Below are 51,879 nucleotides of genomic sequence, written 5' to 3' on the forward strand. Positions count from 1 at the left end.
CACGAAGCTTGTGCGGGCTGTAAGTCCGGTCTGCGCCCTCACCCTCTGTGATATCCATGAAGCCGCCCTGATTGCGCATTATCCACTCATTGCATCGCTCAATCGACCAGTCGTGATGCGCCTGATAGAGCGCTGTGCGGAACGCTGATGTGGTGATCACCTTGCGGCCTGATGCGTCTAGCGTGATGGCGCGGATGAAGGCCGGTTTGATTTCGTAGTCGCGGGGCATAGCGCGCCCTCCCGATAAAATACTGTATACACACACAGTATTATTGATCGGTGAAACTGATCAAGTGGAAGGTGCAGATAGATTGGGAAGGGACTGGCGGGAAAGGGAATTTAGTTGGTGAGTGCTGTGCAACAGTCTGTTGACCTTCTGGAGTATATGCCCGATCATGGTGAAAAGAATGAAGTGGGATTGAAAATGAAAGAACAAAAACCAGCCTCTTATTATGGCTTAATAGCTCTTAAGTGGCTGTTCAGGGTGTTAGGTATTATGTCTATTTTGTGTATTTTTGACCTAATACCAAAACCAGATAGCGATAACTTATTCTATTTAGGATTCGTAATTCTTTGGGCATTTTCTGAGTGGGATTGGTTTAGAAAAGGAAAAAGAATAAAAGAGGGTAATAAATGAAGTTGTTGACCAGAATTTTTGGGCTCTATCTACTATTTAATATTTTAGTCATGAAGTCATACCTATGGGAAAACAAATTTTATTTCTATATAGAAGTGATTGGCATAGTTATCTGGATGGCTAGTGAATTCTCTTGGTTCAAAGAAAGCAAAAATAAAAGCAACAAGGCCGGATAATACCGGCCATTGCATCAGCATTCGATCTTTTTCCCGCTAGAAACTTTGAACCACGCCTCAACTCTATCTTTGTTCGACAATATTGGCTTTTCAATTAGCACCCAAGACATAGATGCAAGCGCAATACTTGTCACCACCCACACGGAAACATTAAGAAGGCTGTGCGTTGAAACAGGTGTAAATCTTGTTCCTACAAATATTTCAGGGGTGAGATTATGAATCAAATAGAATGCATAACTTATCTTACCCATTAAAGCTAGAGGCTTAAGCTCAAGAAATCTTGCAATCCTTGTGTTTTCATAAGCGTATAAATAAAAAACTATGCATACCGAGAAGATTAGGAGTGACGTATACATTAGTTGCGTATTCGCCCCATAATTCTTATGAGACTGGAAAATTTGTGTAGACAGATATGTGACTATAAAAATGCCCAATGATATTTTCATGATAGCTAACGAAAGACTCTTGGGTATGATGTGCGTTTTGTTATTGCTAACTGACCAAGCTAATAATGCACCAGAAGAAATAGTATCCAAATGGGTAAAAGGTAATGCGTAAAACTTCTTATCAGCTAAACCAAAAAATGATGTAAGCGGGGTAAAAAGAACGCCTAACAAAAATGTTGCCAGTATTACATATACGACTTTGTTTTTAGGTGTTAGCAGTATTAAGGCAGGCCATACCAGATAAAACTGCTCTTCCACATCAAGAGACCAAAAATGACCCGTATAACCAACCCATCCTTGAGTGAGATAAATATAAATATTTGTTGCATACAGATAATGCCATAAAGGGCTTATCTCGGAAAACCAGTAAAGCTTGAAGAAAACCCCAATAGTGATGACTATATAAAAGACAGGGACGATCCTCATAAATCTTCTTACGTAAAATGAAGAAAACTTATTCCAAACATGATCATCCCTGTCCTTTTGCTTTAACAGAATTGATGTTATTAGAAACCCACTTATGACGAAAAAGATAGAAACACCAATCCCGCCCAGTTCATTACTTTTCTCTAGGTAATAATTAAATACATAATGTTGAATTAAAACCATTGAAACGGCTATTGCTCTTAACCCGTCAAGACCCTTAACATGCTTCATCTAAGATTTATCTCAATTTCGAATCTGATGCGATTTTAGATATCAAGTTAAGGCTTTGCAAGTACTTGCTTTGGGAATGGTTAAGATAATATAAAGATTATGATCGGCTAGTCATTTCATGAAGTGGCGTAAGTCCCGTCATCGTTGTAGGTTGGTGATTTTTTGAAATCCTTGTCGTAATAAAAAATCTTATCAATTGCATTGAAAAACATGCCTGCTTGACAAAACAAATCTCCAACAGAAACAAGAGAACTCCCATCAATTACAAGATCATCGTTTTCCACGGAAATTATGTTCTCTACTTCGTTTGTTACATTATTTACCATTGCCATCGTAATAGTCATTATGCGAACTCCCTGATTCTGCAACCGCCTGATAGACCCGTGTTACCGTTATAGGCGCTTTGGCTAGCCCCCCTGTAAACGCCATCGACTGATGCCCCCCATGAAGTTCCCGGGAATGGCCCTTGAGCTGGTGCTGTATAGTTTGTCGCTACACCAAAGGATGCCTGAATGGCGTTAGGTACTCCCCGTCCGTATAACGAGTTCACGATTCCAGAGCCTGTTGGCGCAGCCGATGATGCTCCGGTCGCGGAAGTAATCGTTCCGTTCGTTGGTGTTACTGCATAACTTCCCTGCCCGCCCGGGCAAGATAACAATGAGCCGAAAGTGCTGGTTCCCCCTGTGCTTCCTTGACCAGAAGTTCCACCTGGTGATCCGCCTGCACCAATTGTTATGGCTGTTGTGGTGGGGTTGCTGTAACGTGCAAGCGCATATGTACCTTGGCAACCAGGTGAGGTGCATGCTGTCGTAGTCGACGATGTAGCTGCACACCCACCTGTTCCCCCACTACCACCAACCAGTTCAACCTCAATCATCGTTGTGCCTGGTGTAGGTGTGTATGTCCCGCTTGCCGTAAATGTCTGGATGTTCAGGAGGCGGCCTGTAGCCTGTCCAAACTGCATGGCGTGGTTTGACTGTGTCGCTGCGCCTACCGGAAGTGCCCCGCCGCTGTTACCGCACAATACCCACGCCATTAAAGTGCTGTTCCATTCAACTTCAATCAGGCCGTTTGCGATGATCTCACCGCCTTGTAATGCCTGATGCGCATGTGAATAAAGCGGATACGCTGAGCCACCATTTGCTGCGAATGTGCTTGCGCCGGTGTTTGCAATCTTTGCCTTGAAGGTGAAGCGCATTCCATCCGCAAGTGTTGGAATGGCAGGCACAAACTGAGCCACATAGGCGTTCGCCGCACCAGTGTCAGCCGCGTAGGTCATGGAGTTTTGCTGGACAGCTGCAACAAGACCAGCAACCGGCAGGAACGGTGCGTTCGCTGCGGTTGAAATGTTGGCTGCAGTTACAGTTGTCGCTCCCTGAGCCACAGTGATAACCCATGCCGCCGTGTATCCTGTGTCTACGGATGGTGTGGTCTGCGTGCCGGTAGTCGCTGCAACGCCAGCCTTGATAGCCACAGTACAGACGCCAGAGCGAACTGTGTTCTGCGCGGTGCCGGAGTTGTTGGGACCGCTGTACGCTACTGAGGGGTTTACCGCATTGTAGTAAGGCAAAACGGTAGCGCCTGAATCGGTGTCTGAGTAAGTCACCTGAATCAGGTAGTTGATACTCTGTCCGGCTGTCGTCGGCGCGGTAAGCGTGAACGCAGTGGATGACATCACAATGCCCTGCTTCAGGATCGTGTTTGTGGTGTCGGCCGCCAGAGATGAATACGCGCTGTTGTCGACGTTCTGCACGCTATAGATTTCGCCGCGGGCGACGTTGACCACCATTGAGGCTGGGCTTGATGGTGTGCAGGTCAGGCCGCGCAGATAGGTAGTCGTGCCCATCATGGCAGCGGCGAGTTTAGCCAGGCCAATCATGGCGTATTTGTTGGTATTAAGCAGGTCAGTTTCGAGCGGAATTGAGCCCGGATAAACGATTTGACGATCCATTTATGTTTCCCAATAAAAAAGGCCACCCGATATAGGTGGCCTTGATGAGGACGGAGAATTGATGTGTGTTTACTGCAATCGAACCCAGACGATAGTGCCTTCCATTTTCACTGCCGCGATGGCTTCGTAGACCTGTGCATCAGTAATACTTCCGGTGATCATGCTTTGCGATGCGTATTCACCACGCGATGGGGTGCTGTAGCCGGATGGCGTTGTTGAATAACCAGCGATGTAGGGAATGCCTGGACCAGACGGTCGGTAGGCGGTGACGAATGCCTGATATGCCAGCATGAGTGAGCCATAACCGCCAACCAGGTCATAACCACCCGAAAAGGTTGAGCCGGTTGTCATGTTGCTTACCAGAGCATCGGCGCCGCGAGTTACAGCAACTGCATATGTGGGAATGAAACTTGTCAGGCTGTCTCCAGCCTCAATCTGGCCGCCGTAAACGTACAGCCCTGAACTACCATCACCGGCAAAGGTTGCAGAACCACCAGAGTAAACCCATACGCCAAACGTTAAGTAGGTAGCTGCGGCGCTGGTTGTCATGTTGAATGATAAGCGCCACCATCCGCTCGATAGTTGCGTTGCCGTGGCTATGCTAGCGCCGGTTGTGAACGCTCCTGTAGATGTATCGAATACGCAGTCACGAATAAATGCCACAGAGTCAGCCGCCCTCAACCTGAGTTGAGTGTAACCGCCGCCTTTAACGTAAACAGAATATTCATAGTTGGCATTGCCAGAACAACTGATAGTTGCCGAAGCAATCTGGTGATTATTGTTGTCGGTAGTGGGTACAACAAAGCTTGCTGATAAATTACCATCCGGCCCTGTTGTGGCGTAATCGGTTACCGCAACCCTTACTTTCGTCCATCCGGCTGCAGCGAAATTTATTGCCAGAGGAACAAGATTTGTTGCTGCCGCCTCAATCATCAGACCATTCATGGCTGTCGCATATGGGTTTGCGTCATACCTCACCTGGTTTGGCTGTGCTGTTCGCAGTATTCCGCTCAAATCAACGTAGGTTGCCGTTGTCGCTCGCGTTACCGCAACCGCCGCGCCATATGCGCCTGTGTCCATCGGCCTTTGTGGCTCGAATATGTAAGGCGTCTTCCCCGTCATATCCTCCAGAATGTCGATAATTGCCTGCCGGGTACCACGCTCCCTGAACAGGTTAATCTTCATCTGGTTTCTGAATAAATCATCCGACTGACCTGCCGCTCGCTGCATGTTGTTACCGAAGTAATCGTATGCCGCAAGGTCGAGCCATCCATCCGTTGCAGTGCTGATTCTGGTCTGAAGTTTCGCGTAAACATAAAGCGAGTAACACCACGCAAGCGCCTGAGAGCAGGCTGTTAGCACGCCATCCAGAAAAGGACTCGTTGAGTCGAACCATGTTGGCGGTAGCAAGGCTTTAAGCCGGTTGAAAATGTCGTTCTGATCGCCTGTCGCCATTTAGCTCACCGAAATTGTTCCAGCGCGAATGACCTGCTTTCCGGTTGCGGCAATATCCGCTGTCGCGCCGTTTAGGGTTACAGAAGAGACGTTAGTCACAAGTGAACTGGCGCCGTATGCGATGTTGGAGAGCTTCGAGTACGGAAGTAGCTGACCGAGTGACAGACTTGCGATGTATTCCTGAATCGCTGCCTGCACCATGGCAACAATCGTTGCGTGGTCGCCAGATGAATCAGTGGTGATGACCATCACGACATTCGCCGTCACCACTGTAGGAGGGAAGACGCCGAAGGTGATTGTGAAGCCCCTAACCGCATCGATTGCTGAGTAAGCCTGGTCGATAAACGTGCTCGAAGGTGTACCGCTGCCGTCATCAACCACAGCATAGAAATAGCCCGGTTGAGCGGTGCCGTTATAGGCGTAGTTTTCGGTCATGGTATATGTGACGCCGTTTTGCATGCTGCTCAGTGCGTAACCAATCGCAGCTTTGGTCGCCTTGGACAGCGAGGCAATCCACAAAACGAACCGGGCACGGAAATCATCATCTGACTCGGCATCCTCACCGTTAATAAACGTCGTGCTGTTCGTCACCGTGTCGACATACTGGATTGAGCCGGAGATGACCGTGATAGTTCCAGCCTGCGCATTACCCGCAGCACCTGCTGTATCAGCCTGCACCGGTACCGATAGCGAACTAACACCCGCCGCTATCACATAACCGGCCTGAGTCCCGTCATACGCTGCGTTGGTGGTGTCCGCGATGACTGAATATGCCTCAGTACCATCTGTAGTGGTCACGCCGGAACCGACCGGAATCAGCGCCTGATTGGTTGCTGTAAACCGGCTGTAAGTCACCTGCCCGGTTGCCTGCACCGCTGAAAGCCGGGTGAAGCTGAAGTCTGCCATCCATGAATCCAGATCTTCACCTGAACACGTTGCCGCACGGGTCGTTACCAGCAGATTCACTATAAGCTGCTGCAGCCAGGTTGCTACGCCAGCATTGGATTCGGCAATAGCGCGAAGAATACTGCCGATCGCCAAATCAACCAGCCCCGCAGCCTTTGCCTGCATAGCCGTGACCTGGTCACTTACCAGTGTGGCGAATGATTTGATATTGAGTGATGCCACGGTTACCTCGTTACGTCGAAGCTGAGAGTTTCTGGTGTGTTGGAAGTGGAATCGGTGTAGCTGATCGTCACGCTCACCCCGCCATCAACCAGTGAAATTGATACTGATGGAGCCGGGTCACTCGCCACGGCGTCTTCAAGTTGCATCTGACCGGAGATAAGCGCTTTCCACTCGTTAAGATTGACGTTCTGCCCGACTTTCTTGCCGAGGCCAGCGCCATAATCAGGATGGAAAACGTAGTCGCCGGGGTTTGTCATCAGGCGGCGCAGGATTCGCTGCTTTCCCCTCTCCGTGCCGGTGACCGGGCGCAGGTCGCCCGCTGGCGAGGTGCTGAGTTCACCGCCAACATAGTGATAGATGTCGTACATGAGTCACCCGTTAAGATGTGGACAGTTGCTGATTTGGCTTGCTGGTTGTGCTGCCGTTTTCAGGATGGGTGTGGAGGTTGTAGGTCACGCGGATCTGCTGGATGTTTCCATAGAGTCCGTTGTTATCGCTGATTTGCTGCACCACGGTAAGATTGCCATCCATCGTCACGTCACCACCGGTAAAGTGGTGCGCCGGGGCGTCATAGGTGATTTTGGTGTCCGAACTCAGCAGCACTTCACCGCTGTTGAGAAACTTCAGCAGCGATCCGCTTTTGTGGATGAGCCAGAACTCACCAGACGGCGGGCCGGGGCTACGGTCAACATCGTTAAAGAATTGCCCTGCAGCCATGCCAGCACCCATTAGGCCGGAATCGAATTCCACCTCAACAACGGCGCCAATCATCGGGCCCGCCGCCAGTCCCCACCCACTGCCCACCCACGGAGAGCTCAGTGGTATCCACCCTGTTTCCTCGCCTGTCGGCTGTAGCTGAACCTTTACCGCGTAATTGGTCGGGTCGTAGGCGCTGATAACCCCCTGCCGCGTACCACTGTCACCAGCTGTCGTTTGCTGAGCATTGGCAGCCATCGCATTCAGTAATGCTCTCACTGCGTCACCTCCAGCGCCGGGCTGTGATTTTTCCCGGTCATGCTCATCGTGTACCCATTTTCCCAACTCAGTGACCGGCGCACGCTGTCGCACCAGTAACGCTGGTCGAAAGGGCTTTGCGTCCCTTCAACACGCACCAGCGTCTGCGGCGTAAGAAGATTGTCACCAGCCGTAGAACCACTGAATTTCATCTCATGTTGCACAACCTGCTGATAGATGGTCTGGGCAAGGTCATTAGCGGCTTCAGGGGAAAGACCGTTCCTGATGACCCGGTAAACCTGCGTTTTAGAAGTTGAGTTCCCCGGTGTGGTGCCTTTTGCATACTTCGGATATGAAGCCACGAACTGCTTGTTCTTACGCTTCGCATTCCAGCTAAGAACCTCAACTGTCACGCCCTTTGATATTGTCAGTGCTCGTGAAAAGGACAGGTCATCCGACATATTGCATTGCGGGTAAGCCAGGGTTCCGGGGGGCTGCCAGCGAATGACGTAGTTGTCAGCCTTCGCCGGGTCTTTGATAGGCTCAAAGTGCAGGTTTTCACCATCGACATACACCGAGTAGTTCTCGATGGCTGCCAGCGTGGTAATCAAATCCCACTCGGTCTGCTCACCCGTCAGATGCGCGGAGTCAATCTGGTAAAACTCGCCAAACCGCTGAGTGGTTGCTGTAACAACCGGCGTCAGTCCGTGCCGCTGCGCCAGCATCGTCGCTATCTGCGAACTGGTGTAGTTTTTGAAGCTTTCCCCGGCAGATTTGGCATCAATCATCAGCGCGGTGAAGTCGCGTCCATCAGCTGTAACTTCGAACCGCGCGGGGTCGTAATGCCAGTTGTCGATATTGCCGATGATTAGCTTCTTTTCGTCGGTGCCGGACTGCGTGATGATCGAGACAGACAATTCCACTTTGATGGTCGTCTGCGTCGCCCACCAGTTCAGCATCTGCATGTCGGCCGGCATCGCAGAAGGCGCGAGAACAAGGTCAAACGTCGATGCGCCACGAAAACCAACATCCTCAACGCTGAACGAGACGAAAGGAACCTCTGTGCCATTTAAACGACAACGCCCGCTGATTTGGCGGGCGCTTGATTGCACAATTGCGTTGTTTACATCCATGGCTAACTCGTTGGGTTGGATGGAATGGTCAGCGTGTTAATGCCACTTAGTTGCGGGTCTGTCAGGTCGTTAGCAGATGCAATGCTGCTCCAGAGAGAGGCGTCGCCGTACTGATCCGAAGCCACCTGATAGAGGTTGCCTCCGGACAGGGTAACGGTCCGCACGCCGTCCGCTGTCTGGCCAGAATTCACGTTTTTATTAAGGCGCCCTAAAACGTTCTGAAGGCTGTACAGCGCCGGGATGCGTGTTGTCTGGTCAGCCTGACTGAGCAGGTTGCTCACAGTCTTTGATATCGGGTTGCCGGGAACCAGTCCACCAAGCGTGGTAATGTCACTGGCGGCAGATTCAAGCTGCGATAACTGCTGCTGAACGATGGTCTGTGCGGCAATAATTGGCCTGACAACAGCCTGAACCTGCTCAACGGTTGCATGTGCAAAGTCCGTCACCTTCTTCACAGCGCTCTGAACGGTCGTCACTGCATCCGTCACAGATTGCACGTCGATGATGTCGGATAACCCCAGCGCCTGGCCGATATCGCTGTCCAGCAAGCCCTGCAGTGCACCGGTCAGCGCGTCCACTTTCAGTGGTGAGTCGTTTCTCGCGACAATCCCTACCTCGATGGTGTACGGCCTGCGGTAAATGAACTCGTATACGGGCGTGAAATTGGTTATGACTACGGTGTAGCTGTAATCGTCCAGCGTCAGGGTAATTTGCTCGCCAGCATCACGCATCCGCTCAAGTTTATTAACGCGATCGCCAGATTCAGAACCGGTAATCACGCCCGACCACGTCAGCGGGTCATATTCAACGCCCAGCACGTCAATGACACGCTTGCCGCCGACCATCTGATGCAGAACCGTCTTTTGCCGACCGGGCAGCGCTAGGCGCTCAGGGACTTCGAAATCGAGAAACTCGAAATCCCCAAGAACCAGACGTGTAACGGTCGGATCTAACCCCTGCGCGAAGTTATTCAGGGCGCTTGTGAACGACATGGATACTCCGTTATTGAGTTGAGGCTTTGCTTACCTGCCCCGGATAGACCATCAGCATGGATGAGTCGAAGGCGCTGGTAGAGGCTGGGGCTTTGGTTGCTTGCTTGCTCATGCCGCTTACCACTGTGGCCACCAGAACCTGACGACCTTCATGCGTCATCATCAGATTCACTGGCTGATTGGCAGCACTACCAGAGACAGGCGGTATAGCCGGATATTTACCGGTTTTGCGGTAGGCCTGCTCCCGCGCACGCTGGTTATCAAAGTCAGCCTGAGTTGGTGACCACGGCTTGTAAGTGCCACCGTTATCCCCGGCGTTCTGGCGCCCTAACCTCATAATCTCAGCGTTTTCCTGAGTTTGTGAGGCAGTGCTTGTTGGATAAAGCGCTGCGGCGATCACAGCAGTAATCAACGCAGGCAAGCCACCAAGAGCAGTTGCCAGCCCGGTTAACCCGGTAGTTGCTGTGCGACCAATTAACAGGTCGATACCCCATCCAGCGAGTTTAAGCGGTGATATCAGTGCGCCAGCGGCGTGCTTGATGATCCAGAAACCACCACTCACCGCAGCCAGGCCTGTAACAGCGAGCGCCGCCTGCCCGACAAACTTCGCCAACTCAGGATTGCGATGTGCAATTTCCGTCATTTGCTGCATGGTTGTGGTCAGGCTATCCAGCCCTTTGGTGAAGGTATCGAGCAGACCGCCGTCCTTACCCATCACCAACTGCAGGTTTTCCCATTTCTTCTGGAAATCGACCACCTTGCCGTTATAGGTGCCACCAACGGCACCATAAGCATCATTCAAACCTCGTGCCATGCCATACGACTCAATAGAGTGATGAATGGTCGCCAGTTGCTTGTCGATAAGGTTGAACATCTTGCCGCCGGTGCGGCCAAATATCAGGGAGTTTTCACGCTGTACTTGGTCTTCGGTGTAGTTGTTCTTACGGTAGATGGGTAGGATCATCTTCTCGTAGTAATCAACCGGCGACTGACTGAACAGCTGCGAGTTAATCAACGGATTGCCGAGGAAGCGCTTCACGCCACCCATGCTGTTCAGCTCAATCTTGCTGGCATCCCATACACCCATTTTCATCAGGTCATGCGTTACCTGATTTGGCAACTTAACGATACCGTTCAGTCGGTTGTATGATGTCATCAACGCATCACCTGCAGAGCTACCTTTCAACTCCCCGATGATGGGTTCAAGTTCAGCAAACAGCGCCTTGTTGCTCAGGTTGAAGGCCGATGTACCAGCCTTCGCCATAAACTGACGATATTGCGTGAAATCGACGTTTCCGCCTGATGACTGGATGGCTTTAAAGCCTGCATCCATCAACTCGTTGAAGCGCTGCGGGCTTTTCAGTCCGCCTGCTGTCTCAACAAAGCGGAGCATGTCCATCTGTTTAGCGGTCGTCATCTCCTTGGCGTGCTCATCAAGCCCCTGAGATGCGAAATTGATGCGAGCCAGTACCGGTGCAGCCATTTTCGCAGCACGCAATTGCTCATCGAGCGTTGCAGCACCAGACTCACGAAACACACCCTGCGCTTCAGTGAAATACTTCAGCATGTCAGTGGTTGATGTGCCGAGAATCTTTGTTGTTTGAGCGAAATTTTCCGCATCCTTACGGGCAGCCTCGCCCATGCCGTACTGATTAAACTTTTCGGTCATGGTCTGGTACTTGGCGGCTTCATCAACGAAACCATCCAGCATCTTGAAGCCGAAATAACCGGTCGCTAAGTTGGTCATACCGTCAGAGTGGGAACTTCTGCCGAAGTTGCGACCATTGCCAGAACCACCTCCGCCACCTGAACCACCGCCACCCCAACCGCCAGGAGGAACACCATTGTTCCAGCCATTCCAGCCACCGCCTGAACCGGAAGGCGATGGCAGCGCCATCATTCCGCCTGCATTACCGTAACCACCACCGCCGCCACCCCTTGAAGCAGCCGCACCGGCCGCCAAAGCAGGAAGCGCGATTGCAGCACCGTAGCCACCGGCTAGGACGGGCAGGTTTCTTGTTGCATTACTGGCTCGAACAGCATGGTCAGCAGCCGAGCGCATTGCGTTGGCGTACTCATTTGCTCCACGGGATGCGCCTGAGAATTGGTTGCTCAGAGCGTTATTGAGCGATCGTATTGCTGATGTCGCTTCTTTCGCTGCGCTGGTGACGGCCCTGATATTCTTAGCCATCTCAACGAACTTTTTGTTCAACTCGATGGCATCACGGCTCACCTGCATCATGTTGCGCGTAATCTGGTCATCAAGCGCGAGGCGCACGGCTACGCGGTAAGCCTGAACATCCATAGAAACCTCGTTTTACGGGCATAAAAAAAACCAGCCTGGGCTGGGTTCAATGATTGTTGGTTCGCTACTTGTCCGGGACGCACTCACCAAAGACATATCCCTCTTTTTCGTTTCGAAGGACGTAGGAGTTCTTCAGTTTCACAAAGAGAAGGTTGTTTTGCTTGGCAGCAAGCACGGTTTCACCATCCTCAGATTTCACCGGATGAAGCACAGGGCTGGTGATTTTGTTTTTTCCATCTGTCGAGAAGGTGAATGTAGTGCCAGTATCCAGCACAGCAGCATCACGGCTGAGAATCTCAACCGATGGATCGGAATCACCATTATCGAGGTTATGTGTCAGGCTGCATTTAAACATTTGTGCAGCTGTTGCAGGCAGGGAGCAGGCTAAGAGAAGCGATAATACAAGGCTTTTCATCGCACACCTTTAGTTAGGAATGAAAGGGAAAGCCTAGCACGGCCTGGGCGCAAGGTGATGCAAAACAAAATCTGAGTGAGCTAAGTGACTTGATTCTTTCTATGGAAGTTGGGACTCAAGCGCTTGCTTGATAACTCTAATCATCCTTGGTTCCATGGTCGGTGAGTTTTCAATCGCCTCAATTACATTGCGGATGCAATAATCCTGAAGTCTGCCTCTGAAGTGATGTGCATAATTTGCTACGATTTGGTCTTTTACTTCCGTAAGGTCAAAAGCTAGGTGTGTCTGCACGCAATCGACTATGGAGTCATGATTTAAAAATCCATGATCAATTTGAGGAACATCGACCTGACAAGCCAATAGCTCAGGATTGTTTGATATGAAGTTGTTAATTTCAGAGTTAATAACTAAAACGAGAAAGTCTGGCTCGCAAGTTGCTACTACTAAAAATTTATCTTTTTCTGGTGTTGTAAAAGGGCAGTTAAAGTAGATTACCGCCCCAGGCCTCAACTGCTGATCAACCAAATTTTGTACAAACGCCGCGCTAAATAATCCACCGAATTGACTCATACTTCATCCGTCCCTGGAGTTAGTTACCCATGAAGATACTCAAGTAAGTCCTGACCATTTTTAGAATGGGCAGCAATAACTTCCAAGGGGATTTCGTCGTTTCGGCTGGCAGATCGCCATACATCGTCATGGCTAATATCGTTCAGCTCACCAAATGTCAGAGTGCCGTATTCTGCAATTGCTTCATCAAGACATATAATGTCTGATTTGCTTAAAAAGTCCGCGTTAAAATCACGCTTTACATTGACAGCGTGATCGCCGCCAGATGAAACAACCAGGGATTCTCTGACTATCTCAGGAGTACAGCCAGCCGGACATCTCTGGCCGACATCACCACGAGCCAACTTTAATAAATCATAAGCTCCAGATGCAACAGGCCCATTCTTCATCGCCTTATAGTTGTCACCTGTGATTAGTCGGCCATATCTTTCCAAGTGCTTTCTGTCGGCAAAGTACATTAATTTACCAACATGATACAAATCTGGAATGGGAGCTTTAGAGGCTACATACAGAATGGCCTCTAAAGCCTTTTCTGAATCGAAGCGAGTCTTCAGCATCGCGAGTTCCTTAATGAGGCTTACAGAATAAATCTCCCCGAAGTCTAATACCAATGGTGATATACGATCAATCATTAACTCCGATAGATCGGAGCACGTTCGGCGACGTTAGGAATATCGCTTCTGCCTGTTCGCAACTTTTAGCACCAATTTATCTTGATGATGAATGACGATGACCACACGATCCGGTTGTATTGCACTACAACTCCTTGTCGATGCACCCCATAAAAACAGCACTTTTTGTTACGGACTTCAGCAGAAAGGCAATGAATTCATCAATTTTTGCGCGTAGAATCTCGCGCCCTTTAGTGTGGTACATATAATCCAGCATTAATGCTATCAATACGCCTTAAACCCTCTCGAAATCGCGCGCCCAATCGACTCCATCAACGGGTCAATCTTCCGCACGTACGCGGGGCCAATGAAGGGCCGCGGCGGTATGCGGTCGGTGCCAACCTCCTGCCAGAGTCCAATCTCGCTTTTGGTGCCAACAATGGCCGCCAGCCCCACCACTTCACTCTCTATCGAGTTTTTCAGTTCACCAGAGCGTAATAGCGGGTCGTCTTCGGTGAAACCAGATCGCACGCGGTCGGCTTTGGTGGATTCAGCCAGTGGCGACCATGCTTCAAACGGCCCCACAGCAGGCTGATACACGCCGATTTCTTCTTTCGCTGTTTCTTCAATCTCTTTCACGATGACGTGGAAACCAATCTCGATTTCTGCGGCAATTTTGGCAGAGGCGAACGACATTTCCCGCGCGAACATTGCAAGGTCCATTAGCTAGCCTCCTCCCATTTCTTGGTATTCCAGTTGTACCGCCCACCGTCAAACTCGCGCATGACAACCCCCATGGCTATGCGCTCATGGGGCATCATGTCAGCCAGACCGGGGAATATAACGCTGAAAGGAACCCCGGATTTCATCAGCCAGCACTGGTTAACGAATTCGGGGTTCTGCGCTAGTTTTTTGCGGCGGCTTCCGTTGCGTCATCATCCTCTTTAGATTTCTCACGCAGCCAGGCAGATGCAGCTTTCAGGCCGTGCTTTCCGAGAATGGCGAGCATGGTTTCAACCTGCTTAGGATTCTGCGGTACCGGGTAATCATCACCATCAATCTCCGCTACAGCGGCAACCGGGAATGCATACAGGTTCATATACATCACGTTCATCGCCATTTCAGGGCCAACAGCTACTGTCAGGCGTGATTCCTGCACCGGATCGAGTTCGCGCATGGTGAGAAGTCGCCCTTTGGCATCCTTCACCTGGTTGGATTTAACTTCAACTGCCTCTGCTGCCGGCTGGTCATTTTCGTGCACTGTTACCTTTGCCATTTTTTATCCTTAGTTCACTTTCTTACGGCGGTTCGCGGTGAAGGACAGCGTCTGGCTGACGGTCTTCTCACCCTGCTTGTTACCGGCATCGGTCAGATGGAACGACACGCCTTCGTAGCGATATACGCTTACGGTTCCGTCTGATTCAGTGATGCTCTCGGTGATGGTGCCGCGCTGCTGGTCGATACCGTTGAAGTAGTTGTCTTCCCACTGCGCCCAGAAGTCATCCAGCGTGCCATCCATACGCTCAGCAGTGATGGTGCCATTCCAGCCAGTGGGGATTTGTAGCTCATCACTCACACCATTCAGCGGGGTGATTTTCTGATTGGAGACCTGCGGCTTAGCGTCGAAGGTCATGATTTTCGGGATGCGCAATTTCCCGGTTGGCGTGGTGATATCAACAGCGACATCGCGGCCTACTGTGTAGCCCAATTGAGGCATGGTGTTTCTCCAAAAGTAAGCCCCGAACTAAGCGGGGCCTGAATGGTTAGCTGGATGGGTTGTTGGATACCGCGATTGAAACGCTACCTCCACCTTCCAGATTCACCAGGAAGTAGCGCACTACGTTCAGATATTTGACCTGCACGTCAGCCTGCATGTAGCCAAGCGCCACGCGAGAATCAGGGTTATTGGATGCGTCCAGTTTCACGGAGAACGCCGCGCCACCGTTCGGGTCGCCAATCATTCCCTGGTCTTCCAGATTCGACAGAAACGCCTCGATGGTGCTCTTCGTTTCACGACGCAAGTCGGTCGTCTGGTTCTGGCCCACAACATCACCGAAGCTTGCCGCTATGGTCAGCGACAGATAGTTGGTCATGCGGGTGTAGGTGTCATCGTTCTGGCTCTGCACCGAACTGGTGTTGCGGCCTGATCGCATGCCGAAGTAATTACCACCTGGGCATGGGTTGGTGATGACGTCAAGACGAGCTGAGTTGATCGCCCCAATCTCTGAGATTGAGTACGCCTGATTAGCCAGTTGGCGCTGTGTCGCGATAATGGTGCTGATTTGCTTGTTCAGCGTGGAAATATGCGGTGACCGGGACGCGATATTCGCCGCCTCAACCGTTGCAGGGGCAACCATGCGGTTAACGCCGTTCACGGTGTCTTTCCAGTAAGGCCAGTCGCCCACAATCGCCTTAAAGTGCCAGTCATCGACGCCTGCGGTGTTCAGTAAGGTGCTAAGCGCGGAATAAGTCGTGCCTGCGGTGCCCTGGCTGATGGCAAAGGAACCTTCTCCGGTAGCGAATGTCGCCATCGTAGGCCATGCGGTTGTGTCGGTCAGGTCGACGAGGTTAATCACCTGCGAGTTGGTACCGCGCAGCGCGTACATCCCTTTACGGGTTGTGCTGGTGCCGTCAGTGCCCAACAGCGTGGTGTCGGTGATGGTTGTTGCGCCATCGGTGCCGCCAGCCATGGTGTAGGTCGAAGCCACGTTGGGAAGTGCAGTACCTGTGCCGATGGTTGCGATCGCCAGTTGGCTCGCACTGCGAACGCTGGTCTGACCGTTATTCACCGCGCTGACGATGTTCTGCCACAGCGCCGCACCCGTACCGGTGATGTTATCGAAGACCTCAGCGCTTTGGCCCGGCAGGTTGATCGTTAGCTTGTAAGAGTTAACCGCAGTACCAGCCGTAATCGCCGCCTGAATCGTATTACCGCGCGTGCCGGTGTAGATAGCGGTCAGCGTCATGCCCGTTGCAGGAGTGCTTGCCACGTCTTTCAGTGCGATGCTTGCCGCCACGTCAGTGCCATCGGTGACGCGCACGCAATTCAGGTTGCTGGCGCCCAACTGCAGCGAGATAGAAACCGCCGAAGACAGGTCATATTTGCGCACCTGCGGCGAGCCAAGATAAAGCGACTGGTCTGTGTCAGAGCCAATCAGGAACGCGCTGTTAACCGGCCCCCAACTGCCAATGCCGACAATACCCAGGCCGTCAGTCGCAACGCCATTGATGTATCGCGTTTTCGGCGCAACCACCTGCACATACAGGTCAGGTGCTGTCAGCGCCGTAGTGTTCAAACTGCCAGATTGGTAAATCGGCATTTTCTTCTCCAGATAAAAAACCCGCCGAAGTGGCGGGCTGTGGTGTTGCTGAGGGAGGCTTACGCGGCGCGTTTAATTACATAGATGGCCTGCTCACCTTCAAGAACCTCTTTGATGGTGGCGGTATCTGTGATTTCCTCGCCCACCTGGTAATCACCGAAGGCGTGACGCACAACGAGGATGTAGCCAAGTGATTCTGTTTTTGCGGCAGAAGTGGTCGCCGCTGGTGTTGATGCCGGCGTGCTGTCGTTGTCAGCCATGAATTACTCCAGGAAGGTTTTAATCGGGTTGCCCGAGGTGTCGGTCACATTCATAACCGGTGCGACAACCTGCGGCGCAGAGATGGATTGCGTAGTGGCGTAGTTGACCGTGTAAATCAGGTCACGCCGGTACACCAGATAGTTTTCACTGGCATCAGAGTCGAATTGCCGGGTGTAGAGCATCATTGAAGGCGCACCATCACCCAACGATATATTGCTGGATTCAGACAGCATCCCATCAACGGCAGAAGCAATGAGCACGCGCATGGCTGGCGTTGGCGCCCAGATGGTTATCTGGAAATCCTTGGCCTGCCTGCGAAGTTCCCGCATCGCCACACCTACACCACCGGTGCGAGCCACAACTGAGCTACCACTTGCCAGCGTGATGACTGCACCGCTACTGTTTGCGCCCGGTATCTGGTTCGCCATCGCAGTGGCCACGGTCATCAGCGTGTCACCCGCCTGCACCGGATAGTGATAACCAACACCGTCAATCAGGAAATACACGTTTGTCGGCACTGATACGGAGCCAGACAGCGTGATGATTAACCCGTCAACGGTGGCAATCATCGGCGGCTCACCCTTCTCAACCACCCGGTAAGGCCTGCCTAACTCACTACCAATCTTCCTTTCAGACGGCAGCGCCCAGATGGATATGTGTGCGCCACTGGCGTTGATATCCTCCTGTAGCACGTTAGGGACGGGCCAGCCAGGGTAAATTTTGATGGTAGATCCGGTAATGCTGGGTTCCGATGTGCCGTTTGGGTAAACCGTGGAGGCGATCATCCCGGCAATCGTGTTGCTTACATCAGATGAATCAGCCATATCACACCAGTGCCTGCATTGCGGTTATGCGCCAGCCCATATCAGAGAGTTCAGCGCTGGAAATGACGTATCGGCGGCCAATGTCGTCGGTAATGATGTCACTGGTGCGCAGAACGATGTCGCCGAAGTTCGGGAACAGGATCGCGTACCATGGCGTTTTAGCATCAGCGGGCAGATTGACGGGGCTTTTCTCCCCTTTCGTACCCTGCAGGATGCTGGCAGGCCACCCAGACATGATCGCCACTTCATTTGCGGCCGTTGTTCCGCCATAGCCCTGCACACCACCGCCACCGGGTGCCTGTGACGTTCTCAGCACACTGATAGTGCGATTGGTCTGCACACAGTAAATCGGCAGCGTGGTTTGCATTGCAGCAACGAAGAACGTGCCATCCTCCGGCGAAACCAGAAAATCACCCGGTAGAAACTCACGCCCGTCAAAAACGCCAAGCCAGGTGGCCTGCCCGTATTTATTGGGCGCGCTGTAAGTGAAGTTTGTGGTGAAAGAGGCTGGCAGGGTTTGCAGGACAACCGTCTGTAGAGGATTAAACGCACTGTCAGCGCGATATTGCTGTGCACTATAGCCAATGCGCTTCGCCGCCTTACCGTAGCCGATGTAAACCTTTTCTCTCAGCTTCGCAGCATCCATTTCAGCACCTGACTATCTGCGTGGTCCCGCTACCAAGCGCAGGCCCGGGCGCGATACCAATGAAGCCGCACAACTCACGACGCCACTGATTAAACAGCCGCGTGCGGTCGCGCACTTCGTTGACGTTTCGCTTCCAGACCGCCGCCTGATCCGTATCGAGGTTGTCACCTGCACCGGTAATGGCGGATTCAAGCGTTTTTAACGTGGTGACATAATTCACCACCACGGACTCTTCCTCAGCGCTCAACGTTGAAAGGCGGTGATAAAGCGTCTGCCAGGCACCTGAGGACACCCAGCCGTAAGCCATATCGCTGGTATCCGTGGCAGGAATATCACCCTGCATCGGATAGCCCATAAATCGGCGCACATCCACAAGTTGACTGGCAGTCAGCATTATTCAGCCTCTTCCTGTTTTACCGCCCAGCCACCTGAGTAGTAGTTTTTCACTTCTTCAGGATGCACCTGAGCGGTGTGCGGTGCCGGATGAACTTCCGGATCACGCACCATCGTTACGAACGCAACGGATGAGGCATTTTGCACATCAGCGCCAGCCTCGGCGTTGGTGCTGGTTGTGACTTCACTGCCCTCAGCAATGACCTCAGGCGTGTTGTCTTCGGTTCCGTCAGCTTTCTTAGCCATGTTTATCTCCGGATTGAAGCCGCCGGTTTCCCGGCGGGTTAAGGATTAGCCCAGCAGCAGTGCGGTGTGCTCAGGCTTGATGTTGGCGCAGCCCCACGCGGCGGCAATCTCGTAATGCACGCGCTTGTACTGGCGGTACATGGACACTTCGAACGCCATGCCGGTACGCGGATCGGTGATGGTAATGCGGTCATCGGCCATATCACCTTCCTGCGGCAGCGCCGGTGCGCGGGTTGCCAGCAGAATCGCTGAACGGCTGAACGCGAAGTTGGCGGTAAAACTGGCCGCCAGCGTAACGGTGGCACCGGTCGCCACGTTTTCACGCAGGCCCGGCGCACCGATAGCCAGAGAACCACCTGACAGGACGCTGGTCACCACATACTTGTAGTTGCCGATAGTGATGATATCGCCAGCCAGAATGGTGCCGGTACCGGTCTGTACAGGGATGATAGTGGTGCCAACGGTCAGTGCGCCGTTAGTCACATAGCTTGCGCCGGTGCCCGGGGCGTGAGTGACCACACCTGCGGATTCACGCACCTTGAAGCCGTGAAGCTCCAGCAGCGTACCCTGAGCGCGCAGCTCGTCGGTGCCTGCTTCGTTCGCTTTGGTGAGTTGCGCCAGCGTACGCAGGTTTGCACCCGCCGTGGTGTCGATAACACACTGCAGATCGCTCAGCGGTGCGCCGTTATCAGACAGGATTTTGCGGACCTGTGCGGTATCGCTCAGGTTGGTTGCAAATGGTGTGCTGCCAGCAGTACCAGCGGCGCGGGATGAATTCAGTGCCAGTTTACCCAAGTCTGACTCCATCTCGTTGACCAGCGTACGCATTGCCTGCGCAATCTGATTGCGGCGGATATTGGCGTAGCCCGGGCCGTTGTTCACGCCCTTCTGCTCTTCACCCGTCCAATGGAACGGCACCATGCGAGACTTCTGAATGGTGAATGGCGTGTTGCCGATGTTCTGGTCACCGGTGTTTGGTGGCAGCTGACCGGGCACTACATCCTGCGCAGCAGCGGCAGGTGCAATCGGGATGCGGATCGCTTCGCCCACCGCTGCACGTTCTGCAGAGGGGTCCAGCGTAACAGCAGGGATGAAACCGGTCAGTTCGCGGGACACGATATCGCGCGCCGCGAACAGATCAGGGATAAGGCCGGTGAGGTTGTTAGCCATTCAAGTTCTTCCTGTTAATCAGTAATAGTGACACCGGCACCGATCTGGCTGCTCTGGTCCTGAGGACTGAGCGACTCAAACTGCGCACGGCTGATAGTTTTGCCGCCCGTACCACCATTGCCACCACTGGAGCCGCCGCCTGATGCGCCGGTGCCTTTGAGGATTTGGTCTTTGTACGGGTAATGTTCGACGAGGATGCCCAGCGCTTCATCGAAACCAGCCGGTTCACCGGGGTTGCTGGCGCTGAAAATCTTGTTGCCTGCTTTGTCGTAGGCGATGACGCTGTCACCTTCGAGTTTGAAGCTTGAACCGAAGCGTGATTCCACCATGTCGGCAGGAATGTTCAGCTTGTCGGCAATGAACTTCGAACGTGCGAAGCTGCCCCCCACTTTTTCAGCAATCAGACGGCCACTGAGGTCGTCGCGCTCTTTAACGATGGGCGCATACTTATCTTCAACTGCCTTGATCGCTTCTGCGCGGACCTTTTCGACTTCACCGGCATCCACCAGTTTTTTGTCGTCGAGGTTTTTGATGACTTCCAGCGCTTTGATAGCCGCTTTCGGGTCGGCAATGCCTTCAAACGCTTTCAGGGATGTCTCCGCCGCTTCCGCGCGCTCACGATGAGATTTGGCCTCACCGTTAAGGCGTGAAATTGACTGGAGGGTGCCTGGTGCGTCAAAAGCAATTTCTTTGCCGTCATCGTTCACGTAGACAGGTTTGCCATCGGATACGACCACATGGCCGTTTTCGTCGAGTTTCAGTTTCATAGCGGGTTATCCAACCTTATCGGTGAGCCATCCGGCCCGTTTCGCCGTTCCGCATCCGCAGATTTCGGCAATAAAAAAGGCCCATGCGCGAGCGTGAGCCTGTGTCTGTCTGGCTGAGGGTCAGCCGGTCAGTGTTGTCTTGGTTTCACCCGGGCGAGGTGCCTGTTTAGCAATACGCGCCTGCTCATCAGCCCAGTTAAGTTCGATATCAATCAGCCCACGGCGTTGCATCTCGTTAAACAGCGTCTCATTAGAGAGAGCATTTGCGACATTCATATCCATGAGCAGTGTTGCTGATGCCTCTGCAAGCGTGGCAGCGCCAAAGTCGCGGAAGATGGTGACTGTGCCGCCGTCTTTCTCTTTAATCCACTCCGCCGCATATTGCAGGGCCAGATTAGCCGCATCAGTCAGGTCGCCTACAATGCGCTGTAACGCGCAGGTGCCTGCCTCGTTGTCAGCAACAGTCTGTGCGACCGTCTGACGTCCAGGCTTGATGACGAGTAACTCAGCGCCAATCTGACGCATGAGGTCTTCAAGGTCGCGCAGATCGGTGCGTCCTGCCTCAATCGCCTTGCCGGTGTGCTCGACGTATTTTAAATCGGCATTTTCGTCATCAACGAAAACCGCTGATGAGGCACCAATCGATAGCGGAGTATCAGAAGGCATGCATTTACCGAACAGAATTGGTACACGTGCGACATGCAAAATAGTCTGCTGATCGCTACGTGACTGCCAGTGCTCGATGTTGAGGAAAGCAAGCTGTGCCAGTGGCGGACGGGATTGCATGAACCCGCGCTTATCACCGTAGACCGGAACAAACGTAATTTTATTCAGGCTGGTTACGCCCTCTTCATGCAGCTGCCACTCCATGACATTCGAAGCATTGAGCTTTTGGCGATAGATGCGCCACCGGCCCGGATTCAGCACCCGGACCTGCTCAATCTCCTTCACGACAAACTCATTTTCCGGATCACGCTCACTCACCGTCTCGACAAAGCGAAGCATGGTAAAGGTTTCGCGGCCGTCAATACGCTTTGAATCGAAATCGAGCAGGCTGTTTGCCCCAATTTTTGCAAAGTAAGGGCGCAGGCCGCGCCTTTTCTCTTCAGCCACCGAAAGGTTGCCTTCGGTTGGCGGGTGCTCAACCAGAATGCCGCAGATACCGTTAGCCACAACCTCCTCACAGATATCAGCCAGGAAAGAATGCAGGTTGGTGCCCTGCTGATCGATATCCGGAAACATCTGCTGGATGCGCTCAGGCACCTTTTTCTCATCCCACGATACAGGGCGAGAGAATGGCTTACCGCTGAGAACTTCAACTGTTCGAGAGAAAGCTGGAAACAGCGTGGCCGTAGCGAGGCGGTTTTTATAAAAGCCCTCGTCTTCATTGGGCCACTTTGGCAGATATGTTTTGCCCGCATCACGCATGGCTGAAGTGCCGCCCAGCAGAGCGGCGATCATCGGCCAGCAACCGGCAATGGCCTCGATTTTTGCGGACCGCTTGCGAACGTCATTACTCATTGTGATTTCCGGTTAAGCAGAGAAAGGTCTGACGGTTACGCCTTTCGGCTGGAACAGTTCGGTGATTGCCCAGACCAGCGCATCAAGGCGGTCAGGTGACTTCTTGGCAGTAGCTGGCACGTATTCCATGAGCTGATTTTCCAGCGTGTAGAGATTGCCGCGATGTGACACCCGGCCCTGCTCATACAAAGCAGATATTGGCTCAGCGCGGGCATACTTACCTTTGCTGGCGTGTACCCTGATGATGCGACCGGTATACCCAGCATTGCGCAGCGTATCCTCGGCCATATCACCACCCTGGTTGGTTTCGATCACTATCGCTTCAGCGCGGTGCTCGTTGTAAGCCCATATGGCTTTTTTTGCCCAGCCGTTTGGAGAGAATTTACCGGAGTAGTCGCCATCGACTGAGAAAAGGCGCTCATTACCTTTTCCGTAGGAACTGGCGGCCACGATACCTGTTTCATCGCTGTCCTCATTGTTTACTGCCTGAGGGTCAATCGCGATAACAGTACGGGTCGCTTCTATGGAGATTTGCAGCGCGTGAGCGCTGGATATCATCGCCTCGTTCCATAGCGCACCTTCAGCATTGAAGCGGCGAGGCTTCTGCATATACTGCGCTTCAGCAGTTCGTCGATGCGAGAACAGCGATACGCGGTGAGTTTCATTGTGCTTGAAAGGCCATAACCAGCCATCAGGCAGGCCATGATTAATCGGTATTGCGTGAGTGTTTTCCGGGTAAAGCGCGCTGTATGACTGGCTGTTGTCGATAATCACCGGGAGGTTCAGGTGATGCCACTCTTCCCCGCTTCCGCCCCGCAGCAGGTAGCCGCTCAGGTCGTGATAGTGAATGCGCTGCATGATCACAATCATCGGCGTTGTTTCGACGGCCAGACGTGATTTGATGGTTTCGTTAAAGCGGTTATTCACACCGTCACGCACGATTTCGCTATAGGCGTCATCAGGCTTTACCGGATCATCAATAATCAGACTGCCCTGCCAGCCCGGCTCCATATGCCCGGCACGAAAGCCGGTAACCTGCCCCGCTGCTGAGGAAGCATAAACGCCGCCGCCGTATTCGTTCCACCACATTGCCTTACTGTCTGCGTCATCGCGCAGCGCCATGGGCCACATCGACTGATAAGCCTTCGACTTAATCATGGTGCGGGCAGTTGATGAGTTCAGCAGGGCAAGATTGTGCGAGTACGACAGGTGCATGAAGCGCGCACGGCGATTCAGTGCCAGCCCGCGCCCCATCATGTTGATGGTTGCCAGTTCCGTTTTGGTGTAGCCAGGCGGAACGTTGATGATAAGGCGGGTTATCTCACCGCTGATTACGCGATCGAGCGTTTGCTGAATCACTTTGTGGTGCGGGGCGACAATCATCTTGCCGCCGGTGCGCTGCTTGAAGAAGTAACGGGCGTAGTACAGCCCATCCTCTTCGCACTCTAAGCGGCGCGCATAATTCTTCTGCTCAGCAGTCGTCATCCTCCAACATCTCCCGCCGCGCAGCTTTGTATTCGTCTTTGGTCAGCGTTGCCGACTCGATTGGTCCGCCATCCTTGCCCGTATGTTCCACCTTCTGCTTATTCGTGTAAGCGTCACCGCACTCTTTCGCGGCCTGTTCAATCAGGGTTGCCGCCAGCGCCATGTTTCGCATGTTCTCAGCCTTGGTCATCATTCGGTCAAGCGTGCGAAGGCGATACGCCTTGTTGGCGATCGGGATGTCAGTGATTTCGGTCTGGAAGCGCTTTCGGGTCGTGTTAAATAAGTCGACCCACTTCTGACTCAGGCTCTTCGCCATCGCGTTAGCCGGGTCATACGCTGACACCTGCTGGCGGGTGACGGTAACCTTGAAATTCTCTTTTACAAGCTCGATCACCTTTGCTGGCGTGTCGTAGCATGCGAGAGACTGAACGATGAAGGCTTTAACCTCTGTCGATAGAGCTGCCACAGGTCACCTCCATGACAAAGCAGATAAAAGTTACGCCAGTTTCATCAGGCACGTTCCGCATGCCCTGGCTATGTCGAGGTTTGCCACTTCTGCCGGGTTGGCAGCGGCATTAATGAGTTCCTGCACATCAGCGCTTGCACCATAGCGACGAACCACTCCAGTGAATTCTTCGACATCGTGTCCGCGCATGCACAGCTTGGGTAATCCCGAGTCGCGGTAGAATTTCGGTGCGCCAAACTCATCGGTAGCCTGTGCAATGTGATAAAGCTCATGCTCTACCAGTGCACAGAATTCGAGGTCGCTACATTGTGAGCAGAAGTCACCTGCCAGCGTGATGATGAAGTCAGGTTTATGCCCAAACCACTCATAGAGTTGCTGCTCCATTCTGGCCTTCTGCCATCCTCCGGCGCGCATCATTACCTCTTCAGCCTGACCGAGTACGGTACGACCCTGTTTGGTGAATGCGGTAGCCGCCCAAAGGAAAGCTATGTCAGCCTCAAGCAAATGCATATGATCCGGGTTATGCAGCACACCATTTTCACTGATGATTTGCTCTATAACCCACTCATGTACGCCAGTTGCCGGGGTAAGTTTGATATAGGGTGCAAACTCCTCGACAAATTCGATGGGAGGGAATGGGCGATTTGAGATTACGTCATCACTTGCCATATTCACTCCAATAAAAAACCGCCCGTAGGCGGTTATGGTTACTTATTCTCAATTGCTGCTTGTATCTTATCCGCAATCTCACCAATGAGGGCGCTTAATTGCTTCACCTCATATTCATGATTTCTAGGGCCTGATTCTGTGGAAAGGCTTGCCTTAATTATATCGACAGCTACGGAAACAGCGATCAAGCGTTGATGCTCTGAATGTTCCCCGCCCAATGGCGTCGAATAATAGTTTTCTAACATACAACCTCCTTTTCATAAGTGGAGGTTACACATTAGCGTTAGGACCAGTCTGAGTGAAGAAGAATTAATCATCATCGGGTGCACTCGCAAATGCACCCTGTGATGATCAGGCCAATCCCTGCTTTACTGCTTCATCTTTGGCTATGGACTTTGCCAGCCTCATAAACACTGATGCCAGCACATAGACGATAGCTGTCACAATCCATCCACCCCAGGCGAAAAGCACTGTCATGCCAATGAAGGTTACCCAGCCGAAAAGTTTATCCGGCAGCGATTTCTTCTTGCCAGCATCCGCAAGAGCCTTCTCATAAATATCTCTTTGCTTGCCTGTTGCTTTCTCATAAAGGACGGCTGCGGCTATAGTCACAAACCCAACTGGGATTGCCAGAATGCATAGCATCCAGTTAATTGCTACGCACAAGGTCACGAGGCCATCGACCTGATATGTCAATCCATATGCCATGCCTGCAATCATTAAGATTGTGATGACGTACGCTAATAATTTTCCCTTCATGCTGCTTTTCCTTCCATTAGCGCCACCATGTCTGGGTTGGCTAACTGCTGAATGTGATCGTGCTCAACGGCCAATACGCGTTTCTCTTTCTTACGCTCGTTCATCAACCGACTTCCGATTGTTCCTTTAAGCTTTGACCGCGTTTCTTTGATGGCGAACCGGTGCTGCGCTTCCTCGCCAATCGCGGCGCGGCGACTTATTTGCTCTGCCATCCAGTTGAAAGCGGAAATGTAACTCTCTTTAATTGCCGTAGCTGCATGACCTGTGAATCCCATTACCAGCATCATCCAGCCATCTCTGGTCACGTTGTACATCAGGCGCATCTCGCCTTTCTTATCGATGTATTCAACGGGCTCATAATTGAGCCGGCTAAAATTAGGCGAGCACTCGACCTCCAGTCGCTTGATGGCGCGAAGGACGTTTTTATGCGCCTTACCAAAATACTCAGCCACTTTGAGCGATGTGGTGATCACGCCTCGCTCAGATGGCATCACCATTTGTCGAAAGTCAAAAGCGGGAATAACTGACGGATTATTCATTGCGTTTACCTTTTAGAAAGTGAGCCTGTTCGCACAGAAAAGCCGCCCGAGAGAGGTCGCCACCTATAACGGCAATTCTCAGGCTCGCTTACTGAAAGACTCTCGTTGAGATGCGCTGCGACGCGCGTTGGTTACTTCGGGCACAAAAAAGCCCGACCGAAGTCAGGCTCTTGTTAGCTGTATGGGTGACGTTTCACTTCAAGCATTGCTCGTTGATGTACTGCTGCAATCCGGCTATTTGCTTTCCGGCGGTTTCGATTCGACTTCTGAGGGTCCAATAATTTTGCTCAGCGGCGTCAGTAAGTCGGGGGCTGGCTGCATCAGTTGTGCCGGAGGTGGTGGAGGTTTCGCACCTTGCGTTGAGCTGCAACCGGCGCTTGCCAGTAGCAACATCATCACGCAACTGGTCGATAGTCGCTTGAGCACTGGCTAACTCCTTTGAGTACTTAGTATCAAGCGCAGCAACATCACGCTGTCGCACCGTCATGTCGTCAATCGTTTGCAGCCGAGAAGTAGCCAGGCTGTCAGCGGTGACGTACTGGCCGTGGTAATAACTGGCTAGCTTAGCCATCCCAACGCAAAAGAGGATCACCGCCAGCGCGCCGAATATCTTCCAGTACTTAGCAATCCACACCATCATTCACCTGCCGGGGCTGCCTGGATGATTACGGATGAAGGGTCTTTTGAACCCTTCTGCACGGCGTTCGGATCAATCGAAATTGAGCATTGCTTGCTGTTACGCAGAAACTCGTTTTCCTTCTGTAATGCACTGGCGTTCTGTTCCGCTACCGAGCGGCGTCGGGTTTCTTCATCCAGCAACTTTGCCAAACTGTCGAGGCGCTTGGTAATCGGCTCCATCTGGTCAGCGAACTTCATGTTGCGATCGTTAGCCAGGAGGAACTGTTCACGCAGGCGTGAATTACGCTCGGTCAGGTTGACGTTGTCATACCAGAGCTTGCCGACAAAGCTGATGATGATTACCGAGAAGATTGCCGGGATGAAGCGGCGGTATCGTGCCATTCGTGCTTTACCTGTCATAGGAGCACCTGCAAAGCTTTTTCAGTGCGAGCGCGGCGATCTGACAGGCCATTTGAACCGCCATTAATGACGCGGGTCAGGCCAGTAATGTCGTCGTGGTCGGCGTACTGATTACAGTTATTGTCTTTCCAGAACCAGCCAGCGGAACGGGCGGCGTTAGCATCCTGCAGAAGCAGGTCAGGATTATCCAGCAGTGGAAGCCCCAGTGCTTTACCGCACGCTTCGTAATTGGCACGGAAAGTGATTTGCTTCAGTCCACGACCGCGGTATTTCCAGCCGTCACCGTTGAGGTTATTACCGTAGCGACCGCCATAGACCAGATTGGCAATAGCAGCCTGACGCTCGGAAGAAAGAGATGCTGCACCAGGCTGGCGGCCAAGTTGCTGGCGCTGAGCCGGCGTCAGTCGTGAGTTGAAGATTTTCAGACCTTCCACGCTGTAATTCAGGCTTTCCGATACGCGGGTGAACCCGGCTGATTCAGTGCCGATCTGCGCAATGAAGTAAGCCTGACGCTTTGGCGTATCAATACCGAACTCTTTCATGGCGGCGGTGATGTGCGGAAACCACTTATCAGCCAGCGCATCATTGATACCGGCAGCATTCTTAAACTGGTCACGGGTCATCATTCAGCAACTCCTGTATCTCCAGCAGCTTTCTGCAGGAAACGCTTCTCAAGGGCTTTAATAAGGGATGAGCCAGACCAGCCTGCCATTCCGCAGATTGCCCCTGTCACTTCCTGAGGCCAGTTCCAGTAAGTCGCCAGAAGCATCATCAGGAAGCCAGCAAACACGGATACGATTAGTTGAAGGCAGAGCGTGCGCCAGCTAAAGGCATCACCACTCAGAACCTTATAGGCATAGGCCGCTACCGAGCCGAGCACTGTCATGCCCAGCGCGATCAGCGCGGCAATTAAGCCAGGATCGGATTTGTAAGGCATATTTTTCATATCCACCCCCGGAACGGGGACTTGTCCAATTAGGAATTGTCTACTTTCTGAACTGGACAAATCCGGTTAGCTTTTGAGTTGTCGAGACCTAAAAGCCCGGTTGCCGTTGGGTAGCCAATGAGAAAGAATCCGCCTGAGTGCGGATTTTTTTATGGATAAAAGAGCGCGCATCCCCACATAGCCAGGGAAAGTTTGATTTGGATTCGGGATGGCGCTAAAGCAGCAAGGCCAGCTTTGTGGCTGACCTTGAAGTTAGGTGCGGGTGCCACCCCGCTGTATTGGCGTGTTATTCAGTAATCTCACGCAATCGCAAAAGAGCGTGATTTTGAGATTTGGCGGGCAAGGCAGGATTCGAACCTGCGACCAATCGGTTAACAGCCGAACGCACAACCGCTGTGCTTCTCACCCGGATTTCAGGCAATAAAAAAGCGCCTTCGGCTGGTAACCGTGGCGCTTCTTGGCTCTCACTTGTGATGGAGTGCTTGTTACTCACTGACTTCTGACGCGAGTATAGCAGAAATCTACCAGGTCCAAGTGACGTTTGCAAGTCGCCGCAATACTTTTTTGCGACTTTTCGCATTTACGCCGCAATATCGAGTTTTTTAGGCTCGCTATTAGCCATGATTCCGTGATAAACCGCCGCTTCAAGTAGTTGCCTGCACCAGCGAACTCTGGTCTTGCTATTCTCGATGTGAAGTCCGGAGACCTTAGTTATGTACTCGGCAATTTCTTGCGCGCATTTGCGGTCGCAGTAGTATTTAATTGCCACCTGTCGGATAGGATTGCTGGGCGCAAACGTTCGACACATTACTGATTCAACCAGGTCGGCATCTTCTTGCTCGTTGGCGCGGTCAAGGAGGTTGCCTACACTGTTCTGCGGATTGATTATCTGCCAAGCCTTTGTGAATAACTCATCGCCGGAATAACCCTGCTTACTGAGATTGGTGATCACATCCATAATGCTGCTCGACTCCCGTTCATTCCACTCTTTGCGAATCATCAATCGACCAAGAATGTTTATGGCCCCAGATGGCCCTTCATATCCGCCGTATTTCGCACCCCATGCATCCAGCATGCATCGCGCCCACAACGACTGGGTTGGTGTAAGGAGCTTAACCGGTGGCAGGTGTCGCTTCTTCAGATCGGATTTGCGCATGACTTGCGCCAGCTGTGCCAGTGCATCACTTTGCATATCTAACCCCCATGATTTTCGCTGTGTGCTTGATGATCCGGTAATCAACCGGGAAGGTGTCTCGGCTTCTCAGCATTCGCAATAGCCGCCATTTATCGCGAAGATATTCGGCGATCATTTCTTCCTCCGCTTTGGTTGTGCGTCCCACGACTGAACGTGTGCTGGCTGGATGGTTGGTGAAATAGGCTTGAAGTTGAGCAATAGCCTGAGCCACTTCTCTTTGAGGTATACGGTCATCGTCTCTACCACCCAAAAACGAATGTTTTGAAGAGCAGCGCCGCAACCAGCCACGGCAAGCAGCCCGCACAAAAAACGCTGACCAGATAAGCTGCGACCTTCCTCTTGAACCCGAGGGTGCTGAAAGAAGGCATCTCATTTGGTTCATCGCCGTACTTGATGCAAATCGCCCCCATTAAGACGAACATGAGAATTGTCCATGTCGCCCCTATTGCGTTAACGATTGTCATGCTGCTTCGCTCCTTTGTTTGATCAGCTCGCGTGTTTTTTGCCGGTAGTGCGCCGCCAGTTCCTGCAACTCTTCCCGCGTCCACTTGATAACCGGGTGCGGGCCCATGAGGCGATCGAAAGCTTCCTGCCCGATTTTCTTGATCAGGTTGGGTGTGTAGTTTTCGATGTTTCCGGATAGGTGCTGATTGCAGGGAACGCACTGCTTATGGCAGTTGGTTTCGTCGTAACGTGTGGCCGGTGATGCGCCGCGGGTGCGGTAGTGGCCTGCGTCATATTTCCCTTCATGAAAACGCCCACAACTGATGCATGGTGCTTCTGCGTCACGGGTGCGGATGTATTCGTTGAAAGCGGATTGTGCTTGTTTATGGAAGTGACTGAGGGGCTGTAAGGCTAACTTGCGGATCTTGGTGTGGCGCTTCTCTTGCTGGGTTTCTTCTTTTCGTCGTCGTTCTGTTTCCTGAATCGACTTCTGCCGGTCTTTCTCCCTTTTGGCTAATGCGATTATCGTTCCACATTCTGGGCTGCACCACGTTTGATTCTGGAAGGCTGGATGGAACCATTCGCGGCAGTCTGGGTTTTTACATCGCCGCCTGACTTTGCGCATCGCTTCCTCCCTGCACCTGGACAATGGTTAGCAGATTGCCAAACACCGCGCCGGTATCGATGTAATTCAGATTCCCCGCTTTGGCTGCGAGCTGAATAGGTGTGTGCCCGAAGTAAAATGCATCCGCACCTTCAATTCCTGCGGGCTGGCCCTCAGTCAACGCATTGAACCGCGCCCGATCCCAAACCGCTCTTTGCTTGTCGATTTCGCCACCAAACTCATAAACGTCTGAAGGGTAATCGGCATGCGCAATCACGATTGTCTTCTCATTGGTTGCCAACTCAATAACGTAAGGCAGGAAACTCGCCCTGAGGATCAGCTTGTGAGCCTGCATCATTTTCTCTTCATCGAGATAGCTAAACCAATCGCCGCCGTTATGGAACCAAAGCAGTCCATCCGTTTTGCCAGTCATCGCCTCGATAGCCATCTGCTCATGATTGCCGCGCACGCATGCAAACCATTCCTCTCGGATTAGCTCGAGGCACTCCAGGCTTTGCGGACCACGGTCAATCAGGTCGCCCACTGAAATCAGTAAATCCCGATCTCGGTCGAACTGCAGTTCCTCGAGTTGTGTCATCAGGCGGTTAAAGCAGCCATGCAGATCACCTACGATGAAGATGTTCCGGTGTTTGCTTCCATCAATTCGCTGATAAATTTCAGCCATTATCGTTCTCTCCGTGCATTCTGAAGTTGTCGTCTTGCATCCAGCCGGCGCAGCAGCGGTCGCAGGCATATACCCACTCCGGCGGCAGTGGCGCACCGCAACCAGCGCAGTTGATATTTGGCGTATCGCCAGATGGCGTGGATCGGGACGTAGTCGAAGTGTTCGAAGTACCAGGTGTCTTCTTCGCAGGTTTCACAGCTCACCCCAAATCGATATTTGTCCTCGCTGGTGAGAACGGTCCTGCAACTGCAGCAACGCTTACTGCCAGCATTTCTGCTCATAGGTGTGGTCTCTCCGTGGTGGATAATTACCCTGAGGCAAAAGCGCGCTTACCAGCCATAGGCGGGGATCTGCAGCGAGTGTCTTTCGGGTCTGGATATTTCGGGAGGCGTATCGGGTGAGAAGTTCTTCTGCGGTTTCGGCGTTTACTGGCTCATGAACAAACCATGTTTTCTTCATTCACAGCCTCCTTGCGATGACCGCGATTGCCATTGGTTACCATGAGGACGCCGTTAACGACGATGTGCGCCTTGCACTCAAAGTCCCGTGAATATCGCTTTACCGTGTGCCGGGTTACGCCAAACAATCTGCTGACCTCAGACATGTTTCCTCTGGCCTTTATCAGCATCTGAGGGATAGATGTGCGTTGTGGTGTCATGCTGACCTCACTTGTGCGAGCAGGCGGTCTACCTGCAGAATCCGACACGTAGCCCGGCACTGTTCAAATATGCGGTTCCCAGATGTGCCTACGTTAAACACCAGGCCTTCCGGCTCACCCTCTGAAAGCCAGCACTCAAAGCTTTTGTGTTCCCCACTGCGGCGCACGACGCCATCGCTCACAAGCTTCATCAGTGCCAGTTGAGAGGCGTTGCGTGAGAACCCTAAGCTTTCTACATGGCTGTGAATCTGATTTGAGGTGGTGCGGCGAACATCACTTAGATGATCCTCGATGGCTTGCCTTGCGGTCATGCTGCCGTCTGTTTTCTGGATGGTCAGGTTTCTCATCTGCCTGAGGAACGCTGGCGACTTCTTCAGGCCCATAGACCGCGCTTTACCTTCAATGCCTTGTCGGGTTTTACCGAGCATGGCTGCTATCAGGTCGTTGGGTAGGTCGGAGTAATCGTGGCTAAGGAGTTCAGTTTCCTGCCGCGTCCATAGCGAGTATTTCTTAGGCATTCTGTTTGTCCTTCAGTTTTTGATAATCGCTGTCGTGCGGGATAGTCAGCACCAGGCCGAATTGTGCGCACCACTGTTCAACCTGATTCAGAAAGAAATGCATATCTCCCGTATCAAGGCTGGATGTGTGGCGTGGTTCGTAGGTGGTGACCTTCTCACCGGTAACGAAGTCGGTGTAAGTGATTTCTTCGCAGCCAAGGTAAGTGCGCTTGAGGTTGCGCTTTACCCAGTCGGGCGTTGCGTCGGTGCGTCCGGATTTAATCAAGTAGCTGCTGATTTCGCCGAGCCACATGTGCAGAAGTGAATTTTGTGAAAGGCTACGCTTCTCTTTCCACGGCTTCAGAGTAAGCCGGTAGCATTCTCCGGATTCGAGCAGCGGGAATAACTCGTGCCCAATGGCGTTGAAATTACCTCTATGAAGCTTCAGGCCCTCTTTCGGTATCTCCATTTCGTGCCTCAATCATTTTCTGCACCAATGCCAAAGCCTCATCAGCGATGCGCTTGGTCTATGGTGTAGGGTTGGTGTCGTGGATGCTGTCTATTAGTTCGTAGAGATTGCGGAGTGGGTCAGGTCTGAGGTGGATTACGTTGCTCATCTGCGCTTTCTCCATGGCGTTCGTCTCTTGGTTTGCCACGGCTCGAAGTCACGAAAAGGCTTTGCGAGCCAGGGATTGTTTCTGTTTGCTTTCTCCTCCATTGCATCAAACATCTCAATCACTTCGCGAGTGGACATGACCGAAAGTGCATCGATGATGCTTACAAACCTAACCTCCCTGCTGGTTTCCCCATCTCCACTTTCACGGCAATCATCGCCGTTGGTTTGGATTGTCATAAATCCTCCGGCGCGGCAACTTGGTACTTTTTGAAATCCTCATCGCCGGTTTCGTTATGAGCCAGGTTTCCGACTTTGTTGGTGTGGAATTGGCCTTTTGGCAGGAAGACGCGAGGAAATGCATTGTGCCAATTACCGCCTTCGTCGTTATCTTCGCCGTCAGAAAATTTAGCGGGCTGACATGCGCTGCATAGCTTCATGCCCTTACGCTCTGGCATACCTGACCAATCCATGTGTTGAGCGAACCAACCATCACACCCCTGATTTGATAGCGCAGTGTTTTCACAGCAACCGCAATGCTCGCATTGGAATAGGCTCATCCTTCCCTCCCATCATTCTCAATCACCCGATAGGCGATGATTGGATCAACACCATCACGCCACGTCCAATCCCAAGTCATCGCGTTGTCTTCACCTTGATAACCATCACGCTGAAGTCTCACTTCCACGAGAGTTGAGTCGCTTACTGGCCTTTCCCCGCCACCCCAATCAAGCCAGCCATCATTATCAATCTGAGGGTTGGTGGAGGGCTGGGGTTGCGCATAGCCAAGACCAGCATCGGTAAAGCTGATGGTTACTTTTGTTGGGTCAGCTCGTTTCGGTTGTTGTCCTGATTGACAGACAACAAACCCCACGCCGTATTTTTCTGCATCCTCCTGGGCTTCCAGCACTGGCAGCGCAATCTCAAGGGCTTGCAGGTAGATCTCTTCGCGAATTGATTGCTGTCTAAGCTTGATGCTCTCAATGGCATTGCGGCATTTTTCAGCGGTTAGTTTGTTAGTCATGGATGACTCCTTGAGGCTTTGATATTTTCTGTCCGAGATTATCCAGTTCGCCCATTTGCCAGTGGATCTCTACTAAATCACATCGTGCGCAACCGAGTGCCTCAGCTATCATTTCTGTCATCTGGTTGTCTGGACCTTCCTGCATAATCTGGTTCAGCTTCCGGCGGGATACTCCGCAGTGCTTAGCGATGCTGTTAAGAGTTACGCCATAATTCTCAGACATGGTCTTCACCATCCATCGGAAATTGCTCCAATCGTTCACAGTCACTCCCCCTTCTTGCTATTGCCGCTATTGTTGGAACGGGAAGCGCCGCCGGAGAATGCTTTGTTCATTCCCTCAATCCACTGCACCATGGCTTCAGTGGCGTTATATTTTTTCCTGCGTCTTTTAGGCACAGGAGGAGGATTGTTGCCATAAACCTGTGCCACCAACTGCTCGCGGGTCAGTCCGTGTATTACCTGTGTCATGCCGCTCTCCCATGTCCGTGCTTAGAAATCCTTCCTGAAGCAAAGAGTATTGCCATTTGAACGTGCGTCCTGGCGCTGCGCATGTGCAACTCTTCCAGCTTCCCGAGATCGACAAATACCGGCCCGGTGTAATGCGGTCGGTCAGCGCGGATAAGCGCGGTAATTGCTTCTGCATCTTCGATGGTCAAATTCATACGTCAGCACTCCATTTCATGTTCGATGTCATCACGATTAATTTGGCTGAGATTGACTGGATCTAAGCCAGATAACGCGCTGCTGAAGTAATACGGCTTCTCGGCGCCCGGAACGTGACGGGATTTGGTGCAGATGATTTCAGTGATTCCTTTGAACTCTGTCTGCGGGTTGTACTTGTCATCGCGGTAGACCATGAAAATAACGTCAGCCTCTTGCTCGATAACGCCAGACTCACGCAGGTCAGAGTTAACCGGGCGCTTGTTTGCACGCTGCTCAAGGTTTCGGTTTAGCTGTGCCAGTGCGATGACCGGGCAACGCAATTCCTTGGCGAGGTTTTTCAGGCCGGTTGCGATCTCACCCACAGACTGATTCATGTTCTCCGGGTTGGTCATTTTCATCTTCTGGAGGTAGTCCACGATGATTACGCCAAGGCCGCCAGTCTGCTTGTGCATGCGCCGCGCTTCAGATCGAATCTGGTGCACGCTCAAAGCTGTTTTATCGTTGATGTGAATTGGGGCGCCCTGAAACTCCTTTAAAGACATGCTCAGCTTTGCCCACGCCGTATCACAAGCGCTCTTGTTTTCCTCGTTGAGAAGCTGCTCTTTGCTAATACGGGCGCGGTGATAGGCGATGCGCTGGGATATCTGCTCGATTGGCATTTCAAGGCTGAAGAACAGGACGGGCTTTTTGCTGTGTAGCGCCACGCACTCAGTAACCGTGGTGCTGAACATGGTTTTACCCATGCCAGGACGACCTCCAACCACGATGAAATCGGTGTTATTGAAACCACCAAACGCCTCGTCGATTGTTTTCATGCCAAGCTGGGTGCGGTGTTTCCAAATATCACCATTGATGATCGACTCAATCTCGCTGATAGATATGTTGATGCCGTCCATGATGTGCCGCGTTCCTGACTCCTGCTGCGTCTCAATGGCGCCAATTTCAGACTGAATTCCGCCGATGATGTCTACCAGTGGAACAACACCCGGATCCTGAAGTTTGCTGATTCCGGCATTCAAAGTTGCTTGCGCCTTTCGACCGAGCGTCAGCTCTTTCAGTTTGGCTGTGTAGGCGCCAAGGTTACGTGCGGATGGGGTGTTTTTGGTGATTTCAGCTAGGTATGAAAATCCGCCTGCCATCTCAATCTCACCTGCCTGCTCCATTTCTGCCGTGAGTGTCAGCAGGTCAATCTTGGCGCCGCTGAAGTGCAGTCGCTTAATGGCTCCGATTACCAGTCGGTGTGACGAACTGGTGAAGTCATCTGCCACAAGGTTCTCAATGGCGTCCATTGCACTGTCCTGCAATTCCTCATTTGAGGCAGCAAGCAGCATGGAACCAATCACGCTCTGCTCGACGTACATGTCTGCATAACGGGTTGTCTGATTCATGCAGGAACTCCCTGTTTTGACTGTTTGTATTCCCGGCGCGCCTGCTCGTAGACCTTCGCCCAGTTTTTGGCATCGAGGATCCAGTCGAGGGTCAACCATGACTTTTCGTGCAGTCCGTCACACAGCTTGGATTTGCGGATCAGGTCGAAAACGGTGGCGATGTGCTTAACCTCGCGCCATGCGCCGTTATTAGTCTTGCCGTTCCACACGCGCTCCATACCGCGGTAAGCCGGGCGGGATTTATTCCACTCATGAGTTTCAACGGCACGCTCAGGGAATTTGGTATTCCACAGGCTGACCAATTCGTCATGCGGGCATGGCGCCGGGTTTCGCTCTGAGCAGTCATTCCACTTCAGGGCGTCAGACAGGTAGGTATCGAAACGGGTCATGCGGCACAGGTTGTTTGGCGATGGCTTGTTCTTCCAGACCTTGAATGCCCATTCCGTTACCAGCTTGACCTCTTCAGCGCTGTAGCAAACTCCTTTGGCTTTCACAGTGCTAAGGGCTTTTTCAAACGGGGCTGTTGATGAGCATCTGCTGTCGGTTGTCTGGTTATAAAAATCCAGACATTCCTGAGCGAGACCTGAATCGCCCCCTTGGGGGGTTAGGGGGGTGTTATCTTTTATATTTTGAATAATATCTTTTGTATGTTCCGTTTTGGTAACACCTGAAGTTACCAATTTGGATACATTTAATGTTCCCGATTTGGTAACAATGTTATCTATCTGGGAACAGGTAGGAATTTGCCAGTCCGATATATTTTTATTCGGCCCTATTTTGCTGCCGTCTTTCAGCAAAACCTTCATAGCAATCAGTTCATTTTTGGCGATGTTTGCCTTCGGTCTGCTGATGCGGCAAAGCTCTGCTAACTGACTGTCTGCAATGCGATCCATCTTCTTCTTGAAGCCGTATGTCTTGCGACAAACAGCGTGTGCCACCTTGGCTTGATTGCGTGTCAGATTAGCCCCGATCAGTTCCTCGTAAAGCTCCATTGCCAACATGATGAACCCGTCATCAGTATCAGCCACGCGGCGCTCCACAACCTTCAGATGAGGTTTTATTTGAGAGACGTTATTAAGAGCTGCTTCAGCCATAAAGCACCTCTTTACTGTTTACATATCCAGTTAGTCCTGGCATAATTTTCTCCAGTTATTTGTGTTCGCAAATTGCTACTAGGCTTCGAGCGTTCCAGCGCAAGGAGCCTTTTCTTTTCCCATCGCAGCGGCCACCGCCTGTCGGGCAACCTCTGCAATCAGGCTCGTTTCCCATACCTTCTCCAGCAGAACAAAAACCGTTGCCATATCGCGCAGGTTTAAGCGGCTTACTTTCGATTCATGCCATCCAGCTTCATCAGCCAAAACACGCTGGCCTTTGTGTGTCAGGCGGGAACGGAGTTCTGTTTCCACTTCATTGATTAACTTGCTGTTTCTTGCGTGTTCCATATTCGATAATTTCCATGTGATGTAAGTTGTTGCGTGACATTGCGGAATGCAGTCACGTCATTGAATCGTTTGTTTGATTACTGCCCTTTTTCAGGGCGGGGATGTTTAAGAGCGGGAACTGCTTAGGCTGCGAAGATTTCTGGGTAGAGCTGTTCTTTGCTGAGACCGGTAGCTGCGATGTACTCACGCATCTTCACTACTGGCAATTTACCGCCACGTTTCTTCAGCATGTTGATGGCCTGAGGCGTTACGCCGACCTTAGCGGCTAGTTCCTTTTGGCTACCACCAACAGCTTTGACCGCGAGGTCCAGTGGCGTTGATACCACCGTATTCACTTTGTTGATCATAGCTAACTCCAGTTGCGTTTAATCAACACCATGTTAATCCACCATGAGGATAAAATCAACATTATGATGATAGCTGCGGATAAACAGGATGTTTATTATTCTGGCTCCTTGGAGATATTTATGACCAGCATCGCAGATCGCATAAAACACATACTTAATCGAGAAGGTTTAAAGCAGAAGCAGCTGGCTGATTTGATCAGCACCAGCCCGCAAACTGTTAACAACTGGATTAAGAGAAATTCCATCAGCCGAGAGGCGGCCCAACAGATTTCTGAACGCTTTGGGTACTCTCTGGATTGGCTGCTGACCGGCAAAGGAGACGCCAAGCCTGAGCATGATTCCAGCATCCCACCTGAGTCGGAATGGTTCGGTGTTGATCCATGGGATGATGAAACGCCCGTTGACGATGGCGAAGTTGCAGTGCGATTCTTAAAGGATATTGAATTTGCCTGTGGCGACGGTAGCGTCACGGATGAGGATTACAACGGGTATATGCTTCGGTTTTCTAAGGCCACCTTGCGCAGAGTTGGCGCTAGGACAGATGGCAGTGGTGTTCTCTGCTTCCCTGCTCGTGGGGATAGCATGGAGCCCAATATTCCTAACGGTACAACTGTTGCGGTCAATACCGACGACAAGCGAATCATTGATGGCAAGATATACGCCATCAACGAGAACGGCTGGAAGCGCATCAAGATGCTGTACCGCACCGCGCCTGATACGCTGAGCATTCGCAGCTACAACAAAGAAGATCACCCGGATGAAGAAAAGCCTGCACACGAGGTAGAAGTCATCGGTCGCGTGTTCTGGTGGTCAGTGGTCGACTACTAATCCTAATTTGAATAAACAGATCCCGCTTCGGCGGGATTTTTTTCGTCCAAACAAAATAAAATCCACACAAAATCAACCATGTGAATATTTATACGCAAAATAAATCCACATGGTGTTGACTACAGAATCCACATGATGTTTAATTCACTCATCGACACAATGTTGATTAATCACCGGGACACGGAATTGAGTCCCCGCTCCTTAAAATCTGGCGCTGAAAAAGCGCAAACATTCAAAGCAGCAAGCTTTGGGTTGTGGTGGGTAGCTACTTCGTGATGGTCGCAGCTATAGCTGGTCCACGATGCCACCACAACGCCAAAGCCAACTGACAGGAGAATGACATGAACGCACAAGAACGCCGCCGTGCAGCCCGTGCTGATAAACAAACAGCATGGAAGCAAGCCAACCCCCTGTTGGTTGGTGTGAAAGCTAAACCTGATTGCCGCCCTATCCTCACGCTGAACCGCAAACCGGTTGATCGTGTGGTGAAGGCAGTCGACACCGAGACGGAGTATCACAAGCAGATTCTGGCGGGTGCGGCGAAGTACATCGGCGGTGAAGTGCAGAATGGGATGTGCTTACCGGAGATAGCTATTTTTGCCGCTGGCTATCGCAAATCAAAAGACATCGTAACGGCGAGGTGAGAAATGGAAAATCAAGACAACGAATTGAGAAAAGTTGTGCAGGAACTGGCAGACGAAGAAGGCATCAGTTTTTCAGATGCCATAGATATTTCGATAAAAGCGCTGCGTTATGAAATTCAGCGTAGAAAGTCATTTGCTGGTGAAGCTAAGGCGGGTGGTGGGTCAGGAGTACAAATATCCTGACCAAACATCGAAACGACAAACGAATATTGCAGGATCTTTAGAAGAGTAAGGTTTAGAAATGCTTTTAACTTTATCCCTTACTTCATGCGCCGCTTCACTTCTAATGCCAACATAAGTACCCGTTGGAAGCTGTTTTTCGTTTCCGCTATCTCCAACAATTGTTTTTTTAAATCCATAAGCAGCCATGCTTTTATGAAGATTTTCATAGTCTTCACCAGAAGCATCAAAGATTTCAACTCTAACCAAATAATCTGCCATAAGAACATTCCTATATTGACTGTGGAATGAGCAACATATCAGTTTCCTTTGACTGTGGAAAGCTGAGGAACCACCTCGCCTGATGTGGTTAAAAGCAGGCATAAATTCTCAAGGATGCCTAACCCGCATCTATTAGTCCCAGCGTGGACGCAGCAGACACTTAAGAGGTGAGTATGACGCTTACAGAATTAACAAAGCACTTGAGCGAAGCAAAGCAACGCAAGACGGCAATTCAGGATGTTTACAAGAACGACATCCAGAATGTGGATGCTGAAATTATTCGCTTCACTCAGCGCCTGAACATCGCTAACGCTGGCCTTGATGAAGAGATGGTTAAGCGCGGCATGGCAGTTATTAGTTTCGGTGAGGTAAAAGGCATATCAGAGCGGAAAAGTTGTGTGCGTGATGCCATGGATGATCTGGCAAATGGTGCAACGGCGCTGAAAACTGAATATTTCGGCACCAAGGACTATGCGCACTGGAGTGATCAGCGTTGCGATTGTGCTTACGGATATGGCCCTTCGCACGGTTCTGTAGTCTTTAGAATTGGTCTAAAGCATGACTATCAGGGCAAAGATTTGAACCCTGATGACATTGAATGTGCCATTTACTGCTTGCTCAACATCGACAAGATAAACGAGCAACTGAAACAACCAGCATAGCCCGCCCCCGAGCGGGTTTCTTTTTACCTTAACCGAGACATCTCCATGAGCACTCAGGATTATTGGCTGGGTTGGGCTGTCATTGCCTTGCTTATGGCGATGGGAGTATTAGCGAGGGTTTGAGAATGCGAATTAATGATTTTGAGCCAGGTCCATGGGTTCTTGGTGGATGCAGCGGAAGAATGATTACCACTCCAGACGGCTATGTTGGTGATGGATTTATTGCTGACGTGGATACGCTGGGTAATGCGCGTTTGATATCCGCGGCACCTGAGCTATTAGAGGCGCTTCAGGCGATGCTTAGCAAAGCATATAAGCAGAACTGGAACGATAACTATCCGGAAGAAGTAGAAGCTGCTCAGGCAGCCATTAGCAAGGCGCTGGGCCAGTAACAGCTGACAGGAGGACGTATGGAGTGGATTAAATGCAGTGATGAATTACCTGAATTGCGCGATGAGCTTTGTCTGGTTTATTCGTCAACTGGAGCGCCTGAAGGGTATAGCGGTTTTCCAAAAGGTGGTTATGACTGCGTTCACATTGAGGACTATTTCGGCGATGTTACCGCCGGTCTTGATGAGGATGGCAAGCAACTTTACACAAAGATGTATATCAGCAATGGGGTGACTCACTGGATGCCCTACCCGAAATTGCCAACAGAGTAGCAGCGCAATGGCTTGTCACGACAGGCCATGACGGTGATAGTCACCACCGCCTTAGAGGGCTTCCAGAACCAGAAAGCATCATCCTTTCGGCACCGCAATGGTGCCGTTCTTTTTTCCAACACCGATCAATTTCAGGAGCACTACCCATGATGAGCTATTCCATCGCGGGCGGCGTCAGCATGGGCGCTGCTCAGTTAAACGAGTCACAACTTGACCGAGTAATCGGTCTCATCCGCACCAGTGTTAAGAAAGGCTGGCGCTCAATTATCGACACTCTGAATCAGCAAGGTAACCCATGAAAAACCGCTATTTCACGAAGGCTCAGGAGCTTTCACGAGAGGCCCATCTCTTCGGCGACAAAGCAAAGTGGGCTATGGCAATGAAGCTGTTACGGAGGTCTTTTAAATGAGCCGATTCACACTGAACGCACGCGACAAACTCGAAGTGCAGAAAATTGCTGACGCCCTTCCCGATGATGAATTGCAGCAGGTGGCGGCAGAGGCCGACGACTGGATGAGTCGCAATCACGTCAACCCGCTGATGATGGCTGCACAGAATTTCCTGCAGCAGAACTACGGCGGTGCAGCGGTATCCATGCTGGACAGCGACGATGACTGGCACATCCGCTTTGATGAGCTGCTTCGCGACCTGATGGTTGATACCGGGAAGCGTGAGCGCGGTATTCACGTTGTTGTAAACAGAGCTGCGTGATGCCGGGAATTAAGGAGTAGCAACATGAACCAGCAGTTAGTTAATCAGATTTTCGACATCGTAAACCCGCTGAAAGTTGAATTTGAGCAGGTGTGCGTAGAGCCATCAGTAACTTTCAAGCGTGAGTCAGAGTTTGCGATGCAGATTTTCGCTAACAACGACTTTCTCGCTGGCGTAGCCGTGCAGAATCAGACCTCAACTCGCAGCGCGATCATGAACGTGTCGGCAATTGGTATCACGCTGAACCCGGCGCAGAAGCTGGCTTACTTAGTGCCAAGGAAAGGCGCTATCTGTCTCGATATCAGCTACATGGGATTGATGCACATCGCTCAGCAGTCGGGCGCGATTAAGTGGTGCCAGTCGGCTATCGTCAGGAAGAACGATAAGTTCATGCGCACAGGGATTGATAGAGCGCCGGCACACGAATTCAACGAGTTCGACACCATCGATCAGCGCGGTGAAATCGTGGGCGCTTATGCCGTAGTGAAGTCAGATGACGGCGACTACCTTACCCATACCATGCGAGCAGAAGATATTTTCTCAATTCGTGACCGCTCTGAGGCGTGGAAAGCTTACAAAACCAAGGGTAAGTCGTGTCCGTGGGTGACCGACGAAGAGCAAATGATTCTGAAGACTGTCGTCAAGCAAGCTGCCAAATACTGGCCCCGCCGTGACCGCCTTGATGCTGCCATCGATTACGTCAACACGGAAGGTGGCGAAGGAATCAACTTTAATCAGGCGCCAGAAAAGGATATCACCCCGGCAGCAGTCACCACCTTACAGGCAATATCAGACCTGCTTGTGAAGATGGACAAAACATGGGAAGGCGACCTGCTTCCTATTTGCTCTCAAATCTTCAAGCGTTCAATCAAAGCGGCTGATGAGCTAACAGAACAGGAAGCCGTGAAGGCTTATGACTTCCTTCAGAAGAAGGCGGCAGCATGACACCTGAAATCATCATGGACCGCACAGGGATTGATGTGCTTCAGATTGAGCAGGGAGGCGAAGACTGGATGAAACTGAGGCTCGGTGTAATAACGGCCTCAGAAGTATCGAACGTCATCGCCAAGCCACGGAGCGGCACAAAATGGACTGACATGAAGTTCTCTTACTTTCACACGCTTATTGCTGAGGTTTGCACCGGTGTGGCGCCAGAAGTTAATGCGAAGGCACTGGCGTGGGGTAAGCAATTCGAAGATGACGCAAGGATGCTGTTTGAGTTCACAGCTGGCGTACAGGTGACTGAGGCACCGATTCTCTACCGTGATAATTCTATGCGCACAGCATGCTCACCGGACGGGCTATGCAGCAATGAGTTCGGCCTTGAGTTGAAGTGCCCTTTCACATCTCGCGACTTCGTTAAATTCCGCCTAGGTGGATTCGACGCTATCAAATCAGCATACATGGCGCAGGTGCAATACAGCATGTGGGTTACAGGTAAGGATGCCTGGTTCTTTGCGAACTACGACCCGCGCATGAAGCGTGAAGGGATTCACCATGTCGTTGTAGAACGCGATGATAAGTACATGGCTGATTTTGATGAGTATGTGCCTGAGTTTATCGAGAAGATGGATATGGCGCTGGCAGAGATTGGCTTTGAATTTGGCGACCAGTGGAGGTAATCCATGCTCAAGCTACCGCAGTACCGCCGCAACAATTACCCGAATTCGGGATTCAAGGAAAAGGTAGTTTTCCAGCTGAGTAAGAAACCAATGACAGGGCGCGAATTGAGCGCCCTTTTTCATATGTCGCTGGGTCAGTTCAACAGCATCATGCGCGGCTGCCTGCGCGGTGAGACGGCGGTGATTACCGCAAGCGACCCGGTGCCGGTAGATGGATGCACCGACTTCACTTACACGCTGGTCAGCACCAGACGCATCACTCACAAAAACCCGAAGGCGATAGTCGTTTCATGGCGAGCTTTCGGCATGGCTACCAATGACAGCCAGCGCATAAACACAGAGGCGGCACAGCGCCGCGCCAGATTAATCAAGGCTGGCCTGTGGCCGGTTGGCGAATAAGGGGGAAGGTATGTCAGGAATTAAGCGTTATGACGAAGGCGGATATGGGTTAAGCAACATGGAAGAGGCTGCCGATGGTTCATGGGTGGACTATGACAGTCACTTAATGGTCGTGATGGGCCAAGAGCAGATGCTTAACGACAAAATTGCCGACTTGCAGCAAAAGCTGGATGCGGTGGTGGCGGAGAATGCGGCGCTGAAATCGGCATTCAATCCAGAAGTGATTCCTCAAGAGGGGGTGAAGGCATTTACGGAAACCGCAATCTTGGACCACGACTGGAATGATACTGGTGAATGGTCATGGGTTGAGAACGATACCGATGTTATTCGCGCTGTCCTCGAAGCTATCAAGCCAGAAACCCCGGTCACTGACGCCATCCTCAACGCTGTGCGGGCAGAGGGTGTTCATAGTTTTATTGGCTACCTGGGTGAATTGGCAAAGGAGTGGCCTCAGGCAATGGTTGCTAAGTCGCTTGAGATAACTGAGTTGAATGCAGAGTCGTTTATCAGCATCCGCTTGCTTCGATCCGATGCAACTAAAGGTGGCAGCGATGATTAGCGATGAGCGTTTGGAAGAAATCATCTATCGCGCCGAGATGTTCGGTCATGGCGCGGGTTATACGCCGGATGAAATCATCCCAATGGCGAAGGAGTTGCTGACGCTGCGTGCACAAGTGGAGCGCATTTATGATGCCGCGACCTATGGTGATGACAGTGAGTTGTTTGAAGAGATACAAGCAGCCAGAAAGCTTTCATCACCGGAACTGCCCACCGACAGCACCACTTGAGTGCTCACCTACCGATAGCAGTAAAGTAAATATTGTTTCAGTCGATTATATGTAATGAATAATCCGACGAGGGAATTGAAATGAGCTTTACATTGCGTAAACCAAGGTGCCCGCGCTGCGCCTCACATAGGTTAAGAAGCGCTCCGGGCATGAACAGATTCATATGCTACGACTGCGGGAAGATTTTTGAATTCCGACGCTAATAACAACCGCCCACTGAGGCGGTTTTTTATTGCCTGTAATCTGGAGAAATGCCATGTGTGCAGATGACTTAGACAATGCAGCAGAACTAGAAATCCTCAACACAGAGATAGCGCTGGCTAATCGCCCGATACCCGCGCCCCGCTCGGAAATCTGCCTGAATGGCGATTGCGGCGAGCCATCACTTGAAGGGACAAGCTATTGCAGTAAGGAATGCTGCGAGGACCATGCGAGGGAATTGTGGGCGCAGAGACATCGGAGGGTGGCATGATTGAACTCCATTGCGGAGACTGCTTTGACGTTCTGCCCACAATAGCGTCTGGCAGTATCGACCTCGTGTGCGCTGATGTTCCATACGGTACCACGGAGTGCAAATGGGATTCGGTACTCGACCTCGAGCGCATGTGGTCAGAACTTTATCGGGTTGCCAAGGAAAACGCGGCGATCATCATTTTCTCCGCACAGCCGTTCACTAGCGTATTGGTCGCCAGCAACCTGAAACACTGGCGCAGCGAATGGATATGGGAGAAAGGTAATGCCACAGGGTTCCTGAATGCCAAAAAGCAGCCGCTCCGGGCGCATGAAAACATTGAAGTCTTCTATCGCCGGCAGCCGACCTATAACCCGCAGTTCACTCAAGGGCATGAACGCCGCACCAGTAAGCGCAAGTCGGTCAACTCAGAATGCTATGGAAAGGCTTACACTCTGACGGAATACGATTCGACTTCACGGTACCCGCGCGATGTTCAGTTCTTCTCGAGTGACAAGCAGAAAGGAAATTTTCACCCAACACAGAAGCCTGTTGCTTTGCTGCCGTACCTGATTGAAACCTACAGCAACCCCGATGAAACCGTCCTGGATTTCACTATGGGTAGCGGTACCGCTGGAGTGGCTTGCCAGTTATCTAGTCGCAACTTCATTGGCATTGAGAAAGACCCAGCTATTTACCAGGTGGCATGTGACCGCACCGGGTACCGCAACTTAGCAGTTTCAGCAGCCTAACCCCCACCACTAACCTTTATCGCGCTCTGCGTGAGGAGTTGTTATGTCTGAAATGAACTATGACCCGAATCTTGTTTGTTCAGGGAGATTTGCCGATCAAAAGGTAAAGCTAACCTTTGGTCAGTGGGACTATCGCGCTGAAATAATCGCAGAAGTCGGTGGCAATTGTATGGGAATGACAGTTATTGAGTCGGCGGTGGGGGATGCTTATGACCGACTACCAACAGTGCACTCATATAATCTCAAGTATCTGAACCTCCATAATAAAAATGGCGACGTGTTGGAGTGCTCTGACGATGGCGATGAAGGCGAGGACTGGCTCGCCAAGATGCTTGTCGCTGCGGAGATAGTTTCTATCGAGCCAGAGGAATGACCACCACCTGCGACGACCCCATAACGCTAGGCGACCTCATTCAGTGGGGCTCGCTCGCAATCGCAATCATCATCGCCTGGCTATGGCCTGAACCCAAGTAATGTTGCCATATAGCCACATCCCACTCGATTAACCCAATTTGTTGTCATATACCAACATCCGGAGAGAATAATGAAACTGACGGAATTGCGAGACGACTCGCTTGTTGACATGAAATTCATGATGAGCGACTCTGGTTTCACAGACCGCTATTTCTACAAGCAGATTCAGAAAGGCAATCTGCCCCCGCCAAAGAAGTTCGGACGATCATCCCGCTGGGAATTCAAAGATTACAAACTCTGGAAACAGACTTGTTCGAGCTAATGCGAACCGGCCAGAACGGATTTTGCGGGCACAATTGCGGGCACAATTTTTTACCAATTCAGAAAACTCATTTCACATCAAACCCCTGCGCATCGAATTTGGTGTTTGCAGGGGACACCATATAGCCGTTCGCTGCTCTCCTCATCCCCCTTTATATCAGGCAATCGCCGAATCATTGGCACGCAAAGATTTTCGATGAGTGGCGGTGGGTTTAACTAAACCAAGACGGCTACGGGTCTTCATGAGAAATAGAAATGCGCTATCAACTTGTAGGCCGTAGTGCCAATAGCGATTAAGGCTGGAACACCGAGTAAAACAGCCAACTTCGCTTCAGAGATCTTTTTATCAACTGCATCTGTCAAAGGCTTTTTAGCGAGTGACTCTTTGAGACCTTCTAGTTTTTCAAGCACGGCAGCCATGTTTCTATCGATTGATTTTACATCGGCCTTTAGCTCTTCAACGTCACGTCTAATATGACTGACGTCAGATTCAAGTTTTACAACGCGCACTTCAAGCATGTTTCCTCCAGCCTGGTAACTATAATTCTGATCATAAGCAATGCCATCCCCAGGCAGAAATCTACTCCTGGTAAACATGCGAATCCGAATGGACGTTGGATGTGACGCAGGGCAGCTTGCAGTCTTCATCATTCCCTCATATTGGCTTTAGGTCTAATCCCTCAAAAAAGCCAGCGCGCTATACCCAAGCTGAGTCCAGCCGCGCTCATTATTCCACCCAGGATCCATTTGGTTTGTTTGGTCATCTCTATGTGAATTTTGGCGATCTCTACATGAGTTTTAGCGATTTCCTGATGTAAATCGGCTTTCGTTACGTAGTTAGACTTGATCACCGCCAGGTCGGTTTTCACCGTTTCCATATCGGTTTTCAACGTTTTAATATCTGCCTTCATTTCAAATACATCGGCTTCAAGCTTTGAAACGCGCATTTCCATCGTTACCACTCTGCATAAACTAAACATGTAATTATCACATAAAAAACAACATGTTAATGGATGGCATTGTATCTAAGGCGAAGAAAAGTTCATCACAATTAGCATGAGAGTGAATGAATCTGAGACGTTTCTCGAAGGTAGAAACTGGCTGTTTCAGGTAATTACAGCGGAATCAAAGCTGGTGCGCGTTTTGGCGCCATGCGGAAGGGGTGACACCATGCAACTGGCGGAAACGGTTACTGAAGTGACTGGAAGAGTGGAAACCGCAGCGCAGCGCGATCTCGGTTAACGGCAGTGCACTGAACTTCAACAGTTGCAGTGCGGTATCCATACGACGGCGCATCACGAACTGATGTGGCGCTTCACCCACGCTGCTGCGGAACATGCGCGCAAAGTGATACTCACTCAATGAAGCTTCTGCAGCTAATTGCGCCAGCGTCAACGGCTGATCCAACTGTGCATCAATAAAAGCCAACACGCGCCGCAATACCGCGGGGGCTAGGCCGCCGCGCACCTGTGGCGCCTGCCACTGCACTTCACTGTAGCGCTGCAACAGATGCGTCATTAACAACGTTGAGGCACTGCTCAGCATCAATTGATTGGCGGGTTGCTGCCAGTCAACGCTCAGCAGGAAATGGCGATAAAGTTGCGTGATGCGATCGTCGTCGGCAAAGATCTTTTCATGCAGGTTAAGTTGGGCGGGACTGCGATCCCAAATCTGTTCGCCAAGATGACGCAAGTGCTCGTCAGTACAGTAGAGATGTACGAACGACAAATCGGCGCGTAAATCCCAGGTGGATTCAATACCAGAAGGCATCAGGCAGAAGCGATCCGGACCACCGCCGTTGCGCCAACCATGCTGAGTTTTATGCCAGGTGTCATAGCCATCCGCGGTATACAGGCTGAGCGTATGGTGATCGCTAAGATTAGTGACACGATCGCCACTATTAAACCAGGCCGCCAACTTGATGCCACCCGAAAGCTGCACGCTATCGCGCAATTGCGCTTTATGGCGCTGCAGCATGTCGAAGGTTTGATAATCGGGCATCAAAGGCATCCACTCACAGGTTAATAACGCACAGTTTACGGATCTCCACGGCCAGAAAACAGGTCAACGCAGGACATCCGTGTAAAAAGCGCAAGATTTTGCAATTCGCGCGCAACCGCGTGCAAGCCGATGGCCATCATGATCGTCACACTTCAGGCAATGATTTTGCTGGAGAGAATGCGATGAACATTATGTTGTACCTTGCGGTGGTGTTGATTTGGGGCACGACCTGGATTGCGATATTCCTGCAACAAGAAGCGGCTAACACGCCGGTTCTGGTTGCGGTATTCTGGCGCTTTTTGCTGGCCTCAGTACTGATGCTGGTGATCCTGAAACTGATTAAACGTCTGCGCCCGCTGGATAAGCAGGACCATCTTTTCTGCTTGCTTCAAGGTTGCTGCGTCTTTGGCTTCAACTTCGTTTGTTTCTATCATGCGGCAGCGTGGATCAGCAGTGGCCTGGAATCGGTCATCTTCTCCATGGCTGTGCTGTATAACGCGCTCAACAGCTGGATCTTTTTCCGTCAGCGCCCACCGTTTCGCCTGTTGCCCGCGGCCGTGCTTGGTTTGGGGGGAATTGTTGCCTTGTTCTGGAATGACATTCAGGCAGCACACCCGGCTCCGCAACTGCTGTGGGGCGTTGGGCTGAGCGCGTTGGGCACGCTTGGATTCTCTTTGGGTAACATGATTTCGACTCGCCATCAGCGCCGTCAACGTGATGTGCTAACCACCAACAGCTATGCCATGTTATATGGTGCAATTGTTATGGCAATCATCGCACTATTGAATGGCGATTCATTAGCGCCTGCGCTGAATTTGCAGTGGCTTGGTTCGATGAGTTATCTGGCCATTTTTGGCTCTGTGCTGGGATTTGGCGCTTATTTCACACTTGTCGGTCGTATCGGAGCCAGCCAGGCCGCCTACTGCACACTGCTTTTCCCATTGGTGGCACTGACGTTGTCGACCATTTATGAGGGATATCAGTGGCACAGCAATGCCATTGTGGGTCTATCGATGATTCTGATGGGGAATATGGTGATGTTTGTGCGCTGGCCCACGGCACGCAAATTACGCCTGGCATGAATAGCGAGAGCGGGCATTGCGCCCGCTCTTTGGTCCTCTAGCGCCAGCCCTGAACGCCGATATTGAGCTGGTGAGGTTTATTGATGGCTTTTCTGGCAATCCAGTAAAGCAGAACGCGTTCATCATCTCTGTCGCGATCGGCCATAGCCAGTAATTTCAGCGACAGCGTGGATTTATTCACAGGCTGATGCTCATCGCTTAACTCGATCACCGCCTGACCGATGATGCAGCAAACTTCATCCTCGCTTGACGCGGATTCATATGCTCGGTCTGTCATATTTCCTCCTATTGAGTGAATCTTAAGCATGGCAAAAAACGGTCATCTTGCAGCGAAATCGGCACGCTTATAACACCTGGTTACACATGCTTACCCATGGCAACCGCTACGCTTAAATTGACACCGCTGTGACCCAATGCCATTCATACCCGTATTACTGCATTTCATTCCTTCATCCTGTCTCTTGATGCCCTGCTTCGCCCCACGCGCGCGTAAGCTGCCTATTATCGCTGCAGATTCCGCATTCCCTGAGGGGAGAGATAACAATGAAAACAGAACTATCCGCGCAGTTGCAGCGCACCCGCATGCTTACCCTTATCGGCACCATCATCACTCAGTTTGCACTGGGTTCGGTTTACACCTGGAGCCTGTTTAACGGCCAGTTGGCGCATAAGCTTGATGCGCCAATCAGTCAGGTTGCCTTCTCGTTTGGTTTACTCAGCCTGGGCCTGGCGATTGCATCGTCACTGGCGGGAAAATTACAGGAGCGCTTTGGTGTGCGTAACGTCACCATCGGCGCCGGGATTTTAATGGCGATTGGCTTTTGGCTGACCGCTCATGCCGATAACCTGATGATGCTGTATCTCAGCGCCGGCATCCTGGTCGGTTTAGCGGATGGCGCAGGATACCTGATGACGCTGTCAAACTGCGTGAAGTGGTTCCCGGAGCGCAAAGGATTAATCTCCGCCTGCTCGATTGGCGCTTACGGCTTAGGTAGCCTCGGCTTCAAATTTATCTGTGGCGCGTTGCTCAGCACTTACGGTCTGGAGAACACCTTTATGATTTGGGGTGTGCTGGCGATGAGTATGATCATTGTGGGTGCGCTGATGATGCGTGATGCCCCTATCCAGCAAAGCAGCGGTAACGCGAAAGTGCTGGAAAAAGATTACACGCTGGCGCAATCCGTGCGCTTGCCACAGTACTGGATGCTGGCACTGATGTTCCTCACTGCCTGCATGAGCGGACTGTATGTGATTGGCGTGGCGAAAGACATCGGCGAAGGGATGGTCCATTTGACCACGCAAACCGCTGCTAATGCCGTGACTGTCATCGCGATTGCTAACCTGAGTGGCCGTCTTATTCTCGGCGTACTCTCCGATAAAATGGCACGTATTCGCGTCATTTCACTGGCACAGATCGTTTCACTGGTGGGCATGAGCATTTTGTTGTTTACCCGGATGAATGAAACCACCTTCTTCCTGTCACTGGCCTGTGTTGCCTTTAGCTTTGGTGGCACCATCACCGTGTTCCCTTCCCTGGTCAGCGATTTCTTTGGTCTTAATAATCTGACGAAAAATTACGGGCTGATTTACCTGGGATTCGGTATCGGCAGCGTGATGGGTTCACTGGTGGCTTCCGTGTTTGGTGGTTTTACCGTGACCTTCAGCTTGATCATGACACTGCTGGTGATTTCACTGGTGTTGTCGCTCAGCATCCGTCTGCCAAATCGTCAAAACGTGACTGAACCTTTGCTGCATAATTAATCTCAACAGATGCCGCATCACTGTGCGGCATCTATTTTCTCCATCTTTTCTGCGTAATGTTTTAAGAGTTGAGAACGGCTGTTATTTAGGATTGCATTTCAGACTATTCGCGTTATTATCATCAGGCATTCGGTTTTATCTGATTGGTTTATTTCCCGCCTTGACGTTTTTAGCTTTAAATTGACATATCTGGTAATAGATCCAGAAATAACTCTACATTTACTGCATCTTCACTCCACTTTTCCCCGGTAATCTGGCTTCATTGGAAAAGAGGAGGACTCTCCATGAAAACACTTATTA

80 protein-coding genes and 1 tRNA gene (1 of these 81 only partly in view) are annotated in these 51,879 nt (G+C 51.4%); 20 read left to right on the forward strand and 61 right to left on the reverse strand.

The annotated features are described in order from the left end of the window. The coding region (locus tag H7A81_RS01260) for a hypothetical protein (RefSeq protein WP_182056484.1) at positions 1–229 on the reverse strand (229 nt) is incomplete at its 3' end. A gap of 117 nt (positions 230–346) precedes the next feature. Between H7A81_RS01260 and H7A81_RS01265 the strand changes: the two genes are divergently transcribed. Beyond that, positions 347–637 (forward strand): hypothetical protein, encoded by a 291-nt coding sequence (locus tag H7A81_RS01265; RefSeq protein WP_182056485.1) that lies wholly within the window; start codon positions 347–349, stop codon positions 635–637. 190 nt (positions 638–827) lie between these two features. Here the strand turns inward: H7A81_RS01265 and H7A81_RS01270 are convergent, their stop codons facing one another. The 55 genes from H7A81_RS01270 to H7A81_RS01540 form a co-directional block, all read right to left on the reverse strand. Continuing rightward, complete coding sequence (locus H7A81_RS01270; RefSeq protein ID WP_182056487.1) at positions 828–1,916, reverse strand: acyltransferase; 1,089 nt, start codon at positions 1,914–1,916, stop codon at positions 828–830. Between the two features lie 116 nt (positions 1,917–2,032). Next, complete coding sequence (locus H7A81_RS01275) at positions 2,033–2,260, reverse strand: hypothetical protein (protein ID WP_182056488.1); 228 nt, start codon at positions 2,258–2,260, stop codon at positions 2,033–2,035. Continuing rightward, entirely contained in the window at positions 2,260–3,867 is a 1,608-nt protein-coding gene (locus tag H7A81_RS01280; protein WP_182056490.1) for a phage tail protein, read from the reverse strand. Before H7A81_RS01280 ends, H7A81_RS01275 begins: the two co-directional genes overlap by 1 nt. Before the next feature lie 69 nt (positions 3,868–3,936). Then, the gene (locus H7A81_RS27610) at positions 3,937–5,322 is read right to left on the reverse strand and encodes a hypothetical protein (RefSeq protein ID WP_255478859.1); all 1,386 of its coding nucleotides are present in this window, start codon (positions 5,320–5,322) and stop codon (positions 3,937–3,939) included. Then, positions 5,323–6,450 carry a baseplate J/gp47 family protein gene (locus H7A81_RS01290; protein WP_255478860.1) on the reverse strand — a complete coding sequence of 376 codons (1,128 nt, stop codon included), beginning with the start codon at positions 6,448–6,450 and terminating at the stop codon, positions 5,323–5,325. Positions 6,451–6,452: 2 nt separating this feature from the next. Beyond that, a complete protein-coding gene (locus H7A81_RS01295) occupies positions 6,453–6,818 on the reverse strand; it encodes a phage tail protein (RefSeq protein ID WP_182056491.1) in 366 nt (121 codons plus the stop codon). A gap of 10 nt (positions 6,819–6,828) precedes the next feature. Beyond that, positions 6,829–7,425: a phage baseplate assembly protein V gene (locus tag H7A81_RS01300; protein ID WP_182056493.1), complete on the reverse strand. Its 597-nt coding sequence runs from the start codon at positions 7,423–7,425 to the stop codon at positions 6,829–6,831. Beyond that, a complete protein-coding gene (locus H7A81_RS01305; RefSeq protein ID WP_182056495.1) occupies positions 7,422–8,537 on the reverse strand; it encodes a phage late control D family protein in 1,116 nt (371 codons plus the stop codon). Before H7A81_RS01305 ends, H7A81_RS01300 begins: the two co-directional genes overlap by 4 nt. A gap of 2 nt (positions 8,538–8,539) precedes the next feature. Then, entirely contained in the window at positions 8,540–9,529 is a 990-nt protein-coding gene (locus H7A81_RS01310) for a hypothetical protein (RefSeq protein ID WP_182056497.1), read from the reverse strand. Positions 9,530–9,539: 10 nt separating this feature from the next. After that, a complete protein-coding gene (locus H7A81_RS01315; RefSeq protein WP_182056499.1) occupies positions 9,540–11,834 on the reverse strand; it encodes a hypothetical protein in 2,295 nt (764 codons plus the stop codon). A gap of 64 nt (positions 11,835–11,898) precedes the next feature. Continuing rightward, positions 11,899–12,249 carry a hypothetical protein gene (locus H7A81_RS01320; RefSeq protein ID WP_182056501.1) on the reverse strand — a complete coding sequence of 117 codons (351 nt, stop codon included), beginning with the start codon at positions 12,247–12,249 and terminating at the stop codon, positions 11,899–11,901. 99 nt (positions 12,250–12,348) lie between these two features. Further along, positions 12,349–12,819, reverse strand: coding sequence for a hypothetical protein (locus tag H7A81_RS01325; protein ID WP_182056503.1), 471 nt, complete (start codon positions 12,817–12,819; stop codon positions 12,349–12,351). Between the two features lie 23 nt (positions 12,820–12,842). After that, entirely contained in the window at positions 12,843–13,376 is a 534-nt protein-coding gene (locus H7A81_RS01330; protein WP_182056504.1) for a Panacea domain-containing protein, read from the reverse strand. A gap of 339 nt (positions 13,377–13,715) precedes the next feature. Next, a complete protein-coding gene (locus tag H7A81_RS01335) occupies positions 13,716–14,153 on the reverse strand; it encodes a hypothetical protein (protein WP_182056506.1) in 438 nt (145 codons plus the stop codon). Between the two features lie 181 nt (positions 14,154–14,334). Next, positions 14,335–14,706, reverse strand: a complete 372-nt coding sequence (locus H7A81_RS01340) for a hypothetical protein (RefSeq protein WP_182056507.1) — start codon at positions 14,704–14,706, stop codon at positions 14,335–14,337. A gap of 9 nt (positions 14,707–14,715) precedes the next feature. Beyond that, entirely contained in the window at positions 14,716–15,147 is a 432-nt protein-coding gene (locus H7A81_RS01345) for a hypothetical protein (RefSeq protein WP_182056508.1), read from the reverse strand. A gap of 46 nt (positions 15,148–15,193) precedes the next feature. Continuing rightward, positions 15,194–16,750, reverse strand: coding sequence for a phage tail protein (locus H7A81_RS01350; RefSeq protein ID WP_182056509.1), 1,557 nt, complete (start codon positions 16,748–16,750; stop codon positions 15,194–15,196). A 59-nt stretch (positions 16,751–16,809) separates the two neighbouring features. Next, positions 16,810–17,010: a hypothetical protein gene (locus tag H7A81_RS01355; RefSeq protein WP_182056510.1), complete on the reverse strand. Its 201-nt coding sequence runs from the start codon at positions 17,008–17,010 to the stop codon at positions 16,810–16,812. 3 nt (positions 17,011–17,013) lie between these two features. Then, the gene (locus H7A81_RS01360; RefSeq protein ID WP_182056511.1) at positions 17,014–17,835 is read right to left on the reverse strand and encodes a hypothetical protein; all 822 of its coding nucleotides are present in this window, start codon (positions 17,833–17,835) and stop codon (positions 17,014–17,016) included. A gap of 1 nt (position 17,836) precedes the next feature. Further along, positions 17,837–18,481, reverse strand: a complete 645-nt coding sequence (locus H7A81_RS01365; protein ID WP_182056512.1) for a hypothetical protein — start codon at positions 18,479–18,481, stop codon at positions 17,837–17,839. 1 nt (position 18,482) lies between these two features. Further along, on the reverse strand, positions 18,483–18,875 hold the full coding sequence (locus H7A81_RS01370; protein ID WP_182056513.1) for a hypothetical protein: 393 nt from the start codon (positions 18,873–18,875) through the stop codon (positions 18,483–18,485). Then, positions 18,875–19,120 carry a hypothetical protein gene (locus H7A81_RS01375; protein WP_182056514.1) on the reverse strand — a complete coding sequence of 82 codons (246 nt, stop codon included), beginning with the start codon at positions 19,118–19,120 and terminating at the stop codon, positions 18,875–18,877. The genes H7A81_RS01370 and H7A81_RS01375 overlap by 1 nt, the downstream gene beginning before the upstream one ends. A 45-nt stretch (positions 19,121–19,165) precedes the next feature. Continuing rightward, the gene (locus H7A81_RS01380) at positions 19,166–20,290 is read right to left on the reverse strand and encodes a P22 phage major capsid protein family protein (protein ID WP_182056515.1); all 1,125 of its coding nucleotides are present in this window, start codon (positions 20,288–20,290) and stop codon (positions 19,166–19,168) included. Between the two features lie 14 nt (positions 20,291–20,304). Beyond that, the gene (locus H7A81_RS01385) at positions 20,305–21,057 is read right to left on the reverse strand and encodes a DUF6651 domain-containing protein (RefSeq protein WP_182056516.1); all 753 of its coding nucleotides are present in this window, start codon (positions 21,055–21,057) and stop codon (positions 20,305–20,307) included. Positions 21,058–21,177: 120 nt separating this feature from the next. Further along, complete coding sequence (locus tag H7A81_RS01390) at positions 21,178–22,578, reverse strand: DUF4055 domain-containing protein (protein WP_255478861.1); 1,401 nt, start codon at positions 22,576–22,578, stop codon at positions 21,178–21,180. Between the two features lie 12 nt (positions 22,579–22,590). Next, a complete protein-coding gene (locus H7A81_RS01395; protein WP_182056517.1) occupies positions 22,591–24,063 on the reverse strand; it encodes a DNA-packaging protein in 1,473 nt (490 codons plus the stop codon). Continuing rightward, positions 24,050–24,529: a DUF2280 domain-containing protein gene (locus H7A81_RS01400; protein ID WP_182056518.1), complete on the reverse strand. Its 480-nt coding sequence runs from the start codon at positions 24,527–24,529 to the stop codon at positions 24,050–24,052. Before H7A81_RS01400 ends, H7A81_RS01395 begins: the two co-directional genes overlap by 14 nt. A gap of 30 nt (positions 24,530–24,559) precedes the next feature. Continuing rightward, positions 24,560–25,198, reverse strand: coding sequence for a putative metallopeptidase (locus H7A81_RS01405; protein ID WP_182056519.1), 639 nt, complete (start codon positions 25,196–25,198; stop codon positions 24,560–24,562). A gap of 38 nt (positions 25,199–25,236) precedes the next feature. Continuing rightward, a complete protein-coding gene (locus tag H7A81_RS01410) occupies positions 25,237–25,443 on the reverse strand; it encodes a hypothetical protein (protein ID WP_182056520.1) in 207 nt (68 codons plus the stop codon). 106 nt (positions 25,444–25,549) lie between these two features. Next, positions 25,550–25,957, reverse strand: a complete 408-nt coding sequence (locus H7A81_RS01415; protein WP_182056521.1) for a hypothetical protein — start codon at positions 25,955–25,957, stop codon at positions 25,550–25,552. Then, entirely contained in the window at positions 25,954–26,496 is a 543-nt protein-coding gene (locus H7A81_RS01420; RefSeq protein ID WP_182056522.1) for a Rha family transcriptional regulator, read from the reverse strand. Before H7A81_RS01420 ends, H7A81_RS01415 begins: the two co-directional genes overlap by 4 nt. 193 nt (positions 26,497–26,689) lie before the next feature. Then, complete coding sequence (locus H7A81_RS01425; protein WP_182056564.1) at positions 26,690–27,133, reverse strand: lysis protein; 444 nt, start codon at positions 27,131–27,133, stop codon at positions 26,690–26,692. Continuing rightward, positions 27,133–27,534, reverse strand: coding sequence for a hypothetical protein (locus H7A81_RS01430; RefSeq protein WP_182056523.1), 402 nt, complete (start codon positions 27,532–27,534; stop codon positions 27,133–27,135). The genes H7A81_RS01425 and H7A81_RS01430 overlap by 1 nt, the downstream gene beginning before the upstream one ends. Next, on the reverse strand, positions 27,531–28,157 hold the full coding sequence (locus H7A81_RS01435) for a glycoside hydrolase family 19 protein (protein ID WP_182056565.1): 627 nt from the start codon (positions 28,155–28,157) through the stop codon (positions 27,531–27,533). Before H7A81_RS01435 ends, H7A81_RS01430 begins: the two co-directional genes overlap by 4 nt. Next, positions 28,157–28,480: a phage holin family protein gene (locus tag H7A81_RS01440; RefSeq protein ID WP_370529931.1), complete on the reverse strand. Its 324-nt coding sequence runs from the start codon at positions 28,478–28,480 to the stop codon at positions 28,157–28,159. Before H7A81_RS01440 ends, H7A81_RS01435 begins: the two co-directional genes overlap by 1 nt. Positions 28,481–28,813: 333 nt before the next feature. Beyond that, positions 28,814–28,888 (reverse strand) — tRNA-Asn (locus H7A81_RS01445). A 172-nt stretch (positions 28,889–29,060) separates the two neighbouring features. Next, positions 29,061–29,672 (reverse strand): hypothetical protein, encoded by a 612-nt coding sequence (locus H7A81_RS01450; protein WP_182056524.1) that lies wholly within the window; start codon positions 29,670–29,672, stop codon positions 29,061–29,063. Next, complete coding sequence (locus H7A81_RS01455; RefSeq protein ID WP_182056567.1) at positions 29,662–29,790, reverse strand: YlcG family protein; 129 nt, start codon at positions 29,788–29,790, stop codon at positions 29,662–29,664. Before H7A81_RS01455 ends, H7A81_RS01450 begins: the two co-directional genes overlap by 11 nt. A gap of 124 nt (positions 29,791–29,914) precedes the next feature. Continuing rightward, the gene (locus H7A81_RS01460) at positions 29,915–30,139 is read right to left on the reverse strand and encodes a hypothetical protein (protein WP_182056525.1); all 225 of its coding nucleotides are present in this window, start codon (positions 30,137–30,139) and stop codon (positions 29,915–29,917) included. Next, positions 30,136–30,744, reverse strand: coding sequence for a recombination protein NinG (locus H7A81_RS01465; protein ID WP_182056526.1), 609 nt, complete (start codon positions 30,742–30,744; stop codon positions 30,136–30,138). Before H7A81_RS01465 ends, H7A81_RS01460 begins: the two co-directional genes overlap by 4 nt. After that, a complete protein-coding gene (locus tag H7A81_RS01470) occupies positions 30,719–31,399 on the reverse strand; it encodes a metallophosphoesterase (protein WP_182056568.1) in 681 nt (226 codons plus the stop codon). The genes H7A81_RS01465 and H7A81_RS01470 overlap by 26 nt, the downstream gene beginning before the upstream one ends. 1 nt (position 31,400) lies before the next feature. After that, entirely contained in the window at positions 31,401–31,604 is a 204-nt protein-coding gene (locus tag H7A81_RS27935; protein WP_182056527.1) for a protein NinF, read from the reverse strand. Positions 31,605–31,841: 237 nt separating this feature from the next. Beyond that, complete coding sequence (locus H7A81_RS01480; RefSeq protein ID WP_182056528.1) at positions 31,842–32,066, reverse strand: hypothetical protein; 225 nt, start codon at positions 32,064–32,066, stop codon at positions 31,842–31,844. Next, positions 32,063–32,584 carry a hypothetical protein gene (locus H7A81_RS01485; protein WP_182056529.1) on the reverse strand — a complete coding sequence of 174 codons (522 nt, stop codon included), beginning with the start codon at positions 32,582–32,584 and terminating at the stop codon, positions 32,063–32,065. Before H7A81_RS01485 ends, H7A81_RS01480 begins: the two co-directional genes overlap by 4 nt. Continuing rightward, complete coding sequence (locus H7A81_RS01490) at positions 32,577–33,032, reverse strand: YbcN family protein (protein WP_182056530.1); 456 nt, start codon at positions 33,030–33,032, stop codon at positions 32,577–32,579. Before H7A81_RS01490 ends, H7A81_RS01485 begins: the two co-directional genes overlap by 8 nt. 144 nt (positions 33,033–33,176) lie before the next feature. Beyond that, the gene (locus H7A81_RS01495) at positions 33,177–33,416 is read right to left on the reverse strand and encodes a hypothetical protein (protein ID WP_182056531.1); all 240 of its coding nucleotides are present in this window, start codon (positions 33,414–33,416) and stop codon (positions 33,177–33,179) included. Continuing rightward, entirely contained in the window at positions 33,413–33,634 is a 222-nt protein-coding gene (locus H7A81_RS01500; RefSeq protein WP_255478862.1) for a hypothetical protein, read from the reverse strand. Before H7A81_RS01500 ends, H7A81_RS01495 begins: the two co-directional genes overlap by 4 nt. Before the next feature lie 98 nt (positions 33,635–33,732). Next, positions 33,733–34,200: a hypothetical protein gene (locus tag H7A81_RS01505; protein WP_182056533.1), complete on the reverse strand. Its 468-nt coding sequence runs from the start codon at positions 34,198–34,200 to the stop codon at positions 33,733–33,735. Then, a complete protein-coding gene (locus H7A81_RS01510; protein WP_255478863.1) occupies positions 34,193–34,423 on the reverse strand; it encodes an XRE family transcriptional regulator in 231 nt (76 codons plus the stop codon). The genes H7A81_RS01505 and H7A81_RS01510 overlap by 8 nt, the downstream gene beginning before the upstream one ends. Positions 34,424–34,464: 41 nt before the next feature. Beyond that, positions 34,465–34,668 carry a hypothetical protein gene (locus H7A81_RS01515; protein WP_182056535.1) on the reverse strand — a complete coding sequence of 68 codons (204 nt, stop codon included), beginning with the start codon at positions 34,666–34,668 and terminating at the stop codon, positions 34,465–34,467. Next, complete coding sequence (locus tag H7A81_RS01520) at positions 34,665–34,862, reverse strand: hypothetical protein (RefSeq protein WP_182056536.1); 198 nt, start codon at positions 34,860–34,862, stop codon at positions 34,665–34,667. The genes H7A81_RS01515 and H7A81_RS01520 overlap by 4 nt, the downstream gene beginning before the upstream one ends. A gap of 3 nt (positions 34,863–34,865) precedes the next feature. After that, entirely contained in the window at positions 34,866–36,251 is a 1,386-nt protein-coding gene (locus H7A81_RS01525; RefSeq protein ID WP_182056537.1) for a replicative DNA helicase, read from the reverse strand. Next, positions 36,248–37,345, reverse strand: a complete 1,098-nt coding sequence (locus H7A81_RS01530; RefSeq protein WP_182056538.1) for a replication protein — start codon at positions 37,343–37,345, stop codon at positions 36,248–36,250. The genes H7A81_RS01525 and H7A81_RS01530 overlap by 4 nt, the downstream gene beginning before the upstream one ends. 78 nt (positions 37,346–37,423) lie before the next feature. Beyond that, positions 37,424–37,693: a CII family transcriptional regulator gene (locus H7A81_RS01535; RefSeq protein ID WP_182056539.1), complete on the reverse strand. Its 270-nt coding sequence runs from the start codon at positions 37,691–37,693 to the stop codon at positions 37,424–37,426. Positions 37,694–37,815: 122 nt separating this feature from the next. Next, positions 37,816–38,040: a helix-turn-helix domain-containing protein gene (locus H7A81_RS01540; protein WP_182056540.1), complete on the reverse strand. Its 225-nt coding sequence runs from the start codon at positions 38,038–38,040 to the stop codon at positions 37,816–37,818. A 120-nt stretch (positions 38,041–38,160) separates the two neighbouring features. On the opposite strand from H7A81_RS01540, the gene H7A81_RS01545 reads away from it, so the two are divergent. The 3 genes from H7A81_RS01545 (at position 38,161) to H7A81_RS01555 (ending at position 39,695) form a co-directional block, all read left to right on the forward strand. Further along, complete coding sequence (locus H7A81_RS01545; protein WP_182056541.1) at positions 38,161–38,868, forward strand: S24 family peptidase; 708 nt, start codon at positions 38,161–38,163, stop codon at positions 38,866–38,868. A gap of 341 nt (positions 38,869–39,209) precedes the next feature. Then, on the forward strand, positions 39,210–39,512 hold the full coding sequence (locus H7A81_RS01550) for an antitermination protein N (protein WP_182056542.1): 303 nt from the start codon (positions 39,210–39,212) through the stop codon (positions 39,510–39,512). Positions 39,513–39,515: 3 nt separating this feature from the next. After that, positions 39,516–39,695 carry a hypothetical protein gene (locus H7A81_RS01555; RefSeq protein ID WP_182056543.1) on the forward strand — a complete coding sequence of 60 codons (180 nt, stop codon included), beginning with the start codon at positions 39,516–39,518 and terminating at the stop codon, positions 39,693–39,695. Here the strand turns inward: H7A81_RS01555 and ghoS are convergent. Continuing rightward, positions 39,675–39,953, reverse strand: a complete 279-nt coding sequence (gene ghoS, locus H7A81_RS01560; protein WP_182056544.1) for a type V toxin-antitoxin system endoribonuclease antitoxin GhoS — start codon at positions 39,951–39,953, stop codon at positions 39,675–39,677. The genes H7A81_RS01555 and ghoS overlap by 21 nt on opposite strands. A 173-nt stretch (positions 39,954–40,126) precedes the next feature. Between ghoS and H7A81_RS01565 the strand changes: the two genes are divergently transcribed. The 13 genes from H7A81_RS01565 (at position 40,127) to H7A81_RS01625 (ending at position 46,736) form a co-directional block, all read left to right on the forward strand. Continuing rightward, complete coding sequence (locus tag H7A81_RS01565; protein WP_182056545.1) at positions 40,127–40,615, forward strand: hypothetical protein; 489 nt, start codon at positions 40,127–40,129, stop codon at positions 40,613–40,615. A 182-nt stretch (positions 40,616–40,797) separates the two neighbouring features. Continuing rightward, entirely contained in the window at positions 40,798–41,007 is a 210-nt protein-coding gene (locus H7A81_RS01570) for a hypothetical protein (RefSeq protein ID WP_255478864.1), read from the forward strand. Between the two features lie 18 nt (positions 41,008–41,025). Continuing rightward, a complete protein-coding gene (locus H7A81_RS01575) occupies positions 41,026–41,277 on the forward strand; it encodes a DUF551 domain-containing protein (protein WP_182056547.1) in 252 nt (83 codons plus the stop codon). 146 nt (positions 41,278–41,423) lie between these two features. After that, complete coding sequence (locus H7A81_RS01580) at positions 41,424–41,576, forward strand: protease FtsH-inhibitory lysogeny factor CIII (RefSeq protein ID WP_255478865.1); 153 nt, start codon at positions 41,424–41,426, stop codon at positions 41,574–41,576. Positions 41,577–41,682: 106 nt separating this feature from the next. Beyond that, positions 41,683–41,988 (forward strand): hypothetical protein, encoded by a 306-nt coding sequence (locus H7A81_RS01585; protein WP_182056548.1) that lies wholly within the window; start codon positions 41,683–41,685, stop codon positions 41,986–41,988. A 24-nt stretch (positions 41,989–42,012) separates the two neighbouring features. Continuing rightward, on the forward strand, positions 42,013–42,933 hold the full coding sequence (locus H7A81_RS01590; RefSeq protein WP_182056549.1) for a recombinase RecT: 921 nt from the start codon (positions 42,013–42,015) through the stop codon (positions 42,931–42,933). After that, positions 42,930–43,610, forward strand: coding sequence for a lambda exonuclease family protein (locus H7A81_RS01595; RefSeq protein WP_182056550.1), 681 nt, complete (start codon positions 42,930–42,932; stop codon positions 43,608–43,610). Before H7A81_RS01590 ends, H7A81_RS01595 begins: the two co-directional genes overlap by 4 nt. A 3-nt stretch (positions 43,611–43,613) precedes the next feature. Then, entirely contained in the window at positions 43,614–44,009 is a 396-nt protein-coding gene (locus tag H7A81_RS01600) for a hypothetical protein (protein ID WP_182056551.1), read from the forward strand. A gap of 10 nt (positions 44,010–44,019) precedes the next feature. After that, positions 44,020–44,568 carry a hypothetical protein gene (locus tag H7A81_RS01605; protein WP_182056552.1) on the forward strand — a complete coding sequence of 183 codons (549 nt, stop codon included), beginning with the start codon at positions 44,020–44,022 and terminating at the stop codon, positions 44,566–44,568. Further along, positions 44,561–44,797: a hypothetical protein gene (locus H7A81_RS01610; RefSeq protein ID WP_182056553.1), complete on the forward strand. Its 237-nt coding sequence runs from the start codon at positions 44,561–44,563 to the stop codon at positions 44,795–44,797. Before H7A81_RS01605 ends, H7A81_RS01610 begins: the two co-directional genes overlap by 8 nt. 468 nt (positions 44,798–45,265) lie before the next feature. After that, a complete protein-coding gene (locus tag H7A81_RS01615) occupies positions 45,266–46,000 on the forward strand; it encodes a site-specific DNA-methyltransferase (RefSeq protein WP_182056554.1) in 735 nt (244 codons plus the stop codon). 43 nt (positions 46,001–46,043) lie between these two features. Then, positions 46,044–46,373 (forward strand): DUF5406 family protein, encoded by a 330-nt coding sequence (locus H7A81_RS01620; protein WP_255478866.1) that lies wholly within the window; start codon positions 46,044–46,046, stop codon positions 46,371–46,373. A 171-nt stretch (positions 46,374–46,544) separates the two neighbouring features. Beyond that, complete coding sequence (locus tag H7A81_RS01625) at positions 46,545–46,736, forward strand: hypothetical protein (RefSeq protein WP_182056555.1); 192 nt, start codon at positions 46,545–46,547, stop codon at positions 46,734–46,736. 239 nt (positions 46,737–46,975) lie between these two features. On the opposite strand, the gene H7A81_RS01630 is transcribed toward H7A81_RS01625, so the two are convergent. The 3 genes from H7A81_RS01630 to H7A81_RS01640 form a co-directional block, all read right to left on the reverse strand. Beyond that, a complete protein-coding gene (locus H7A81_RS01630; protein WP_034825194.1) occupies positions 46,976–47,254 on the reverse strand; it encodes a hypothetical protein in 279 nt (92 codons plus the stop codon). Positions 47,255–47,415: 161 nt separating this feature from the next. Beyond that, positions 47,416–47,688 carry a hypothetical protein gene (locus H7A81_RS01635; RefSeq protein ID WP_034825196.1) on the reverse strand — a complete coding sequence of 91 codons (273 nt, stop codon included), beginning with the start codon at positions 47,686–47,688 and terminating at the stop codon, positions 47,416–47,418. Positions 47,689–47,860: 172 nt separating this feature from the next. Further along, positions 47,861–48,736 carry a helix-turn-helix domain-containing protein gene (locus H7A81_RS01640; protein ID WP_097116541.1) on the reverse strand — a complete coding sequence of 292 codons (876 nt, stop codon included), beginning with the start codon at positions 48,734–48,736 and terminating at the stop codon, positions 47,861–47,863. A 182-nt stretch (positions 48,737–48,918) separates the two neighbouring features. Here H7A81_RS01640 and H7A81_RS01645 point away from each other — a divergent pair, with 182 nt between their 5' ends. After that, positions 48,919–49,818, forward strand: coding sequence for a DMT family transporter (locus tag H7A81_RS01645; protein ID WP_034825280.1), 900 nt, complete (start codon positions 48,919–48,921; stop codon positions 49,816–49,818). 37 nt (positions 49,819–49,855) lie between these two features. Here H7A81_RS01645 and H7A81_RS01650 read toward each other — a convergent pair whose 3' ends face one another. Next, the gene (locus H7A81_RS01650) at positions 49,856–50,095 is read right to left on the reverse strand and encodes a hypothetical protein (protein ID WP_034825199.1); all 240 of its coding nucleotides are present in this window, start codon (positions 50,093–50,095) and stop codon (positions 49,856–49,858) included. A gap of 266 nt (positions 50,096–50,361) precedes the next feature. Here H7A81_RS01650 and H7A81_RS01655 point away from each other — a divergent pair, with 266 nt between their 5' ends. Then, positions 50,362–51,579, forward strand: a complete 1,218-nt coding sequence (locus tag H7A81_RS01655; protein ID WP_034825201.1) for an MFS transporter — start codon at positions 50,362–50,364, stop codon at positions 51,577–51,579. 284 nt (positions 51,580–51,863) lie between these two features. Continuing rightward, on the forward strand, positions 51,864–51,879 hold the start of the coding sequence (locus tag H7A81_RS01660; protein ID WP_166934934.1) for a hypothetical protein. Its footprint extends 134 nt past the window's final position; 16 of the gene's 150 nt are visible here — the first part of the coding sequence; the start codon lies at positions 51,864–51,866; its stop codon lies beyond the right edge, outside the window.

It is taken from the genome of Pantoea sp. ME81 (genome assembly GCF_903970985.1).
In the GTDB taxonomy this organism is placed as follows: domain Bacteria; phylum Pseudomonadota; class Gammaproteobacteria; order Enterobacterales; family Enterobacteriaceae; genus Pantoea; species Pantoea communis.

Coding starts and splice junctions, on each gene's coding strand:
- H7A81_RS01550 (WP_182056542.1), top strand. CDS start 39,210: ATGAACGCACAAGAACGCCGCCGTGCAGCCCGTGCTGATAAACAAACA.
- H7A81_RS01360 (WP_182056511.1), bottom strand. CDS start 17,835: ATGGCTGATTCATCTGATGTAAGCAACACGATTGCCGGGATGATCGCC.
- H7A81_RS01485 (WP_182056529.1), bottom strand. CDS start 32,584: ATGCCTAAGAAATACTCGCTATGGACGCGGCAGGAAACTGAACTCCTT.
- H7A81_RS01530 (WP_182056538.1), bottom strand. CDS start 37,345: ATGGCTGAAGCAGCTCTTAATAACGTCTCTCAAATAAAACCTCATCTG.
- H7A81_RS01395 (WP_182056517.1), bottom strand. CDS start 24,063: ATGACGACTGCTGAGCAGAAGAATTATGCGCGCCGCTTAGAGTGCGAA.
- H7A81_RS01565 (WP_182056545.1), top strand. CDS start 40,127: ATGACGCTTACAGAATTAACAAAGCACTTGAGCGAAGCAAAGCAACGC.
- H7A81_RS01515 (WP_182056535.1), bottom strand. CDS start 34,668: ATGACACAGGTAATACACGGACTGACCCGCGAGCAGTTGGTGGCACAG.
- H7A81_RS27610 (WP_255478859.1), bottom strand. CDS start 5,322: ATGGCGACAGGCGATCAGAACGACATTTTCAACCGGCTTAAAGCCTTG.
- H7A81_RS01425 (WP_182056564.1), bottom strand. CDS start 27,133: ATGGTGTGGATTGCTAAGTACTGGAAGATATTCGGCGCGCTGGCGGTG.
- H7A81_RS01610 (WP_182056553.1), top strand. CDS start 44,561: ATGATTAGCGATGAGCGTTTGGAAGAAATCATCTATCGCGCCGAGATG.
- H7A81_RS01625 (WP_182056555.1), top strand. CDS start 46,545: ATGAAACTGACGGAATTGCGAGACGACTCGCTTGTTGACATGAAATTC.
- H7A81_RS01480 (WP_182056528.1), bottom strand. CDS start 32,066: ATGACACCACAACGCACATCTATCCCTCAGATGCTGATAAAGGCCAGA.
- H7A81_RS01320 (WP_182056501.1), bottom strand. CDS start 12,249: ATGAAAAGCCTTGTATTATCGCTTCTCTTAGCCTGCTCCCTGCCTGCA.
- H7A81_RS01435 (WP_182056565.1), bottom strand. CDS start 28,157: ATGACCCGTGACCAGTTTAAGAATGCTGCCGGTATCAATGATGCGCTG.
- H7A81_RS01270 (WP_182056487.1), bottom strand. CDS start 1,916: ATGAAGCATGTTAAGGGTCTTGACGGGTTAAGAGCAATAGCCGTTTCA.
- ghoS (WP_182056544.1), bottom strand. CDS start 39,953: ATGGCAGATTATTTGGTTAGAGTTGAAATCTTTGATGCTTCTGGTGAA.
- H7A81_RS01315 (WP_182056499.1), bottom strand. CDS start 11,834: ATGGATGTTCAGGCTTACCGCGTAGCCGTGCGCCTCGCGCTTGATGAC.
- H7A81_RS01585 (WP_182056548.1), top strand. CDS start 41,683: ATGAGCCGATTCACACTGAACGCACGCGACAAACTCGAAGTGCAGAAA.
- H7A81_RS01650 (WP_034825199.1), bottom strand. CDS start 50,095: ATGACAGACCGAGCATATGAATCCGCGTCAAGCGAGGATGAAGTTTGC.
- H7A81_RS01365 (WP_182056512.1), bottom strand. CDS start 18,481: ATGGATGCTGCGAAGCTGAGAGAAAAGGTTTACATCGGCTACGGTAAG.
- H7A81_RS01595 (WP_182056550.1), top strand. CDS start 42,930: ATGACACCTGAAATCATCATGGACCGCACAGGGATTGATGTGCTTCAG.
- H7A81_RS01340 (WP_182056507.1), bottom strand. CDS start 14,706: ATGGCAAAGGTAACAGTGCACGAAAATGACCAGCCGGCAGCAGAGGCA.
- H7A81_RS01375 (WP_182056514.1), bottom strand. CDS start 19,120: ATGGCTAAGAAAGCTGACGGAACCGAAGACAACACGCCTGAGGTCATT.
- H7A81_RS01455 (WP_182056567.1), bottom strand. CDS start 29,790: ATGATCGCCGAATATCTTCGCGATAAATGGCGGCTATTGCGAATGCTG.
- H7A81_RS01535 (WP_182056539.1), bottom strand. CDS start 37,693: ATGGAACACGCAAGAAACAGCAAGTTAATCAATGAAGTGGAAACAGAA.
- H7A81_RS01570 (WP_255478864.1), top strand. CDS start 40,798: ATGATTACCACTCCAGACGGCTATGTTGGTGATGGATTTATTGCTGAC.
- H7A81_RS01370 (WP_182056513.1), bottom strand. CDS start 18,875: ATGCTGACTGCCAGTCAACTTGTGGATGTGCGCCGATTTATGGGCTAT.
- H7A81_RS01655 (WP_034825201.1), top strand. CDS start 50,362: ATGAAAACAGAACTATCCGCGCAGTTGCAGCGCACCCGCATGCTTACC.
- H7A81_RS01630 (WP_034825194.1), bottom strand. CDS start 47,254: ATGCTTGAAGTGCGCGTTGTAAAACTTGAATCTGACGTCAGTCATATT.
- H7A81_RS01500 (WP_255478862.1), bottom strand. CDS start 33,634: ATGCCAGAGCGTAAGGGCATGAAGCTATGCAGCGCATGTCAGCCCGCT.
- H7A81_RS01345 (WP_182056508.1), bottom strand. CDS start 15,147: ATGCCTCAATTGGGCTACACAGTAGGCCGCGATGTCGCTGTTGATATC.
- H7A81_RS01450 (WP_182056524.1), bottom strand. CDS start 29,672: ATGCAAAGTGATGCACTGGCACAGCTGGCGCAAGTCATGCGCAAATCC.
- H7A81_RS01490 (WP_182056530.1), bottom strand. CDS start 33,032: ATGGAGATACCGAAAGAGGGCCTGAAGCTTCATAGAGGTAATTTCAAC.
- H7A81_RS01460 (WP_182056525.1), bottom strand. CDS start 30,139: ATGACAATCGTTAACGCAATAGGGGCGACATGGACAATTCTCATGTTC.
- H7A81_RS01555 (WP_182056543.1), top strand. CDS start 39,516: ATGGAAAATCAAGACAACGAATTGAGAAAAGTTGTGCAGGAACTGGCA.
- H7A81_RS01640 (WP_097116541.1), bottom strand. CDS start 48,736: ATGCCCGATTATCAAACCTTCGACATGCTGCAGCGCCATAAAGCGCAA.
- H7A81_RS01600 (WP_182056551.1), top strand. CDS start 43,614: ATGCTCAAGCTACCGCAGTACCGCCGCAACAATTACCCGAATTCGGGA.
- H7A81_RS01430 (WP_182056523.1), bottom strand. CDS start 27,534: ATGACAGGTAAAGCACGAATGGCACGATACCGCCGCTTCATCCCGGCA.
- H7A81_RS01465 (WP_182056526.1), bottom strand. CDS start 30,744: ATGCGCAAAGTCAGGCGGCGATGTAAAAACCCAGACTGCCGCGAATGG.
- H7A81_RS01605 (WP_182056552.1), top strand. CDS start 44,020: ATGTCAGGAATTAAGCGTTATGACGAAGGCGGATATGGGTTAAGCAAC.
- H7A81_RS01545 (WP_182056541.1), top strand. CDS start 38,161: ATGACCAGCATCGCAGATCGCATAAAACACATACTTAATCGAGAAGGT.
- H7A81_RS01280 (WP_182056490.1), bottom strand. CDS start 3,867: ATGGATCGTCAAATCGTTTATCCGGGCTCAATTCCGCTCGAAACTGAC.
- H7A81_RS01415 (WP_182056521.1), bottom strand. CDS start 25,957: ATGAAGGGAAAATTATTAGCGTACGTCATCACAATCTTAATGATTGCA.
- H7A81_RS01390 (WP_255478861.1), bottom strand. CDS start 22,578: ATGAGTAATGACGTTCGCAAGCGGTCCGCAAAAATCGAGGCCATTGCC.
- H7A81_RS01355 (WP_182056510.1), bottom strand. CDS start 17,010: ATGGCTGACAACGACAGCACGCCGGCATCAACACCAGCGGCGACCACT.
- H7A81_RS01275 (WP_182056488.1), bottom strand. CDS start 2,260: ATGACTATTACGATGGCAATGGTAAATAATGTAACAAACGAAGTAGAG.
- H7A81_RS01615 (WP_182056554.1), top strand. CDS start 45,266: ATGATTGAACTCCATTGCGGAGACTGCTTTGACGTTCTGCCCACAATA.
- H7A81_RS01380 (WP_182056515.1), bottom strand. CDS start 20,290: ATGGCTAACAACCTCACCGGCCTTATCCCTGATCTGTTCGCGGCGCGC.
- H7A81_RS01305 (WP_182056495.1), bottom strand. CDS start 8,537: ATGGATGTAAACAACGCAATTGTGCAATCAAGCGCCCGCCAAATCAGC.
- H7A81_RS01510 (WP_255478863.1), bottom strand. CDS start 34,423: ATGTCTGAGAATTATGGCGTAACTCTTAACAGCATCGCTAAGCACTGC.
- H7A81_RS01635 (WP_034825196.1), bottom strand. CDS start 47,688: ATGGAAATGCGCGTTTCAAAGCTTGAAGCCGATGTATTTGAAATGAAG.
- H7A81_RS01405 (WP_182056519.1), bottom strand. CDS start 25,198: ATGGCAAGTGATGACGTAATCTCAAATCGCCCATTCCCTCCCATCGAA.
- H7A81_RS01410 (WP_182056520.1), bottom strand. CDS start 25,443: ATGTTAGAAAACTATTATTCGACGCCATTGGGCGGGGAACATTCAGAG.
- H7A81_RS01295 (WP_182056491.1), bottom strand. CDS start 6,818: ATGTACGACATCTATCACTATGTTGGCGGTGAACTCAGCACCTCGCCA.
- H7A81_RS01575 (WP_182056547.1), top strand. CDS start 41,026: ATGGAGTGGATTAAATGCAGTGATGAATTACCTGAATTGCGCGATGAG.
- H7A81_RS01505 (WP_182056533.1), bottom strand. CDS start 34,200: ATGACTAACAAACTAACCGCTGAAAAATGCCGCAATGCCATTGAGAGC.
- H7A81_RS01540 (WP_182056540.1), bottom strand. CDS start 38,040: ATGATCAACAAAGTGAATACGGTGGTATCAACGCCACTGGACCTCGCG.
- H7A81_RS01495 (WP_182056531.1), bottom strand. CDS start 33,416: ATGACAATCCAAACCAACGGCGATGATTGCCGTGAAAGTGGAGATGGG.
- H7A81_RS01580 (WP_255478865.1), top strand. CDS start 41,424: ATGATGAGCTATTCCATCGCGGGCGGCGTCAGCATGGGCGCTGCTCAG.
- H7A81_RS01620 (WP_255478866.1), top strand. CDS start 46,044: ATGTCTGAAATGAACTATGACCCGAATCTTGTTTGTTCAGGGAGATTT.
- H7A81_RS01330 (WP_182056504.1), bottom strand. CDS start 13,376: ATGCTGAAGACTCGCTTCGATTCAGAAAAGGCTTTAGAGGCCATTCTG.
- H7A81_RS01325 (WP_182056503.1), bottom strand. CDS start 12,819: ATGAGTCAATTCGGTGGATTATTTAGCGCGGCGTTTGTACAAAATTTG.
- H7A81_RS01385 (WP_182056516.1), bottom strand. CDS start 21,057: ATGAAACTGAAACTCGACGAAAACGGCCATGTGGTCGTATCCGATGGC.
- H7A81_RS01420 (WP_182056522.1), bottom strand. CDS start 26,496: ATGAATAATCCGTCAGTTATTCCCGCTTTTGACTTTCGACAAATGGTG.
- H7A81_RS01520 (WP_182056536.1), bottom strand. CDS start 34,862: ATGAATTTGACCATCGAAGATGCAGAAGCAATTACCGCGCTTATCCGC.
- H7A81_RS01525 (WP_182056537.1), bottom strand. CDS start 36,251: ATGAATCAGACAACCCGTTATGCAGACATGTACGTCGAGCAGAGCGTG.
- H7A81_RS01590 (WP_182056549.1), top strand. CDS start 42,013: ATGAACCAGCAGTTAGTTAATCAGATTTTCGACATCGTAAACCCGCTG.
- H7A81_RS01335 (WP_182056506.1), bottom strand. CDS start 14,153: ATGGACCTTGCAATGTTCGCGCGGGAAATGTCGTTCGCCTCTGCCAAA.
- H7A81_RS01440 (WP_370529931.1), bottom strand. CDS start 28,480: ATGAAAAATATGCCTTACAAATCCGATCCTGGCTTAATTGCCGCGCTG.
- H7A81_RS01310 (WP_182056497.1), bottom strand. CDS start 9,529: ATGTCGTTCACAAGCGCCCTGAATAACTTCGCGCAGGGGTTAGATCCG.
- H7A81_RS01645 (WP_034825280.1), top strand. CDS start 48,919: ATGAACATTATGTTGTACCTTGCGGTGGTGTTGATTTGGGGCACGACC.
- H7A81_RS01350 (WP_182056509.1), bottom strand. CDS start 16,750: ATGCCGATTTACCAATCTGGCAGTTTGAACACTACGGCGCTGACAGCA.